The sequence below is a fragment of the Acinetobacter sp. MD2(2019) genome (genome assembly GCF_035615615.1).
GTDB lineage: Bacteria > Pseudomonadota > Gammaproteobacteria > Pseudomonadales > Moraxellaceae > Acinetobacter.
Map to the genome: position 1 here is coordinate 1 of NZ_VTDU01000017.1, position 55,836 is coordinate 55,836.

The window sequence follows — 55,836 nt, forward strand, 5'->3', positions numbered from 1 at the left end:
ACCCAACATTAAGCACTATCGTAACGTAATAGATCTCTTTAAAGGGTTGTTTTTGTATTTTATGTCGTAGTTTTTGTTGTGCCACCCATGCCGCCGGCCAACCACCCAACAACGCAAACAAATGCAAACTTTGTTCTTTGACCCGCCACTGATGCTGTTGCGCTGCCTGTTTATCTTTCATATACAGCAAATAGGTACAGCCATTAATAGCGCAGAAAATTGCTAAATACAGTAGCGGTATTTTTTGAACGGCCGTTAAAGCCAGCCAAAAGATAAGATAGACCGTAATAAAGATGGGCATAAAACTCAAATGCGCGGTTTGATTGTGCGGTTGAGTGTGCGTTTTTGGCTTAAATTTCTCTTGCCTCTGACGCTTAACATACGCCACTTGCGTTGCGCGAAAGCGCCCTTGTGAATCGACAATCACCAAATAATCTAAGGCACAGCCCACAATTGGTCGTGGGCCACGCTGGGCAAAATCTTTAATATGGATAAAGACTTTGCCTTTTTTCGTGTCTTGCGGTTGAACAAAGCCGTAGCCTTGTTCATCAAACCATTCGACTAAATGTCCCTGATCGCGCATTAATTATACAAGCGGTGCCACATTAGCCAAGCGGTTCAGCAACATTTCACGCATTTGTGTTGGATCTTTTAAGAAAACGTTATCGCCACCGCGACCACCCAAACGGTTTAAACGCGCCACATTTAAACGTAAGAACCAGAAACGACAGGCAGCCATCGCCAAATAAATATTTAAACAGGCTTGCTCATCTTCAGTTAAGGCACGCACTTTTTGGTACGCTGCCAAATACGCGTTCACGCGCTCTGCATCTAAGGTTACCGCAGGATATTGGGTACAAAAATCATTAATGGTAATAGCGATATCAAACAATAATTCATCGAAATTCAGTTCAAAGAAATCTAAAATTCCAGTTAAGGTATCTTGTTGATATAACGTGTTGTCTCTAAATAAATCGGAATGAATCCAACCTTGTGGACGGTTTGGATGCTGCGCACGATAGGCTTCAAAAATTGTATACACCTGTTGTTTGAGTGCCGCATCTTTGGTGTCCATTTCATCTTGCAACAATTCACCAATGTCTGTCCAATACACATGACCACGGCTATTTTCGCGTTGAATCGGACAATCTGCCAAGCTAACATGTAATTGCGCTTGTGCAGCAGCAATGGCTTCAACCTGTGCAACCGTAGTCACTTCTGGATGCTCACCCCACACTCGCGGTGCAATTTGCGCCGGTTTGCCCACCAAATAATGAATGGCTTTGCCACTATGCATTAATGGTGCAGCAACAGGAACACCGACTTCGGCCAAACGTTGTAATGCCGGAATAATTTCGCCTGCACTTTGTTCGGTTTCATTTTCAAACACAGTCAGCACATACTGCTGCCCGTCTGCACAAATGATAAAATAGTTGGTATTCTGAATACCGCCTTGAATAGGCACCAATGCTTCGACCTCCAAATTATAGGCTGCGGCAAAGGGCTGGACTTGATCTAAATTCAATGGCGTATAAACAGACATAGAAAACCTGCGTGAAACAAAATAAGTTTGATAGAATACAGTAAGTTGATCAAATTTAAAGCCCTTCACGGGAACTTTCTTTATATAAAACCATCGATCGGAAGCCATTATGCTTGCAAAACGAATCATTCCTTGCCTAGATGTTGATAATGGACGCGTTGTAAAAGGCGTACAGTTCCTTGATATTCGTGATGCTGGCGATCCTGTAGAAGTTGCACGTCGTTATAACGAGCAAGGTGCAGATGAAATTACCTTCTTAGATATCACCGCAACCCATCATGGCCGAGATACGACCTATCGTACAGTCGAACGCATGGCAGAAAGCGTGTTTGTTCCTTTAACTGTCGGTGGCGGTGTGCGTAAAGTAGAAGATATTCGCCTGCTTTTAAATGCTGGTGCAGACAAAGTCAGTATTAATTCTGCGGCAGTGTTTAATCCCGAATTTGTACAAGAAGCATCTCAACGTTTTGGGGCGCAGTGTATTGTGGTTGCCATTGATGCTAAAAAAACTGGCGATAATACATGGGAAATTTTCACCCATGGTGGACGCAAACCCACCGGTATTGATGCCATTGAATGGGCTGTTCAAATGGCAGACTATGGTGCTGGCGAACTTTTAATTACCAGTATGGATGCCGATGGCACCAAAGCCGGTTATGACCTTGCTTTAATGCGTGCCATTAATGACCGTGTCAATATTCCAACCATTGCCTCTGGTGGTGTTGGCAACTTACAACATTTAGCCGATGGCATTTTAGAAGGCAAAGCCGATGCCGTTTTAGCCGCCAGCATTTTCCACTTTGGACAACATACTATTCCGGAAGCCAAACAGTTCTTGGCGGCGCAAGGCATTGAAATGCGTTTGTAAGATAAAACCACAGCAGCACCAATCTTCAAGCCTTAATTAAATTTAAGTGGTTATTTTTTGGCTTGAACTTTCTTAATATTGCTGTAGAATTCACCGCACGTTGCCGGCATAGCTCAGTTGGTAGAGCAACTGACTTGTAATCAGTAGGTCCACAGTTCGAATCCGTGTGCCGGCACCATCAAATTCAAAAACTCCTAGATATTTTATCTAGGAGTTTTTTTATGGCTGATCTTCTCTAAGCCATGGCTTTCGGTAATAGACTTCGTTTAATATCTTTGCAATGCATCTAAAACGATAACACAGATAAGGAAGCGCAATGACACCCAAGGATATTTGCCTCGCACTGTTAATTATTCTGGCATGGGGCTTTAACTTTGTCGTCATTAAATTTGGCGTAGAAGACATTCCTCCGTTACTGTTGGCTTGCTTACGTTTTATTGCCGTGGCATTCCCTGCTATTTTCTTTATTAAGCGCCCTAAAGTCCCTTTTAAACTCATTTTTTTATATGCAAGCAGTCTTTTTTTCGCCCAGTTTGCACTGCTTTTTATTTCTATTCACTTGGGAATGCCTGCAGGATTGGCATCCTTACTTTTACAAGCCCAAGCTTTTTTTACCTTAATTTTAGGTGCATTGCTGCTATCTGATAAAATTCAACCACATCATTGGCTTGGTATTTTAATTGCCGCAGCTGGAATTTTCATTTTAGCCGATGCAAAAACGGCCAATACACAAATTAGCGTGGCATTGCTGCCATTATTATTGGTATTGGCAGCAGCCTTTGCATGGGCGATTGGTAATATTAGCAATAAAATTATTCTAAAAAACCATCGTGTAGACACCTTATCTTTAGTCGTTTGGGGTTCACTCATTCCCATTTTGCCTTTTTTTATCTGTTCTTGGCTCTTTGAAGGCAAAGTCGCAATTCTGCAAAGCCTGCAACATTTTCAATTACGTGACTTTTTCGTGATTGGGTATCTGGCATATATTGCCACCATTATTGGCACAAGTTTGTGGGGCTATTTGCTAAATAAATATGAAACGTGGCGCATTGCACCACTTACGCTACTGGTACCCGTGGTGGGTATTGTGACTGCGACCATCGTTCTGAATGAACATTTGTCGCTGCAACAAGGCTTAGGTGCAGCAGTGATTATCTTAGGTTTATGTGTGAATGTTTTTGGACGCAAATTCTTCAATTTCATTAAACAACAATTGGCCTAAATTAACGCTGCGCAGTAATTTGCACATAATCAATTAAGCCATCTTGGGCAAATTTTTTGCATAATTTGGCGGTCATTTTAATTTTCAAACCATCTAAACCCCTAAGTTGCTTAGGATTAAGTTGGCTGTGCACATAATTTGCAAAGCCTGAAAATACCGGTTGGGTCAAAACATCGATTTGTACATGGTTAAAACCGGCAGAAAAAAATTTTTCAATTAATCCCTGCTGATTGCTTAAATGCGCTAACTGAATGTCTGCCATTTTCAGCAAATAACGATATTGCCATTTTTTCCAAAACGGCGCATTTTTCCACGCATCGTTCAACTGTAAATAATGTACACCCAATCGCCCATTTGACGCCAAAAGGACTTGAATACTGGCTAAAAATTCAGGCATGGCATGATGATATAATGCATCAATGCATAAAATGACATTAAATGGCTGTGCAAATTGCTGCGGAGCTAAATTTAAAAAACTGCCCTGATGCAGCTGTTTTAGCGCAGTCAAACTGCTGTTTTGAATACGCGCAATACAGCTGGCTTGTAACTCTACTGCACTAATGTCGGCAAGTGAATAAGCATCTTGCCAAAGCTGTAAACTTGCCCCTTGGCCACAGCCAAGGTCAAGCAAGGTATCTTGTGCATTTAAATCAACCGCATTGGCCAAATGCCGAGCTAAGTTTTGACACGCTTGAGGATAACTCATTGATGAATGCCAAAAGCCTAGGTTACTCCATGCCAAGGCAGAAAAATCCCCCAACATTGCAGCCTGAATGGCATACTTATGTTTAGGGATTTTTCTTGATTGCAACCATTTAAACATGATGGCAAAACAGGCTTAGTAGCCAAGCTCTGGCGCAATTTCACTTTTAGGTTTAAGCCCAACAAATGGCAAAGGCGCACCTAAGTTTTTCGCAATTTGCATGGCTGAAGTTACGGCAGATTCTAAAATTGGCAAACCATCGCACGACCAAGAACCACAGAAATACACTTTGCGTCCCGGGACTTTTTGACGGCGCAACAATTCTTGGTTTAATTCTACCGTTTGCGAATTCACCACGGCACGGCTCAGCTTAACCGTTGAAATGACTTTTTTAGGATCGATTGGGGTTACCGGTCGCCACGTTTGGAACACTGGATTTTTGCCCACTAAACTGGGTTCAATGGCGTTCATCCACACGGTAAATTGCTGACGGGTAAATTTGCGATCCATCATATAACTTAATACACACCAATCTTTACGCTGCGGTGGCATAACGGTTGGGTCGGTATGAATCACCAAATCGCCTTCTTCGAAGCGGAATTGTTTCAACAATGCCAAGTCTTCAGCAAATTGAGATTTATTCATAAAATCTTCAATTTTATTGGTTGGTGTTGCCACAATCACGTGGTCAAACATTTGCTGTGTTCCCGCTGAATTCTCAACCAACACGCGTTCATCTTTCAGTTCGACATTGGTCACGGCTGAACCACTATGAATAGTAATTCCTTCAATTAACTTGTTCACAAATGCCGGTGTTCCGCCTTGCAAACGCAGCAGTTCATTGCCTTTGGTCAATTGGCTTAAAAACACCAACAAAGGTTTTGCTGGCCATTCACCAATGGTTTCTGGGTTACAGGTACAAATGGTGTAAAGCACAGGCATAACTGCGCCATTCCAAAATACTTCTTCAATTTCGTTTTTATTAATAAATTCGCTTAAAGTGATATTTTGGTTTTTCGACTTAAAGAAACGATGTAGCGCGGTTTTCAGTTGCAGCATACCTTTTACTAAACGCACGCCGTATTGCTGCAAACCTTTGCGGTTATTAATAATCGGGAAGTTACCAATTGGCGAACGCGAGGTGGTCAGCCAAGTTTCGGTTTTCTCTTCAAATAACCAACTACATGCCATAAAGGTACGTACAGGAAAGGTTTTAATCCCTAAATGGGTGGCTAAACTTAAGGTGTTTTTCCATAAATAGGGATTCATCACCCGCAATGGTGCATCAATCATCCCACCATCGAACTCAATGCTATGACTGTCCATACCGCGACCAGACAATGCTTCAAAAACCGTAACTTGGTGCCCTGCTTCTTTTAAAATTCTTGCGGCAGCAAGTCCAGCCATACCACTACCAATGACTGCTATTTCCAATGTCTTATCCACTTTTTAAAACATAATTTTTTTATTATGCGCGATTTATGCGGCAAACACCTTATTAAAAACTACCATAATGTGCCTGTTTTACATTCTTTTACACAGATGAATCGATTGATACCATTCTGAGCAAAATTATGCTGTGTCATCGTAGTGGATGCCATTTGTTTACTTATTCTGCTTGCAATAAACTATTGATGTACGCCACAGCCGCGGTTCGGTTTTCCACACATAGTTTTTCAAAAATGTGCTCTAAATGTTTATTGACTGTGCGTGGACTCAATTCCAATATTTCAGCAATATCTTTATTGGTTTTGCCTAAAATTAACCAATGCGAGACCTCGGCTTCTCGTTGAGTCAACTGTGGACAATACTTTAAAATATCCTCACAACTTAAGGCTTGGCTCAGCACTTTAATTTGCACCAAATAATTTTTTGCAGGATGTCGGGTCGGCTCAAATGGTGTCAGTAACGTCAGTTGCAACGGTTGTTGTGGCATAGAATAAACACAGCTCATCAGCTTTTTACTGTCTTTTTCGTGATGTAAATCTAAAAACCACTGTTTCAGCCCCGCTTCAAACCCTGCTCGATCGGGCAAATATTGCGTCAAAATGGCTTCGGCTTTGGCCGTTTTCCATGCAATTTTAGCCTCTAAATTTAAAGCTAAAATTGCAACTTCAGTCGCATCAATCACCTGTTTTTGTTGCTGCAATAATTTGGCATGTGCCAAATGGGTTTTAACTCTGGCCAACACTTCTTCAATGTTGAGTGGCTTGGTAACATAGTCAACACCACCGACTTGAAAACCTTTGACAATATGTTCAGTTTCAGACAAACCGGTCATAAAAACCACCGGAATAAACTGTGTGATTGGACTGGCTTTGAGTTGAGCACAGCTTTCAAAACCATCCATATGTGGCATATTGCCATCGAGCAGAATCATATCGGGTAAACAACGATGGGCAATTTCTATGGCGCTTAAACCATCGGTGGTCACCAAAACCCGATATCCTGCCCGATCTAAACTTTCATGCAATAAACCCAAATTTTCAGGCACATCATCGACAATTAACACCACCGATGCTTCAGACGGCACAGTCAAATCACTCATGTTTTAGATGTTCCTGAACTAAAATTTTGGCACGGTTTAAATCAAATCGTTGCACAGCCTCCGCAATCATTTGCCACAAGGTCTGCTGTTCGGGAAACAATTGCTGATTCTGCATTAAAGCGTGTTTTATACCACGAATATAGCCTTGCCCAATTAAATCGTTTAAATCGAGCAACGCGTCATGCACATTATTCGGTGATGCATATTCTATTAAGGCCGATGCAGGCGTGACTTTTTCTGCGGCAATATGAGGAATAGCTGTTTGCACAATTGGTGCAGGGATGTTCTGCTCGCGCGGCTGATCGACCCAAATCAGCCCAAGTTTATCGCCAATTTTATTCAACAATAAATTCAAGTCGATGGGTTTAAGCATAAAATCTTCACTCAGTACCGCATCTTGCGGGTTGATTTCACGCTCGTTGGCATTGGCAGAAATAATTAAAATCGGCACATTGGTAATATTGTTTTGTCTTAATAAGCGTGCCGTTTCCCATCCGCCCATCAGTGGCATATTCAAATCCATTAAAATTAAATCGGGCTGAAAAATTGGCACTTGGCGTAAACAATCGATACCAGATTCGGCTTCTTGAATCTGAAATCCTAAGGGCCGTAAAAAGTGCGCAATTAAACCGCGATCGACCGCTTCGTTATCGACCACCAAAATACGTTTGCTTTGCCCTACATAACCTGTAATGTGGTTGTTATATACATTTTGAATAGGATGAACCAATTCTTTGGACGGCAAATACAGCTTTAATTTAAACTGTGAACCGACATTTAATTGACTGTTTAAGGTTAATTGTCCGCCCAATAAATCGACCAGCAATTTTACAATGGGTAAGCCTAAACCTGTTCCGCCAAAGCCACTTTGGACAACATTACGCCCTCGTTCAAAAGGATTAAAGATGCGTTCTAAATCGTCTTCGGCAATGCCACAACCTGTATCGATAATCTCAAAATAAGCCGTTTGAAAACGATAATCGACCTTTAAAGTAATTGTGCCTGTGGTAGTAAATTTGAGTGCATTGCCCAATAAGTTAATCAACACCTGTTCTAGGCGTTTTTTATCGGTACGCACATAACTTGGCAAATGTTCACTAATTTGGCAGACAAAGTTCAAATGCTTTTGGGCAAATTGGGGACGGAACATCTGTACAATCTGCTCGATAAAATGCGGAAAATGAATATCCACCATATTTAATGAAATTTTTCCGGTTTCAATCCGCGCTAAATCTAATAAACCGTCAATCAGGGAGGTTAAATATTGACCACTTTGACTAATTACACCCAACGCTTTTTCTCCTTGTTCGGAAAAATGCTCTTGTTTATGCAGCAATTGGCTATAGCCTAAAATACTATTTAATGGCGTGCGCAATTCGTGGCTAATACCAATCACATAACGGCTTTTAGCTTCATTGGCTTTTTCAGCCTGAATTCGGGCATCTTGTAAATGTTGAGAGGTAATTTCATGCGCTGCAATTTCATCAATTAATAATTGGGTTTGTTGTTGGGTTTCTTGTTCGGCTTTACGGCGACTTTCATCGTTCAGCACCAACCACCATGCCGCCACACTCACCAATAAAAATAAAATGCAGTAAATTTTAAAAAACAGCATAAATAATTGTGGCGAAACCTGCGCATGGATCGACTCTAAATAGGTTTTTTCTTGTATATAAACCACACTTAAACAAACCGCAAGCACCACCGAAAGGCTAAGTGTAATCAGTAGATATAAGCTGATTCGTGTATTTAAACGCTGCGACCAAGACAGCGGTAAATAACGTAAACTAAAGTTTTTTAATTGTGCTGACCAACGTCCTTCTGGTTTGCATAAGTCGTGACAACGTGCTTCTAGTGAACAACACAACGAACAAATGTGCCCACTATAAGCCGGACAACTTGCCATATCTGCAATTTCGTAATCGCGCTCGCACACCACACACGTTTCAATTGGCAAGCTGCTGAGCATTTCAGGCCGCCGCGCAAGGTAATATTTGCCTTGGGTTAAAAATGCAAAAAGTGGCACACAAACAATGGCTGTACCTAAGGCAATAAAACTTGCTAAACCTTTGGCCAAAATGCCAAAAAAACCGAAATAGCTCAGCATGGAAATAAAAGATGCAATCGCCAACGCCCCAACGCCAACAGGGTTAATGTCGTATAAATACGTCCGTCTAAATTCGATGCCTTTCGGGCTTAAACCCAGCGGTTTACAAATCATTAAATCGGCAACAACTGCACCAATCCATGCCAAAGCAATATTGCTATACAACCCTAAAATTCGCTCGACGGCGTGGCTAATGCCCATTTCCATCAGCAAAATGGCAATTAAAATATTAAAAATGAGCCAGACAATTCGACCGGGATGGCTATGAGTTAAGCGTGCAAAAAAGTTGGACCACGCCAAAGAACCAGCATAAGCATTGGTGACATTAATTTTAATTTGCGCCAAACAAATCAATAACACCGTGAGCAATAAAGCAACTTGTGGCGAGGGAATAAATTGTTGATATGCCAGCCAATATAAATAGGTTGGATTATCTAACTGATGGGTCGGTACTATATATTGAATGGCCAACACAACCAAACCCATGCCCATAAAAACCTTAAGGAAACCAAATAGCCCCCACGCGGGCCCCCCTAAAAATACAGCCCATCGCCACTGCATCTTTTTATTTTTCGGTTGAGGCAAGAAACGTAAATAATCGGCTTGTTCACCAATTTGGGTGATAAATGCAAAAAGTAAGGTGCAAGATGCGCCAAAATACAGAAGATTAAACTGATTACTTGCCGATTCAACACCATGTAATTGCTGAATTTTAGAAAAGATTTCAGGGTGATGCCACAATACATAGATCCACGGCATAAACAATAAAGTTAAAAAAATCGGCTGTGTCCAAGCTTGAACTTTGTTAATAAATCCAATGCCTTTGATCACTAAAGGCAGAATAATTAATGCCGAAATTAAATAGGTGAGCGCAAGTGCTACGTCAAAGGCCAAAGTTAATGCCTTGGCCATAATTGAAGCTTCAAAAGCAAATAAAATGAAGGTAAAACTGGCGTAAATCAGCGAGGTAATGGTGGAACCTAAATAACCAAAACCTGCGCCACGGGTTAATAAATCGATATCGACATTGTATTTCGCAGCATAGTAACTGATTGGCCAACCGGTCAGAAAAATCAGCAGCGTAACCACCACTAAGGCCCAAATGGCATTATAAAAGCCATATTGCCACAACATCATGGCGCCAATAACTTCCATGGCCATAAATCCGACCGTGGAAAACGCAGTAATGGTAATGGTTTTTAACTGCCAACGGCGCACCGATTCTGGCGCATATCGCAGTGCATAATCTTCAATACTTTCATCTGCGACCCATGTGTTGTAGTCACGTCTCGAACGGATCACTCGCTGCGGTGCTGTTTTTTGCTTGGCGGATTCAGTCATAGAGTGCGATCATTTATCGAATAGAGCCCAATTCACTTTTTTATCATACAACATCCTTTTTAAAATGAATCGGCAGTATCTACTATCAACCGTCATTCAACCATTTTACCCTACAACAAAAACTCAAAAACCAACCTAAGCAACTGATTAAAAGTATTTTTTATAAAAATACGCACATATACGCAAAATAACGTATTCCTCCGTTTTAGATTAAGTCACACACTAAGGCTATTCAGGCAATCTGCCACCTATTTAAATGATGAGCGAGGGAACACGATGAGCATATCAGAACATCCCAATGTCGGAGTGAGCGATGAAGCAAATTCTCGTCAAGCCGTTAATGAAACTTTAGAAGATTATACGCTGCGCTATGCACCGCACAGCTTTCGTCGTTGGAGCCCTAAAGTCGTTGCAATTACCGCTTTAGGCGGTATTGCTTATCTGGCCGATTTTTCAATTGGTGCGAGTATTGGTATGTCGTATGGCACAACCAATGCCATTTTCTCGATTTTATTTGCCGCAATTATCATTTTTTTAACCGGTATTCCTTTAGCTTATTATGCCGCACGTTATAACATCGACCTCGATTTAATTACTCGCGGTGCAGGTTTTGGTTATTTTGGCTCGGTGCTCACCAGTATTATTTTTGCCAGTTTCACCTTCATTTTCTTTGCCCTTGAAGGCTCTATTATGGCGCAAGGTTTATTGCTAGGTTTAGGTATTCCCCTTTGGGCAGGCTATTTAGTTTCAACCATCATGGTGATTCCTCTGGTTATTTATGGCATGAAAGCCTTAAGTAAATTACAAGTTTGGACCACACCGGTTTGGCTCATTTTAATGATTGGACCTGTGGCTTATCTAATTCACAAAGAACCTAACCTTGTTGCACAATTTGCCTCTTTTTCAGGTAAAGAAGGCTATGCACCTGTAGATATGGCCGCGATTATGCTTGGTGCTGGGGTGTGTTTATCTCTGATCATGCAAATTGGCGAACAAATTGACTACCTTCGCTTTATGCCCGCTAAAACCAAAGCCAATAGTAAATCTTGGTGGGCTGCTGTCATTTCAGCAGGTCCGGGCTGGGTGATTTTGGGTGCATTCAAACAAATTATTGGCGCATTCTTGGGATTTTATTTACTGACCAAAGTTCCGGGCGTCGACAGCACACAACCTGTTCAACAATTTAATGCCGCTTTTCATGACATGATTCCGGGTTGGGCTGCCCTGCTCTTAGCGGTCATTTTAGTGGTCATTTCACAAATTAAAATTAACGTGACCAATGCCTATTCTGGCTCATTGGCATGGACCAGCGCTTACACACGGATCAGCAAACATTACCCTGGACGGATTATTTTTGTCATCGTTAATCTTGCCATTGCATTGGCATTGATGGAAGGCAACATGTTTGCGGTATTGGGTAAAATTTTAGGCTTCTATTCAAACTTTGCAATTGCTTGGGTGGTTGTGGTTGCAACCGATATCGCCATCAACAAGTATGTGTTAAAACTTTCACCGAAAGAGCCAGAATATCGCCGCGATATGCTTTACAACATTAACCCTGTCGGCATGGTGTCATTTTTAGTGGCCGCAGGTTTATCTATCGCAGCATTCTTTGGTTTATTCGGCAGTTTCTTGGCAGCATATTCACCATTAATTGCCTTAGTGGTGGCCTTTGTGTTAACGCCAATTATGGGACTAATCACCCAAGGTCAATACTATATTAAATCTGCTAATGATGGTGTCACTGAACCACGTTACGATGCCGAAGGCACACCTGTTGCAACGGTTTATCGCTGCGTAGTTTGTGAACAAGACTATGAACGCCCAGATATTATGCTCTCGCATAAACACAACGGCACTATTTGTTCTTTATGTAAAACCATGGACAAATAAACTAAAAAATAACAAAAAAAAAAGAGTGTTCCTTGTTTTAGCGATGTTGCCCCCAACGACATCGCTTTTTTTATTTATGCCCACACACATGTGAAGAATGAATAATATCTCGTGCTGAGGTTGTGTTTTGTTCTGACTTATCCAGCTCAAGTAAAATGCCACATTCATCAGTATTGTGGATGCCTTGACATTGCGCCCGTAAGGTATTTAATTCAGATTCAAGCGCTTGCAATTCTTCAATACGCTTTTGTACATGCTGCAAATGCCCTTCAACCAAATCGTTTACCACTTGGCAATTACGGGTAGATTCACGCGCAGACAGCAGTACCCGAATTTCCTCATGCGTCATGCCCAACGAGCGACAACGACAAATAAAATGCAGCCGCTCTAGGTGCGTTGCATCATATTCCCGATAATTGTTTTGGCTGTTTCTTAATGGCTTATGCAACAAATGTTCGTGTTCATAATAACGAATCGTTTCGACACTACAGCCAACGTGTTTCGCCAGTTCACCTATTTTCATTTAGTACTTGAGCCTATAGTTACTTCAGGGTGTTAAATAGCAGTATAACAGGATATGAGTACAAACAATGACCACCCAGTTCAAAGAGGTACATAAAAATAGCTGCGGCTGTTCGCATTCACCTACCCCTGAAATGCCGAAGGTTGATCTTGCTCAATCGACACATGAAGATGGTTCAGTACGCACAAATATTCGTATTATGCAGATGGACTGCCCCACCGAAGAAGGTTTAATTCGTAAAAAATTCAATCACTTTGATGGCATACATCAACTTGAATTTAATTTGATTCAGCGAGTTTTAACCGTGGTGCATCAACCTGAAGTGTTACCACAGATTATTGCTGCCATTAAAGAACTGGGCTTTGAGCCAGAATTACCCAATCTCGAAGGCAATTTAGCCCCTGCGCAAGCCGAAAAAAAACAACCTTTAACCGGATTAATTATTGCAGCAGGGTTTGCCGTACTTGCCGAAACTGCACATTGGTTAGACTGGTCAATGTTGATTGTATTGGGTTGTAGCTTGGTTGCAGTGCTTCTTTCTGGTTTAACCACCTATAAAAAAGGTTGGATTGCGATTCGGCATGGCAATTTAAACATTAATGCCTTAATGAGCATTGCTGTCACGGGAGCGATTTTAATTGGTTCTTGGCCAGAAGCTGCGATGGTAATGGTCTTATTTACCTTGGCCGAACTGATTGAAGCGAAATCGCTTGCACGCGCGCGAAATGCCATTGGTGAATTGGTCAATTTAATGCCCACCCAAGTCATGATGCAGCAAGCCAATGGCGAATGGCAATGGGTTGAAGCCAAACTTGCACCGATTGGCGCACGCATTCGGGTACAACCCGGCGAACAAATTGGCTTAGATGGCGTGGTGGTTCATGGTCATTCAACTGTGAATCAAGCACCGATTACTGGTGAAAGCTTAGCGGTTGAAAAAAATATCGGTGATGATGTCTTTGCAGGCACCATCAACCAAGCAGGTTCGTTTGAATATACCGTCAGCGCCCTTGCTGAAAACACAACATTGGCTCGTATTATTCATGCAGTAGAACAAGCGCAAGGCGACAAAGCACCCACCCAACGTTTTGTCGATCGCTTTGCGCAAGTGTATACCCCAATTGTATTTTTATGCGCCATTGCCATTGCCGTGGTTCCACCCATTTTTTTAGCGGGTGATTGGTTAGATTGGATCTATAAAGCCTTGGTCCTTTTAGTCATTGCCTGCCCGTGTGCTTTGGTTATTTCAACCCCCGTTACCGTGGTGAGTGGTCTGGCGGCAGCGGCAAAAAAAGGCATCTTAATTAAAGGTGGTGCATATCTTGAAACGGGATATCAGCTTAAAACCATTGCACTTGATAAAACAGGTACCATCACCTCTGGACAGCCTCAACTGACTGACTTTATTTTGCTTTCGGGCGATCAAACACAAGTGCGCTCTTTACTGGCAAGTCTTGCACATCGTTCAGATCACCCTGTTTCTCAGGCCATTGCTCAAGCCCATGTGACTGAAAATTTAGCAGAAGTTGAGCAGTTTGAAGCCTTACTCGGTAAAGGCACGCAAGCCAACATTCAGGGTGAACGCTACTGGCTAGGTAACCATCGTTTGATTCATGAACTTGGATGCTGCTCTTTAGCGTTAGAACAACGCATTAATGATTTAGAACAACAAGGCAAAACCGTGGTCTTGCTTTGCAATCAACAGCAAGTATTGGCTATTGCCGCAGTCGCAGATACCATTAAAGCCACCAGCTACGAGGCCATTCAGCAACTGCATGATTTAGGCATTCAAACCGTGATGCTCAGTGGCGATAACGCACACGCAGCACAAGTGATTGCCCAACAAGTCGGCATTCATTCTGCTCAGGGCGGTTTATTGCCTGAGGATAAACTCGAAGTTATCCACAATTTATCCAAGCAAGGCAAAATTGCGATGGTCGGCGATGGCATTAATGATGCGCCTGCACTTGCCCGTGCAGACATTGGATTTTCAATGGGTGCTATGGGTAGCGATACCGCCATTGAAACCGCAGATATCGCGTTAATGGATGATGATTTAAGAAAACTACCTAGCTTTATTCGCTTGTCGAATAAAACGCACCACATTTTAATTCAAAATATTGGCTTGGCCTTAGGCATTAAACTGGTCTTTTTACTCTTAACGCTTGCCAATATTGGAACCATGTGGATGGCCGTTTTTGCCGATGTTGGGGTAAGTTTATTGGTGGTTGCCAATGGCTTACGTTTGCTTAAAACGAAGTTCTAAACTCCATGATCAGGCACTTGATTTATCCAAGTGCCTGTATATTTTAAATTTTATGAATAATAGATGCTTAATGAGCATCAGTTATTGGAACGGAATAGCCAACAATGAGTCATAATTTGTCGCGAACAACAATTGAACATGTGGTGATCTTGGCTTTTGCCTGCTAGGATAGTTTTATTCGTCCAAATATTTTACTCAATGATCATGAAAGAGAATTTACAGAATCAAATTAAATATAGTTCAGAACAAAAATATCAAGTAGAACTTGAACGTTTAAAAGAACAGGATCAGCATAGAAAACCAGCAGGTTGGCAACTTTCAGCGTATGCGGTGCGTTCATTTATTTTAGGTGATCACAAACTTAATATTCAGAAAAAGTTTTATGGTGATGATGCACTGGTTGACCGTGCCTTAGTCACATTAATGGGAAATCAAGGGTTAATGCTGGTAGGTGAACCAGGTACAGCTAAATCCATGCTTTCAGAACTATTCAGTGCAGCCATTTCTGGAAATTCTCATCTCACCATACAAGGAACTGCAGGTACCACCGAAGACCACATTAAATACTCTTGGAACTATGCCCTATTGTTGTCAGAAGGTCCTACCGAAAAGTCACTGATTCCATCACCATTATTTCACGCCATGAAAAATGGTCAAATTGCACGGTTTGAAGAAATCACCCGCTGCCCACCCGAAATTCAAGATGTTTTGGTGTCATTACTTTCAGAAAAACAAATGATGATTCCTGAAATGGGACAAGATTTTAACTTAGCGGCAACACAGGGGTTTAATATCATTGCCACCGCTAACTTACGTGATCGTGGTGTGCATGAGATGTCTGCCGCATTAAAACGCCGCTTTAATTTTGAAACGGTCAAAGCGATTCGTGATCGAAATTTTGAAATTGAGTTAGTTGGATTGCAACTAAAACAGCAGCTTGCAGAGCTTTATCATGAAATTCAAATTCGCCCACAAATCATTGATTTATTAGTTACTATTTTCAATGAATTACGGACAGGACAAAGTCTACAAGGTGCAAGTTTAAAAACACCCGATGCGGTCATGTCTACAGCCGAAGCGGTAAATATCGCCCATGCAGCAGGACTTCAAGCCATCTATTTAAGTGATGGCATTTTAAAAGCAGAGCATATTGCACAACAGCTGATTGGCGTCGTCTTTAAGGATAATCCGGATGATGCCAAACGCTTGCGTTATTATCTGGATACCGTCGTAAAAGAACGGGCACGTAAAGATGCCGATTGGAAAAGCTTTTATGAAGCCAGTCGAGAGTTTTAATGATGCAACAACTGGACCCAATCGTGGTCATTGATGAAATGCCCGCACGATTAAAACAAGCATTTCACCTTAAACAACAATTGGCACAGCAAAATGTGTTCTTTGCTCCTATTCGCCATCATAGTCCAGCCTGTGCGTTTGCTTTAAAACAATACATCAATGAAATCAAACCCACACATATATTAATTGAAGCACCGATCAGTTTTGAATTCTTGATCCCAAGCTTACAAGAGCATGCCACCGAACCGCCAATTGCGATCTTCGCGCAAGCACAATCTCAACACAACGCATCCCCGCCCCACTCACAACAGGATGAACAACAGCAACCCGATCAATCTCAACCTGAATTTTTTTCTGCCTATTTCCCTTTTTGTGAATATTCACCAGAATGGGTGGCAATTCAAGAAGCAAAACAACAACATGCAGAAGTTCAGTTTATTGACTTAAATTGGGCTCAGCAAAGCAGTTTGAAAAGTCAGCAAAAGGATGCTGACTGGCAACAAAAAAGTTTGATGTCTGAGCGATATTTTGCACATAGCCAATATATTCAGAAGCTTGCTGAACGCATGCATTGTCGCAATCATGACGAACTGTGGGATCATTTATTTGAATTACAAAGTGCCAGTCAACTCAAACAAGCGCAAGAGTTTTTTGATGATGTCTTTGTGTGGTGCTCATTGGCGCGTTTGGATTATGAACGAGAGGTTCTCTTACAAGAAGCTTCTTTACACCGTGAAGATGTAATGTGGAATTGTATCCAGAAGGTAATTGCCCCCAAACACAAAGTTTTAGTGGTGACAGGTGGCTTCCATAGTATTGCCTTAATTGAAAATTTGAGTAATCCCGCTCAGGCTGAACGCTTTATTGTGCAAGACTCAACTCAAAATTGGCAAGAACAAGCATGGCTGATTCGTTATAGTTTTGATCGTCTTGATGCCCTAAATGGTTATGCTTCTGGAATGCCATCACCAGCCTACTATCAACACCAATGGCAAAAATTAAATACTCAGAGCACTTCAACAGCGGTAGACCAACAACAAGATTTTTTTCAGTATTTAAATGAATTGTGCCATTTTTTAAATCAAGAAAATGCGCTTGATGTTACCCCTTATATTGCACTTAAAAATACCGCGGAAATTGCATGGCAATTGGCGGTACTGCGTGGACACAATCAACCTAGCCGTTACGATCTACTCGATGCATTACAATCTGCACTGATCAAAGGTGAAATGGATGATGGTCAGCAACACTTATTTACCCATATCTTTCAATTTTTAAGTGGTCAACGACTTGGCAAAGTTGGGGAAAATCAACATAGTCCAGCCTTACTGCAAAATACCTATCAACAAATTAAGACTTATCGCTTTAATCTCAATGACACTATTTTACGTCAACGAAAACTCGATATTTATCGCAAACCATTACATCAAGAAATCAGCCAATACTTACATTTATTGGAGTTTGTCGGCTGCCATTTTGCACAACGTATTTCAGGACCTGATTTTGTGCAAGGGGCAAGCTTGGATCTTTTATTTGAGGAATGGCGTTATGCATGGACACCTAGTGTTGAGGCACGCTTGATTGAACTGGCTGAAATGGGTAATCAGCTTGAACATATTGCTTTGATTAAAATGCTCAAGTTGCAGCAAGAAAATGAACAACAAGGTATGGGGCAATCTGCCTTTGAAACGGCGAAACTCTTGGCTCTTGCCTGCCGTTTGGGATTGAAACAGCATTTAAAACTGTTGAATCAGCAACTCGATGGATATCTTGAAAGCGATCAAAACTTGGCTTCAGTCATTGGTGCAGCACAACAACTTTACTATTTATGGCATGGTCGCAAATTACTTAAGCTTCCGGAACAAATGCTATTAAAAAGTTTAAGCTTTGCGGTCTATCAAGCCTGTTTTTTACTTGATCAACTTTATGATACCCATGAAGAAAAAGTTGAACACAACCTGAAAAACTTAAAAAGTTTACATAAGCTAATTTTAAACATCCGACAACAGAAGATGCCGCTGGAACATCATGTATTTAAAACGCAAGACTTAGATCTATTGAATTTGATGTATGAACAGATTGATCTAGCAAAACTAGATGTATTCCATCTGCATACATTGAAAGGTGCGCTCCATACTTTACAGTTTTTAGATCATCGCATTGAGCAGCAACAACTTCAACAGCAATTACAATTGGCTTTTGCCATAGGAAGTTCCCCTGAAGACTCAGTCCAGTATTTACATGGCATGTTTTTTATTGCACCTGAAATATTTGTACAATCAAAAGTCGCCATTGATGCATTACATCAATTGGTCAGCCATTGGACTGAAGATACCTTTATTCAGATTTTGCCTGATTTGCGTTATATCTTTAGCCAACTGACACCTAAACAAAGTACACAAGTGTCTAAACTTATCGCCCAAACCACAGGGCTTGGAAATGACACCATTCTGGATCAGGTATTGAGCCATATCAGTGAGCAAGATGTTTTACAAGGCGTTCAACTGAATCAGCAACTTTATAAAATATTTGCATACGACCATTTAGAACATTGGGCAGCAAACTCATGAACCAATTGCCTCCTGAACAAAATCAACATGATGACTCAGACACCCATATTTCGCTTGATGCAATGGATCAAGCACGCCGCTGGCGTCTAATGTTGGGGCGTTATGCAGATCAAAATTTATCTGCGGCGAAGCTCTCTGGCGAGCAATTAAAACTTGAACGTAATCTCGATTATCTCTATCAAAATGAATATAAACGGCGTGGCATTCAACAAGGTAAAAACCGTCATGGGGGTTTAGAAGCTTCCCAATTAAATGCAATTAATTGGCTGAATCAAAGTCGCAAACTTTTCCCAAAATCGACTTTTGAACGCATGCAAAAACAAGCAATTGAACGTTATGAATTAACCGAGTTATTTAAACATCCTGAACATGTGCGACAACTTGAACCCAATCCAGCTATCGCCAAAGCCTTACTGAGTATGCGTGGTCGTTTAAACAATGAGATGAAAGACGCGATCCGAGAGCTGATTCAAAAGGTGGTTGAGGAATTACTTCAAAAAATTCGAGCTCAATTTCTACAAGCATTACAAGGGCGTCGTAATCGTTTCAAACGCTCGCACCTAAAACAAGCACAGAATTTTGACTGGAAACGCACCATTCAATCCAATTTAAAAAACTATCAGCCTGACTTACAAAAACTGATCATTCAAACACCTTATTTTAATGCCCGTGTCCAAAAGCATTTACCATGGGAAATTGTGCTCTGTGTGGATCAAAGTGGTTCGATGATGGACTCAATCATGTATGCTGCGATTTGTGCCAGTATTTTAGCTGCACTGCCTGCGGTAAACATCAGTCTGGTACTGTTTGATACTCAAATTGTCGATCTCAGCCATTTGGCACATGACCCTGTGGAAATTCTACTCACCATGCAACTTGGGGGCGGAACCAATATTGGGCAGGCTCTACAATACTGTCAAAAGAAAATTAAACAACCTCATCGCAGTATTCTAGTTTTGATCAGCGATTTTGAAGAAGGGGCTTCTGTTCAACAGATGTTAAATACCACCAGCCAACTCAATCAACAAGGCTGTAAATTACTTGGGCTGGCAGCACTCGATCAGGCTGCCAATCCCGTTTACGACAGCAATATGGCACAACAACTGCAAGAGCGTGGTATGCAAATTGCCGCAATGACACCTGAACATTTAGCAACTTGGTTTGCAGAGGTCATGCAATGAGTTGGCAGATATACATCCAATATGATGAAGACAGCCTAATTATGCACAGTAATGCAGGCTTATTAAGACGAGCACGAAAAGCCCTCAATGGCGTTGAATTACTTCAACAAAATTCCGATCAACTGTTATTTCACGTTGAAGAGTGCGAAGTTCAGTTGCCGATAAAAGGCATTACTCAGGCACAATGCAATTGCCCTGCCCAAGGTTGTTGCAAACATATTTTAACCAGTATTTTATGGCTTCAAGAAAATGTCTCGCACGTTTCAACCATGGACAGTTCGCAAGAGCGTTCATCCGATCATGCGCCTAAAAATTCGGCTGAAAGCACAACACAGCAACATAGCTCTTCAGATGCTATAAAAATCGAGCAAAATACTAAATCTACAAAAGAAAAACTTTTAAACTTTGACCCAAACAAAATTCAAAAGCAGGCAGGTAAAGCCAATATTCGTCTAGCTTATGAATTTATTCAACATTGGTTAGCACAACCCAAACAGTGTCAGATCGACATTCAAGCCAATAAAATTTCTTTTCAAACCGATTTAAGCCCTAATCCTGTTCTACTCTACCCTGCCACTGGATTTGAAGGCATCTTATCTGAAATCCATGATAAGCAAAAAATTGCGGGGCATTTAGCCTGTGTTGCTTATTTTTTTTTACAATATGCACCAGAAAAATGGCAATGGTCGATCGAGTTAGACCAACAACAAAACAATCCGAGCCAACAACTTGCTTTGGATGATCGAGAGTTCATCGAAGAACTTAAAACAATGTGTCAGAACTTTATTCAACAAGGTTTATCTCATCTTGCCAAAGAAAACGTGATGTCACTGCATATTTTAAATATGCAAGCACGCGCACAAAACTTTCCTCGACTAGGCAGTTTATTGCGTACCCTACATGGCACAATGCGGCAATTTTTAGAGGAGGATATACAGGTTGATGAACAACAACTTTTTAATCAATTGGCGCATCTATATGCATATTTGACGGCCCTTTCAGAAATTGAGTCTTTAAATCCAGAGTTGCAAGCAGATGCTTTAGCGAAGCTTCGGGGAGTGATAAAACGTGATTATCAAAATGAAACCATTGCACATTTGATTCCACTGGGTTGTGAATGGTGGACTACCGACAGCGGTGCGCATGGTTTAACGGTGTGTTTTTGGGATGTGTCTGAACAACAACTCAAAGAAGTCACCCAAGCCCGAGCCAATCATTTAGACCGCACATTTGATATGCATAGTGCAGCCCTTACAGGCATTTGGGGTAGTTCTTTAAGCTTTTTGCTGCAACACCAACTGGAAATGACCCACGCAAAATCGAGTTCAGAGTGCCAGCTTAGTGCAAGCACAGAGACGCGCTTTTTACAAAAAGGCGCATTCAACCAGCTCAGCATTTCTGACTTGGATCAGATGAATATTGGTGTGTCACAATGGCAAACCTTACAAGCGATGCTTGTCCCATATTCAAGTTTAGAACAACTCAAATCACGTTATGTTCTGTTGCGCCATCGCAGTATCAATGCACCCGAGCTGAACGAGCTTGAACAATATTTTGAGTATCGCGTAACAGACCAAGAAAACATTGCGTTGAAATTAGTGATTCCAATCGAACCAGAATATCGTGTTCGAATTAAACATCTGACCCATCTTATTCAAAATGAAAAAATCCTTGCAACCTTGGTGCGTATTGAAACAACACAACAACAGCTGCAATTCATTCCATGTAGCGTGATTTTGCAATCTGCCAAAGGATTAAAGATTTTTAGTCTCGACTATGACCATCCAATACAAAAGAAAAGTAGTTTGGCTGAACTCATCACAGGGCGAATTGAGAAGCTCCTAGAACAAAAAAAACAATGGCAAAAGCAAAAACAACTGTCTGCTTTAGATCTGCTCATTGTAGAAACGCAAGCATTACTTGAATTTTATGCCAATACAGGTCGTTCTCAATTTGATCGTGATGATCAAGTTAAACTTAACGAACTTGCCCAACAATTTGCTGACTTAGGTTTAAGTTTTATTCGCAACACATTACAAATGGGTTCTGCTCCAGACGATCTTGCAACGCAACTTTTAAAATGGCGACATGTTTTATTACAACTACAACGTTTAAATCAAAGAATCGCTTTAGAAGGACAAGTTACGTCGTGATAAATTAGTTTTAGTCTTTAAATGGATGGTATTTTTCTATAATTTTACTGAACAGCCAAACGAAGTATTAAAGACCTTATAAAAGCAACATGCAGTTGATCAAAAGGATTGTATATGTTAAATCAACTTTTTTCCAAAATAGAATCTCTATTTTCCACGCCAAAAGATAGAAGTATTCAAGAACAACAAACAAAAGCTGAAAAGCTTTATCATATATTTAGTCCTTTAGCTGTGATTGAAGAGCAACTCGACCAAGAGGTTGTTTTATTCATTTTGGATGGTAAAAATCCCGAAATTCTGATCAAACTACAACAATACCCTGATGAAAAAGCCCTGCTTTTATTGGGTAAACCAGGTACATATGGCTGGTATTGGCCTCAAAACAATCAAACCTTAGATAAAAAGCAAAATAAGCTAGCTGAATTAGCATTAAAACGTCGTCGTGACTATTATGGTGAAATTTTTGATCAATTAACATTTGAGCAAATTGTCCGCTTTGCCAAAGTGCTTGAAGCTGCCAGCCAGCAAAAAAACTTCACCAATATTTATGAAAAAATGCCGTCTTGGTTTATCTATTTCACTGTGGATGCCTTGATCACTACTTTTGAAAGCCAGCATTTTAGTGAGCGTGATCCAAATAAATTATTGAAGAAAAATTGGACACAACAAAAACTGGTTGATTTACTTGAAAGTGAACAGCAAGGTTTAGGACTAGAACTGCTACCGTATTTGTTTGAGCGTCAAAATATAGACAGTTATCATGCCAATAAATTAGAAACACTATGGGTCTTAAAAGATACTCAAGATTTTATTCTTGAACGCCTCGAGCAATTAAAAAATACCATTCCCAATCTCAGCATTGTCGGACAGGAAAATTTTTTAGAGTATATTGCTCAACAACCTTCGCTAATCAAACAGATACCGGACTTAATTGTAAAACTTGCAATCGGCAAGTCTAAAACAATTCGTACCAAGGCAACCCGTTTACTGAGCAATCTGAATGCCGAAGATAGTCAAAAATATTTACAGCACAGTTTACTCGAAGGCTCTAGCCAAGAACGTGGTTTTTCCGCCGACTTATTGGCACGTTTAGGTGCAGACAATCTTGCTGTTTTAGAACACGCTTTTGAACAAGAAAAGCAAAAGTCCGTACAACAAATTCTACAAATGGCAATACAACGCTTAAGGTCTGTTGATAGTGCACAACATCAAGAAAATATTGAAATTCCTGAATTTAAACCCTTTATCGAACAAAAAATTCCACAGCATTTTTCTGAGGTTATTTTAGAAAATTATCAACAACTTTTGGCAAAAGCTGAGCAGAATGCGCTTAATGAAATCGAAGAAAATAAAACCGCCAACTACAAACGCAATTGGGCACAAGACCAGCTGAAAAACATAAAAAAAATAACTCATGATGAATTATTAGCCCTTGTCGATCAATTGAATGGGGATGCCCCCCTAAAAAACGTCCAGTATCTAGAAAATATTATTACGTACCAGAATAGATATAAGAAATATCCTGAATTTTCAATTACGCATGCCGCTCGACTTCTTTCTAAACGAAATCGTAACTGGATTGATTGGTCCTCTTTATTTGACATGCTACGTCCAGAAGAATACGCCCAATATGAACTTCGTCACATGGTTCAAACTTTAGAATCCGCACAGTTTATCAATGCAAAGCGCAAAGTGGCTAAAGGCATGTTGTTGTCTTCATACTACTCTGGCAGTTTGCAGGATTATATTTACGATGCAGATAAAATTTGGCCCTTCTTTGCGGAAAATCAAGACTACTTAACAGAAGCATTAGGGCTATCTCCATCACTCGAAGAAAATGAATATCAACGTTTTACCCCTTCTGATGCAATTTTTGTCTTGAAATGCTTCCCTTCATTGCCAACTCAATTTATTCCACGCTTATTGGAATTTGCCTTAGGTGAAAACAAACGACTGCGTTATGAAGCGCAAGAAACCTTGCAGCACCTGCCTGATATTCATCTACGTGCCATTGAAGCCTTAGATTCAGGTAAACAAGAGATTCGAATTACCGCCATTGAATGGCTGGCACGTTTACAACATCAAGATGCTGTTCAACCACTGAATACACTCTTAAAGAAAGAGAAAAAAGAAATTGTCCGTGCCGCACTACTCACTGCACTGGAAAAATTAGGCCAAGATATTAGCGCCTACCTTAAACCTGACGTCTTACTCAAGGAAGCGCAAACAGGTCTTAAAGGCAAACTATCAACCAGCTTTACATGGTTTGATTTTGAAACTTTACCAAAAGTAAAATGGAAAAATGGCAAAACGGTTGATGCTGAAATCATCAACTGGTGGGTAATTTTGGCAGAAAAGCTGAAAGAACCCAAAGCCAATGCATTATTGCAGCGTTACATGGGCTTAGTCGATGAAAAAGACCAAGTACAACTGGCAAACCATTTATTACATAGTTTTATTCATCAAGATACGTTGCAAACCCCTCTGGATGAGGCAACACAATACGCAACCCAGGAAGCACCGAAGCGCCTGAGTTCTTATCGCGATAGCTATAAACGTTATGGTGAAAAATATCCTGAATATTATGCCAAATACGGCTCCATCACGTTAGAAGAGGTGACCGAAGAAATTAAGCGTGAACGTTTAGGCATCTACTTAGGTTCTGCAATCAAAAGTAAAGGGATGCTTTCACTCACCGCCCATGCACAAGGAAGTTTTGCAGTCAAACAACTGCAAAACTATATGAAACAGCACTACGCTCGTCGCTCACAAATTGAAGCAATGATCCATGCGTTGTCGGTCAGTAATGATCCGTTGATTATCCAGCTGTTGCTTTCCCTTTCTCGCCGTTATCGTACTGCTTCCGTCCAAACCCTTGCCAATACGTTAGTGGCTGAAATCGCAGAACGGAATCAATGGACCAGCGATGAATTGGCGGATCGTACCATTCCAACGGCGGGCCTAGATGAAAATGGTGTATTACAACTGCACTATGGCTCGCGTCACTTTACTGCAATTGTGGACGATAAAGACAAATTCATTTTAAAGAATGAAGAAGGAAAAGAAGTTAAAACCTTACCTGCTGCGCGCCAAAATGACGATGAAAGTCTGATCAAAGAGGCCAAAACCCTGTTTAGCACCAGTAAAAAAGAGTTCAAACAAGTCGTGGATATGCAAACGGGACGTTTGTATGAAGCCATGTGCAGTGAACGTCAGTGGAATGTGGCGGAGTGGCAAGAGTACATCTTTGCACATCCAATTATGCGTCGTTTGATTCAACGTCTAACTTGGCTTGAAATCAAACCCGATGGTGAAAAAGTCAGTTTTAGACCCAGTGATGATGGTGCACTATTGAATTTAGAGGATGATGAAATTGAGCTGAGCCCAGACAGTAAAATCCAAATTTCACATGCCGTTTTGGTCGGTGAAGATGAAGCACAGGCGTGGCTTGCACACTTCAAAGATTACAAAGTGAAATTTTTATTTGAGCAAATGACACATCATTTACCTCAATTTGAAGATAAAAACGCCACTGAAATTAATGATCACAAAGGGTGGCTCACCGATACCTTTACCTTGCGTGGAGTGGTCACCAAGTTAGGTTATCAGCGGGCCAGCATTGAAGATGGCGGTTCATTTGACCGATATACCAAACCATATAAGCAATTGGGCATCGATGTTGAAATTACCTTCAGTGGCAGTTATGTGCCTGAAGAAAATCTTCCCGCGGTACTTTATGAATTGGCGTTTAGTAAAAAAGGCAGTCGTTCTTGGAACAGTAATGAACTTCCAATCAACGAGATTCCACCCATTTTATTGGCAGAAAGCTATGCTGATTATTTAAAAGTCGCGGCTTCAACATCAGGATTTGATCCTGAATGGGAAAAGAAAACACCGTGGTAAGCCATATTTCTTTGTCGTTCATTTAACAAATCATTGCAAGAAACCGTCTATAACCAGTTATTGTTATAGATGGTTTTTTATTAAGCCAATCCATTTAACTCAATGTTGCAAGCTCACCATCAGATAGCCCGGCCCAATCAAATTTCAAATATTCAATCACCTCCATTTTGTATAGCGCATTTACTATTTTAGCCAAAGTCTGTCCTTTCATCTTGATATAAAAAAAGCCCAATCAGAATTGGGCTTTTTCTTTTATTTGACACTTTACAGAACTATTTCTAGAATCTGTAAATCTTTTATTTAATTTATTGTTAAATAATAAGAATATTAAAATTTAACAAAAGATACTCTCAGGTGTGTCTCAGAACGGTAAATCATCATCTAAATCTGCAGGAGGCGTTGCAGGCTGTGCAGGTTTCGGTGCAGCAGCTTGGTTAAAACCACCGCCCTGTGGTGCATTGTTGCCATAGCCACCTTGATTCGCATTATTATTAAAGCCACCGCCTTGATAACCTGTGTTTTGTGCATAACCATTGTTGTTATTGCCTGAAAAACCACCTTGGTTATTGTTGTTAAAACGAGGTTGATTAAAACCACCGTTTTCAGCTTGGTCACCCTGATTATTACGGTTCGAGTCAAGCATTTGCATTTGCTCGGCACGTACTTCGGTGAGGTAACGCTCTTGTCCATTTTGGTCAGTCCATTGGCGCGTGCGCAGTGAACCTTCAATATACACTTTTGAACCTTTACGCAAATATTGCTGTGCAATTTCACCTAAGCGGTTATGCAACACAATACGGTGCCATTCTGTTTGTTCTTTTCGCTCACCGCTGTTTTTATCTTGCCAAGATTCGCTGGTTGCAATTGAAAACTGCGTTAACGACCCGCCATTGGGAAAAGTTTTGGTTTCTGGATCTCGACCTAAGGTACCGACTAAAATAACTTTATTTACACCGCGCATTGTCTACTATCTTCCTATATGTCTCTATGTTTTACTTTATAAGAGTTCTACTTAAATGACTAGCTCTTTACCGAACAAGTGCGTTAAATGTTGTCGCCCTTCTTCATTTAATTGCTTTTTATCGACTTTCACATAAGCAATCTGCTGATCAGGCATGACGACGACTTCTTCAATACCATGAATTGCCAGCAGTTGAACAGTCCATTCGTCAGTTTGTTTTGACTCAGGTAATCTTAAAATCACTGAAGATAAATAACGCGGTTGTTTTAAGCCCAAACCAATCAATAACCATACCACGGCAATCAGGCTTAAAATCCCCCATCCCATTTCAGTGTTATGTAGCATTAATAACTGACCGCCCAATGTGCCACCAAAAAAAGCCCCTAAAAACTGCGCGCTGGCATTAACGCCCATGGCCGTCGCTTTAGATTGAATGGGTGCAGCTTTAGATAACCAAGACGGCAATAAAGCTTCCATGACATTAAATGCCACGAAGAATAAACCGAGCCCAAGTAAAATAATATATTTAGAATGATCGCCAAAAATAAGGGTAAGTAACCCTAAAACGACACCCGTAATGGCAAACAGAAAAATGCCGCGCATTTTGCGATATTTTTCCGCAATAATAATACTTGGAAAAGACAGCATCACACCAATTAACAATAACGGTAAATACACCATGCCATGTTTAGACAATGGAATGCCTGCATAGGCAATTAACTGTGATGGCACATAAATAAACATAGCGGTAAGCAACAAATGTAATGCAAATACCGAAACATGTAAGCGATTTAAATCAGGCATGTTCAATACAGCTTTTAACTGCGGTAAATAGCCTTGCTGAAAATTACGATGATGACGTGTGGTTTTTGGCACTAAAAACAGCATAAAAATGGCACATAAACCCATAATGGTGGTGACCCAAAACAGTCCTGAGATCCCCACTAAACCCGTAAGCCACGGCCCTAAACTAAACGCCACCACAAAAGATAAACCAATGCTCATGCCCATAGCGGCCATGGCTTTAGAGCGTTGTTCTTCACGGGTCACATCGGCAAGTAATGCCATCACCACCGCAGAAACTGCGCCAGCACCTGCAATGGCACGACCTAAAATCACCCCATAAATGGTATGGGACATGGCCGCAACCGCGCCACCTAAAGCAAACAGTAACAAGCCAATCACCACCAATGGTTTACGGCTAAACCGGTCAGCCCAAAGGCTAAATGGTATTTGCAAAATAGATTGGCTTAAACCATACACACCCACAGCCAAACCTAACAACGCAGGCGTTGCATATTGATATGATTGTCCTGCAACTGAAAAAACAGGAATAATCATGAACAGCCCTAACATCCGTAATGCAAAAATGCTACTTAAGGCAAAGGTAGAGCGGCGTTCTAAAGCATTCATCATATCAATCTAGGTTCTCTAATATTTTAAATCATCAAATCAGGCACACTTTTTACGCTATTTTTGCGCATAAAAAATGGGGTACGTATATTGTACCCCACCATTTTATACATTTTCCTGAAAATAGGCTTAATCTTATGACGCTTGCGCTCGATTATATTGTATCGATGCAATGACCGCCCAAACAATAAAGGTTACACCGACCAATCCAGTAACCACTTCTGGAATATGTACACCCGTGCCACTTGCCAACATAATCATTGCCAAAGCACCAATGGCATAATGCGCACCATGCTCTAAATAAACATACGCATCTAAGGTGCCTTTTTCGACCAAATAAATGGTCATCGAACGGACAAAAAACGCACCAATGGCAAGGCCGAGCATAATAATCACCACATCAGAAGTTATGGCAAATGCACCAATCACACCATCAAAACTAAATGAGGCATCTAAAACTTCTAAATATAAGAATCCACCCAAGCCGGCTTTAACTACGCCAGTTGCTGCGCCATGCGCATCGTGAGCAATGGCTTGCCCGTGTTCGTCAATTTCAGGTTCACCGCCCAATAAATGCCCAATGACTTGCACACCAATGTAAATCACAATGCCCCAAATGCCCGCAGATAGTACGGCAAGACGTAACATTTCGGGGATAAAATGCGTCATCAGCAATAAAGCCACCAAGGTTAAAAAGACCGACATGGCAGGCACATTGGCCAAATTTGCCACGCGCTTTTCTAACCATTTAAACCAATGGGTTTCTTTTTCGGCATCTAAGAAAAAATTTAAAAAAACCAAACTTAAGAACGCACCACCAAACGCAGAAATTTGAGCATGATGCTCAATTAAGTGCATGGAATAGGTTTTAGGATCGTTCAAAGCAAGATGCACCACATCGAACATGCTCATGTCTGCGGTCACCGCCACAATGACAATGGGAAAAACCAAACGCATACCAAAAACGGCAATTAAAATACCCACGGTTAAAAAAATCATTTTCCAAAAATGATTCCATCCACGCAAAATTGAGGCGTTCACCACGGCATTATCAAAAGATAGCGAAACTTCCATAATCGCCAAAATTGCGGTTAAAGAAAGTGCTTTAAGCATGGTCGCAATGCCTGCATCTGGGCCATGGGTATATCCCCAATACGCCGAAATCGCTAAACAGACCAGCGAAAAAAAGATGGAAAATCGAAAGTGCTTCATCTTTACATGCGCCTATTTTTATCAAATCAAAAAATCAGCGCTATTATGCGGCTTTTATGCATAAATAAGGATAGTTTTCTGTATTTTTATAGTCTCTTTCAACACGCTGTATTTGCAGTCCTTAATGCTGAAATAATTGCCAGCCATACAGCAATACCGCCGCCGCCATCACCCATGCCAACGTTGCCGAACTTAAACACGCCAATACCGACATTCGCGTTGCCAAAAGATACACTGCAATTAAATACACTGCATACGGCAATAACGACCACAGCCCAAACAATGCCGTTTTTCGTAACGCTTCAGCGCCTTGTTGCTGAAATACAATCGCATGGGCAATTAAGGCAAAGGTCGGAAACAAAGGCACCAAGCCTGCAATATAAAAGGCTTTGCTTTTAGATAAAATTGAAATCAATAATACGACCAATGCACCCAATACGCATTTCAGAAATAGCCCCAGCACACCTGTTCACCCCAATCATTCAAGCTTGAATAACATGCCATAAATTTTTAATTTGGCGTAAATTATTTTCACATTCCTGTAATTAAGACCGCACTTGAGCAATCTGATAAAAAAAGCCACGCAAAAAAACTTGATTTTTAGCCTAAAATCGAACATGCTAAAAAGATAATGATAATCTTTACCATTTAGATCATTCCATATTGGTTTAACTTTTGTCAGAGAAATGCGATGCAATATGATACTCACGGTACTGAAGCCATCCGCGCCATGATGACGCTGCGAAAATGTTGGTTTGTCAATGAAGAAATCTATATCAATCAAGGCTGTTTACACTGCGGCTCAGCAGCAACCTATTTAATTTATTTTAGTAATCGGCACATTCAAGACTTAATGCTCGGTTTTATCGCTCAATATAATTGCAACCATCCCTCACGTGTGGATTTATTAGACATTGAACACTTTGCACAAGATTATGAACAATTTTTGTCGCAACTTGAACAAGCCGTCATTCATTATGCGTTCCACTCGGGAAAACAACCTTGTCAGCTTAAATTTGAACAGGTCGACTCTATTTTTGAACATCAATTTTCAATGGCCTGTTAAAACTTAAAGCCTCAGGCAATTAAGTTGGCCTTTACTCCTCAGCACAGCATTTATGCTGTGCTTTTTTTTATCCTAGCATTTTTGTATCTGCCTAGCCTTTTGGCTGCAACTGCATATACACTAGATTCTCTGATTTTCAACTCATTCAATTATAGGATTGTTTCGCTATGAGCCTAAGTCATATCCGTATTCGAGGTGCACGTACTCACAATCTAAAAAATGTGTCCCTCGATATCCCACGCGATAAGTTTGTGGTGATCACGGGGCTTTCAGGTTCAGGCAAGTCATCACTGGCATTTGACACCTTATATGCCGAAGGGCAACGCCGCTATGTCGAATCGTTATCGGCGTATGCACGGCAATTTTTATCACAAATGGAAAAGCCCGATGTCGATGCCATTGAAGGACTTTCGCCAGCCATTGCCATCGAGCAAAAATCAACCAGCCACAATCCACGTTCTACCGTTGGCACCATTACCGAAATTTACGATTATTTGCGCCTGCTCTATGCACGAGTCGGCACACCGTATTGCCCTGAACATGACTTGCCGATGGTGGCGCAAACCATTTCAGAAATGGTCGATGCGGTAAAAGCCTTACCTGAAGGCAGTGCATTAATGCTACTTGCCCCTGTGGTGCGTGAACGTAAAGGCGAATACAGCCAATTATTCCAACAATTACAAGGACAAGGCTTTGTTCGTGCCCGTGTCGATGGAGAAATTATCGATATTGATACACCACCTGAACTGGATAAAAAGAAAAAACATACCATTGAAGTAGTGGTTGACCGCTTTAAAGTCCGTGACGATTTAGGCAATCGCATTGCCGAATCCTTTGAAACCGCCTTAAAACTGGGCGGTGACTTAGCTATTTTAGCGTGGATGAAACAAGAACAGCCCGAACGGATTTTCTCAGCCAAGCACTCATGCCCTGAATGTGACCGTGCCGTTGCCGAACTTGAACCACGTTTATTTTCCTTTAATAATCCTTTTGGCGCCTGCCCTGTTTGTGATGGTTTGGGCACACGCAGCCATTTTAGTGCGGAAAAATTAATTCCGAATCCGAGTTTATCACTACAACAAGGTGCCATTCGCGGTTGGGATAAACAGCGTCCGTACTATTTCAGCATGCTGCAAAAAATCGCCGAGCATTATCAATTCGATTTAACAGCGCCATGGAATACGCTTGACCAAGACACGCAAAAGAAATTTTTATACGGCACAGGCAAAGAAAAAATTGATTTAAGTTATGTCGATGAACGTGGCCGAAATCATAAACGTATTCAAGCCTTTGAAGGTGTACTTGCCCATTTAGAACGGCGTTATCGCGAAACCGAAAGTAATTATATTCGAGATGATTTAGCACAGTATTTATCCAATGCCGCCTGCGATGCCTGTGATGGCTCACGTTTAAATGCGATTTCTCGCCACGTTCGGGTCAAAGACAAAACCATCAGCCAAATTACCCAAATGTCGATTGGCGATGCAGAACAGTATTATCAAGATTTAAACCTCGATGGTGCAAAAGGTGAAATCGCCGACAAAATCTTTAAAGAAATTCGCGAACGCTTACACTTTTTAGTTAGTGTTGGCTTAAATTATTTAAGTCTGTCGCGCTCTGCCGAAACCTTGTCGGGCGGTGAAGCACAGCGGATTCGTTTGGCTTCGCAAATTGGTGCGGGTTTAATGGGCGTCATGTACGTCTTAGATGAGCCATCCATTGGTTTACATCAACGCGACAACGACCGCCTATTACAAACCTTAATTCGACTACGCGATTTAGGGAACACGGTTTTAGTGGTTGAACACGATGAAGATGCCATTCGTGCTGCCGACCATATTATTGATATTGGCCCCGGTGCAGGGGTTCACGGTGGGCAAGTGATTGCAGAAGGCACTGCCAAACAATTGGCAAAAAATAAAGCCTCTTTAACAGGACAGTATTTATCGGGCAAACTTCAAATTACAGTGCCGGAACGCTGCACCCCACCCGACCCAAGTAAAAATATTCGACTGTTGGGTGCATCAGGCCATAATTTAAAAAATGTGAACCTCACCTTGCCACTTGGGGTCATGACTTGCGTTACAGGCGTATCTGGCTCTGGAAAATCAACATTAATTAATAAAACGCTGTTGCCACTTGCCGCAACGGAACTCAATGGTGCAACCACGCTAAACGTAGAAAAATACCAATCTATTTCAGGTTTAGAACATTTAGACAAAGTGGTAGATATCGACCAAAGCCCGATTGGGCGCACGCCACGTTCCAATCCTGCAACCTACACCGGATTATTTACCCCAATTCGGGAATTGTTTTCACAAACCCCTGAAGCCAAAGCGCGCGGCTATAGCGCAGGACGTTTTTCGTTTAATGTCAAAGGTGGGCGCTGTGAAGCCTGTGAAGGTGATGGCATGATTAAAGTTGCTATGCACTTTCTGCCCGACATGTACGTGCCTTGCGATGCTTGCCACGGCAAACGTTATAACCGTGAAACACTAGAGGTCGGCTACAAAGGCAAAACCATTTCAGATGTGCTGAATATGACCGTTGAAGATGCCGCAGAATTCTTTAATGCTATTCCGGTCATTTATCGCCGTTTAGATACCTTAATACAAGTGGGGCTCGGCTACATTCGCCTTGGACAAGCCGCAACAACACTTTCGGGCGGTGAAGCACAGCGGGTGAAATTGGCGCGGGAACTGGCTAAGCGTGACACAGGAAAAACGTTATATATTTTGGATGAGCCTACAACAGGACTGCATTTTCACGATATTGCAAAATTACTCGATATCTTGCACGAGTTACGCAACAAGGGAAATACCATTGTGGTGATTGAACATAATTTGGATGTGATTAAAACCGCCGATTGGATTATTGATTTAGGCCCAGAAGGTGGCTCAGGCGGTGGGCAAATTATTGCCGAAGGTACCCCTGAACACGTCGCTGAAAATCCCCTTTCGCATACAGGGCATTTTCTTAAACCGCTATTAACCCGCTAAAAATTAGCCTTTGGCAGTACTGCTTGGTACTGCCCATATGCACCATAAAAATGCAATTTAACACAGCATAATATGTGAATACGTCTCATTTAACCAGTCACAGTCACAATTTTTTTTAATTTGAGGACCTTAGATGAGAAATAAAGTCTATTTTTTATTCAAAAAACCGCCACTAATAGACCATTTTTCAACCATAAAAAACAGAAATAAAATTCAATTTAATGCAATTATGGATAAAAATCCATTTTTCAAAAGGCCTTAAAAAAATAACAAAAACAATTAAATAAAGCCTGGATTTTATTTTATGTTAAATTTTTGTGAAAAATAAATACAATTTTGAAACATTGTAATGGTGTCAATTTTGTTGACTTAATATTTTGTAACAATAGAATAGTCCGCATATTAAAAAGGCAACTTTGGAAACAAAAGATGAAAAAAATCGGTTTAGCTACTGCTGTATTATTCGCCATGACCGGTGCTCACGCATACCAAGTAGAAGTGAAAGGTCAATCAGAGTTTGTAAACACAACTCAAAGCCCGAAAAACTTTACTGGTGACCTTCAAGGTACTTACTACTTTAAAGATGTAGACGCGTCTAAAGGTCCTTTAGCAGAAGCAGCTTTTTTAAACAAAGCATCTAATGTGTCTTTGGCTTATCATTACGATAAATATACAACACCTAATTTTAACTACCAAAACAACACTGGTGGCGTAAAAGGTGAAGCTTACTTCACAACACCATATACAGGTTCAGTACCACTTTATACTAGCGCATCTTACAGCCATACTAACTTAGATGGTAAAGATGGTGCTGAAGATCTCCGTGGTGACCGTTATGCAGTTGAATTGGGTGCAGAACCAACTCAAAACTTCTTAATGGCTGTGGGTTATACAAATAACCATAACGCGTTAGATGCATTTGATATTGCAGATAACGGTATTGCATCTGCTGTTGTTAAAAACAATGCAAGTGCTGAAAAACATAAAGATTTCGCAACTGCACGTGCAAAATATGTTGGCGCAATTGACAATACAAACATGGCGATTGGTTTTGAATTAAAAGGGATCTTTAACAACGATGCAGGCGCATACGGTTTAAAAACTGACCTTTATTTAAACCCAGCACTTAGCGTAGGTATGGCTTATACAGATACATCTGATATGAATTCATACTACGACCACGTTTGGGGCGGTAATGTAAACTACTTCATTACACCAGCAGTTTCTGTTGGCGCAACATATACCAAAGCAAATGCAAAAACTGATGAGCTTCCTGGTATTGAAACTGTTGGCTTAAACGCAAAAGTACGTTTCTAATCTATTAGAAATACACTTTAAGGTTTAATCCTAAAAAGAAACCCTACTTCATTTAAAGTGGGGTTTCTTTTATCTAAATTTGAAGAAAGCCACATAAAAATACATAGGCTAAGCGTCACTCAGTGCTTTGAACTTTCATCAAAATAAAAAAAAGGCCAGCAGTTGCTGACCTTTTTTTATGTGCAGATTAACCACCAATTTTACGATATTTTTGACGCTTAGTTACAAGGTCATCACCATCACGTTTACGACGATATTCTTCAAATTCAGTATAGTTACCGTCAAAGAACTCTGGTGTTGGACCTTCAAATGATAAGATGTGCGTTGCAATACGGTCTAGGAACCAACGGTCATGCGAGATCACCATTACAGTACCTGGGAAGACTAAAATTGCATCCTCAAGTGCACGTAACGTTTCGATGTCCAAGTCATTCGATGGTTCATCAAGTAAGATCACGTTTGCGCCCATTTGCAGGATTTTCGCAAGTTGTAAACGGTTACGCTCACCACCCGACAATTGACCTACGCGTTTTTGCTGATCTTGACCTTTAAAGTTAAAGCGACCGATATATGCACGTGATGCAATTTCGTATTCACCGATACGTAGGATATCTAAACCGCCAGAAACTTCTTCCCAAACCGTTTTGTTATTATCCAATGTGTCACGAATCTGACCCACGTAAGCCACTTTCACTGACTCACCAAGCACCACAGAACCTGTATCTGGTTGTAGCTCGCCGGTCATCATACGGAATAATGTCGTTTTACCTGCACCATTCTCACCTACAATACCCACAATTGCCGTTGGTGGTACGGTAAAAGTTAAATCTTTATACAGTAAACGACCATCAAATGATTTGCTGATACCTTCCACTTCAACCACTTTATTGCCCAAACGTGGACCAGGTGGAATGTAAATTTCAGAAGTTTCGTTACGTTGTTGGAATTCACGCGAGTTCAGCTCTTCAAAACGCTCCATACGCGCTTTGTTTTTCTTTTGCTGACCTTTGGCATTTGAACGAACCCATTCAAGTTCTTTTTTCAATGCTTTGGCAAAAGATTCTTCTTGCTTGTTCTCTTGCTCTAAACGAGCATTTTTCTGCTCTAACCAAGACGAATAGTTACCTTGATACGGAATACCCATGCCACGGTCAAGCTCTAGAATCCACTCAGCCACGTTATCCAAGAAATAACGGTCATGCGTAATCGCAACAATAGTACCAGTAAAGTCTTTTAAGAAGCGCTCTAACCAAGATACAGACTCTGCATCCAAATGGTTAGTTGGTTCGTCAAGTAACAACATGTCAGGTTTAGATAACAGCAAACGACACAATGCCACACGGCGGCGTTCACCACCCGAAAGCAAAGTCACATCCGCATCCCAAGCCGGTAAGTTTAGTGCGGCAGCCGCTTGATCCATTTGGTTGACAATATTATGTGCATCCCATGAATGGATAATGGCTTCTAACTTTTCTTGTTCTTTGGCAAGTGCATCAAAGTCAGCATCTTCTGCTGCATATTCAGCAAATACTTCGTCTAAACGCGCCAAAGCATCTAAAGGCTCACGTAAACCATCTTCAACGTTACCACGCACGTCTTTATTTGGATCAAGTGGTGGTTCTTGCTCAAGATAACCAATTTTGATCCCCGGCTGTGCACGAGCTTCACCTGAGAAATCTTTGTCCACGCCCGCCATAATCCGGAGTAAGGTCGATTTACCCGCACCGTTCAAACCAAGCACACCAATTTTTGCACCTGGGAAAAATGATAAAGAGATGTCTTTTAAGATTTCGCGCTTTGGCGGAACCATTTTCGACACTCGGTTCATCGTATAAATATATTGGGCCACTCAGGACTCCTCGAAATAAGAAAAGCAAACCATCGCAAAATTGCGACAAAATTTTGCCTATTATACGCTGAAAAGTTCCTATTCTTGAAGGTATGTTTTTGGAAGATCGTTATCCTCTCGATAAATGGCCAAAATACGCCAGCACTGACGTTTTAGGGTAAATATAAGATTGCCAAGAAACAAAATCGTACAAATTCAAATCACTTTTTTGACTATTCACTGTGCAAAAAAAGCATGCTATATATAAAATATGCGTTAAAACTGTACGCAGGGATTACTAAAGCAGAAACAGCATTCACGCAGTCATGTTGACCACAGCACAACCACGCGAAACTGTGACAATGTAATGGATGAGAATACCCTTTTAGATGTTTGATTTTGCATCAATTTAAACACTATCACGCTGTATGTTTGCTCAGAGAGCGCATAACTTGCAGTACAATTAAAGTTAAGTTTCGGACATTGTCCATCAAGATCAGGAAAAAGAAGTGAACAAAAAACTTGAACAACGCTTTCAAGAAACGGTTGCAGGAAAAACCATTTTAGTCACGGGTGCATCGAGTGGTATTGGCCTCACTGTTTCAAAAAAACTTGCCCTTGCTGGTGCCCATGTTTTATTGGTTGCCCGAACACTTGAGAATTTAGAAGACGTGCAAAAAGACATTCAGCAGCACGGGGGCCAAGCATCTATCTTTACTTGCGACTTAAGTGATATGGATGCCATTGATGCCACATCAAAGCAAATTTTGGCAGAAGTTGAACATATTGATATTTTAATTAATAACGCAGGACGCTCTATTCGCCGTGCGGTACATGAATCGCTCGATCGTTTTCACGATTTTGAACGCACCATGCAGCTCAATTATTTTGGCGCAGTTCGACTGGTTCTGAATTTACTGCCGCATATGATTCAGCGTAAAAATGGGCAAATTATTAATATTAGTTCCATTGGTGTTTTGGCCAATGCAACCCGTTTTTCGGCATATGTTGCGTCAAAAGCCGCCTTAGATGCCTTTAGTCGCTGTTTATCTGCCGAAGTACATTCACATAAAATTGCGATTACTTCGGTGTATATGCCTTTGGTACGCACCCCAATGATTGCACCCACTAAAATTTATAATTACGTTCCGACGCTTTCACCAGAGCAAGCAGCCGATTTAGTCGCTTATGCCATTGTGAAGCGTCCGAAAAAAATTGCCACACATTTGGGTTATTTGGCGTCATTAACCTATGCCATTGCCCCTGACATTAATAACAAACTCATGTCGATTGGGTTTAATTTATTTCCAAGCTCAAGCGCTTCGGTTGGTGGCAAAGAAGAACAACTTAATTGGATTCAAAAAGCATATGCTCGCTTGTTCCCAGGCGAACATTGGTAAAACTAAAAACGCCTCTATTTAAGAGGCGTTTTGCTTCATACTCTAATGATTTGTTAAGACAAGAAATTGACCTGTCCCGTTTTTACATCATAGATTGCACCCACAATTTCAATTTCACCGCGCTCAAACAAATCATTTAATACAGTGCTATGCTTTAAAATATATTGAATATTGTAATGTACGTTCATTGCGGTGACTTGATCTAAAAAACCTTTGCTTAATTCACGCGGCTGCATAATTTCGTATACATTATTCACTGAATGCATAAGTGGACCAAGTACATATTGAATATGAGGCATTTCTTTCACATCAGCAATATGTTGGCGCTGTAAATGCAACTGACACGCACTGCTTACTGCACCACAGTCGGTATGTCCTAGCACCACAATGACTTTAGAACCTTTCGCCTGACAAGCAAACTCCAGTGAACCTAATACCTTTTGTCCTGCAATATTACCTGCAATTCTTAAGCTAAATAAATCACCAATTCCCACATCAAAAATCATTTCCGTTGGCGCACGCGAATCCATACAGCCTAAAACTGCTGCGATTGGATGCTGCCCTTCATCTGCGGTCACTCGAATTTGTCGATAAATATCACGCTGTAAACGGTCATTCTTCACAAACCGCTGATTCCCCTCTTTTAAAACATTCAATACTTCTTTTGGGCTAAGCTTCGATTGTAAATCATGCGTGCTAATATCAATATCTAGTACAGCATCATCCAATTCTGCATAATGCTGTTTAAAGCCAATGAGTTTAACGTTTACCCCGCGTTGTACTGCGGTTTCATTTTGATAATCTAAAATCACCTGATAAATATCAGGATCAATACTATCTGACTGTGTTGCATCAATCACCAACTGTTCATGTCGATGTACATGCGCTAAGGCAGAAATGAGTGCTGAACGGTTTAAGAAAGTAACTTGCGATGGCAACTCAATTCGAGTGATGATGCCATGTAAATGCTTTTCTTTATAAACACGCACACCTTTATGTAAGTTGCCATATAAAATAAAAGCAATACTACTCGCTAAACCAATCACAATTCCCATTAATAAATCGGTGAGCAAAATCGCCACAAGTGTGATGATAAATGGAATAAACTGCGTCCAACCTTGTTGATATAACTTCTTAAATAATTTGGGATGCGTCAGCTTAAAACCTGTAAGCATTAAAATAGCAGCCAAGGCAGACAATGGAATCATATTCATTAATGGTACAAACAAGACCACTGCAAGCAGCAATAAAACACCATGAATAATGGTCGAGCATTTACTCTGTGCACCACTATTGGCATTGACGGAGCTACGTACAATCACCGAAGTCACAGGCATCCCTCCTAAAAAGCCAGACACAATATTACCTGTGCCTTGCGCCCATAATTCGCGGTTGGGTGGGGATGAACGCTTTTTCGGGTCTAATTTATCAGCAGCTTCTAAGTTCAGCAAAGTTTCAAGCGAGGCCACAACCGCCAACGTCACTGCACCTGTATATATTAAGGGTTCTTTTAAATAGGCAAAATCTGGAAAAATAAAGACATCATCCGCATCGACTAGAATATTCGGTAAGCGAATCAAATTATCGGCTTGAATTGCCCACGGTGAATGTGCTTTAACTAAAATAAGATTTAAAATTGCAGCTAAAATAATGGCGACCAACGCCGAAGGAATGACGCGTTTTTTAAGTGGGCTGTTTTCCCATGCCAAAATCAGCAATAAACTCAGCACCCCAATCATGGCAGCACCTGCATCAAACTGCTCAGAAATTAAGCTAAATTCAGCATGAAATAATTCTTTCCATGACAATTCAGATAAACCAAGTAAATGCGGCAATTGGGTGAGCATTAAAATTGCACCAATGGCTGCCAACAACCCTAAAATGACATTATTGGGGATGAAGTTGGCAAAAAATCCCAGTTTGAGTAAACCAAAACCTATTTGTAAAATGCCTGCAAACACAATACATAATAAAAAGGCAGCATAATTGCCACCCAATTGATCGAGCTGAGTCAAAATAACTGCCGTTAATCCTGCTGCGGGCCCTGCTACACTAATATGCGAGCCACTTAAAGCACCCACCACAATTCCACCAACAATACCTGCAATAATACCCGATAAAATAGGTGCACCTGACGCTAAAGCAATACCCAAACAAAGCGGTAATGCCACTAAAAACACCACAAGACCTGAAAGACCATCTTGCAGTTGAAACTTTTTTCTGACCTGTAAAAATGTCATACCTAAACCATGTATAAAAATGAAAATCCCTAGGTATTTCATCGTTTGAAATACCAATCTTTTTAATATGAAGCGGCATGATATTGTCTGAATACATAATCATTAAAAAGTTTAATTATTATATCTTTATGTAATGTTTTTTGTTTTTTAATTTTTTTTAATTTAAATACATGCACTTATATTTACAAATAAAATATAAGCATACACTTCTAACAAAAAACCTTCCCGAAGGAAGGTTTTCATGTGCTTGGCTAAAAATTATTTAGAACCTTTAATCCCTGCTTGCAATAACAAGGCACCTAAACCACCAATTTTTTGCTCTTGTGGTTTATCTTGTTTTGGACGCGGTGGTTTTTTCGCAGCATCGTTTGGACGCGCAGCATTTGGCGCACGTTTGGCTTGAGGCTTACGTGCGTCAGTTGATTCACGGCGCGGCGCGCGTGGCGCTTTTGCTGGTGCAGCACCTTCAGCACGCATACTTAAATTAACACGTTGACGCTCGACATCCACCGTTAAAACACGCACTTGCACAATTTGCCCCGGTTTCACCACTTTATGCGGATCCGACACAAACTCATTCGCTAACTCAGAAATATGAATTAAACCGTCCTGATGTACGCCAACATCCACAAATGCACCAAAATTCGTCACATTGGTAATCACGCCTTCAAGCTGCATGCCTTCAGTCAATTGTGCAACTTCAGTGACATCTTCACGGAATTTTGCCGTACGGAATTCTGGACGTGGATCACGACCAGGCTTTTCAAGTTCCGCTAAAACGTCCTGAATGGTTGGTAAACCGACTGTTTCATCAACAAATTCATTGGCATTCACTTGGCTGATAATTTCGGTATTGCCAATAATGTCTTTAACTGTGGTCGCTTTGGCTGCCACAATTTTGCCAACCAAGGCATAACTTTCAGGATGCACGGCAGATGCATCTAAAGGTTCAGCACCATTTAAAATACGTAAGAAACCAGCGGCTTGTTCAAAGGTACGTTCGCCTAAACGAGGTACATTTTTAAGCGCTTGGCGGTTATCGAAACGGCCATTTTCTTTACGATATTCCACAATTTGCTGTGCAATAGATTTATTTAAACCGGCAATATAACCCAAGATTGCAGCAGAGGCAGTGTTCACATCAACGCCTACGGCATTCACACAATCTTCAACCACCGCATCAAGGGTTTTGGCTAAACCAGTTTGGTTTACATCGTGCTGATACTGCCCCACCCCAATCGATTTTGGATCAATCTTCACAAGTTCTGCTAATGGGTCTTGTAAACGGCGCGCAATCGACACTGCACCGCGAATCGAAACATCGAGCTCTGGTAATTCTTGCGAAGCCAATTCACTGGCAGAATAAACAGAAGCACCCGCTTCACTCACCGTTACACGCGTCAACGTTAATTCAGGATGCGCAGCCATCATCTCTGCAACTAAGCTTTCGGTTTCGCGGCTGGCTGTACCATTGCCAATCGCAACCAAATCAACCTTAAATTCACTACATAAACGTGCCAATTCAGCAATTGAACCCGCTTTATCTTCTTTAGGTGCAAATGGATAAATGGTGCTGTGTGCCAATACATCGCCCGAGTCGCTAACGACAGCAAGCTTCACTCCAGTGCGAATACCCGGATCGACACCTAAAGTTGTACGACTACCGGCCGGTGCAGACAATAACAAATGACGCAGATTTTCAGCAAATACTTGCATGGCTTCATTTTCAGCATTTAATCGTTTGTCTGTCAGCAATGAATGTTCAATTTGCGGACGAATCTTACCTAACCAAAATAATTTTGCGGTTTGCTTTAAAAATTCTTGGCGCGCTGCTGGCTGAATCGTTTCTAGTGCATATTCCGTTTCAATGCGCGTTAATGGCAAGTCATCTTCACCATCCACTTTTAAGGTCAATACGTTTTCTTGACGACCACGCAACAATGCCAATAAACGATGAGATGGCAATTTATTTAAGTTTTCAGAGAACTCGAAATAGTCACGGAATTTCTTGCCCACTTCTTTCTTTTCTTCAGACGCGACTGCGCTTTTCAACACAGCGGTTTTGGCAAAAATAGCTTTTAATTCGACACTGAGTGCAATATTTTGCGCCCATTCATCAATAATGATGTGGGTCACCGCATCTAACTGACTGTCTAAATCAGGATAATCTGGATGATTAAAACCAACTAAAGCTTCTTTAGGTTCAATATCTTGCGAGATAATTTGCGTTGCAATTGGGCCTAAACCAGCTTCTTTTGCTTTAAACGACTTACTGGTACGTTTTGGACGATACGGCGCATAAATTTCTTCTAAGGCATTTTTAGTTTCTGCCGCATTCACCCGTGCAAGTAAATCATCACTTAACTTTTCTTGTTCTTGCAAAGATTGAATGACTTTTTCACGACGTTCATATAGATCACGCAAATAGCTTAAACGTGTATCTAGTTGACGCAGTTGCGTATCGTCAAGACCTTGTGTCACTTCTTTACGGTAACGTGCAATAAAAGGAACGCTTGCGCCTTCGTCAATTAAACGAATTGCAGCTTCTACTTGGTTCGGACGTACGGCAAGCTCGGTTGCCAACTGCTGAACGAGGTCAGTCATCGTGTTTGATCCCATAAGGAATAGAACTAAAAGCAGTGATTATAAAGACCATGCCTGTAAAATCTACCCAAAATATGCTCAAAATTTAAATTTCTTCTCATCTTTTGCAAATTAATTGCATTTTTTGCGGCCGATATTTTTATTTGAGTCATTTTATTTGGTTTTAGGTGCCTGATTTTAAACAGCAGATCATTTTGACTATGCTACTGTATATATTTGTTAATTTGAACAAATTAATACATAGCCAGAGCCAACCTTTAAGCATTATACTCAAACAATCAACAATGATATTTTAAAAATTAAGGGAGCACTTCATGAGTTTAGTGGTACCTGCAGATACTCAAGATGTAGCACTTCACGATAGCGACCGTGTAGAGCGGATTTTAGTTGTAGATGATGACGTTCGTCTGCGGACCTTATTGCAACGCTTTTTAGAAGATAAAGGCTTTGTTGTAAAAACTGCTCACGATGCTACACAAATGGATCGCTTACTACAACGTGAGCTTTTTTCGCTGATCGTTTTAGATTTTATGTTACCTGTAGAAGATGGCTTAAGTATTTGCCGTCGTTTACGTCAGTCGAATATCGATACACCCATTATCATGCTTACTGCGCGCGGCAGCGACTCTGACCGCATTGCAGGATTAGATGCTGGTGCAGATGATTATTTACCAAAACCATTTAATCCAAACGAATTGCTTGCGCGCATTCGTGCCATTTTACGCCGTCAAGTGCGTGAGGTACCGGGCGCACCTAGCCAACATATGGAAGTGGTGAGTTTCGGTCCGTGGTCACTCGATTTATCTACCCGCACATTAACCCGCGAAGGGCAAGTCGTGACGTTAACCACAGGCGAATTTGCCGTGCTTAAAGCCTTAGTACAGCATCCTCGTGAACCGCTCACACGCGACAAGCTCATGAATTTAGCCCGTGGCCGTGAATGGGGTGCAATGGAACGTTCAATTGACGTTCAGGTTTCACGTTTACGCCGCTTGGTTGAAGATAATCCAGCACGCGCACGCTACATTCAAACGGTTTGGGGCGTAGGTTATGTGTTTGTTCCAGATGGTTCAGAATAAACATCTTAAAATATCGACAGGATAGACTGTGAAACTTGACGCCATAAACCCGAAAGAACTGCTAGATTCATCTGGTTCATATGCACAGCCCCGCACAGCAACTCAGCGTTTTTTAGATAAACTAAAACCGCGTTCTGCGGCAATGCGAACCACCGTTCTTGTTGGCTTTGTGGTCTGTTTCAGTCTATTTATGTCGTTATGGTTTTTCTGGCGAACCTTGTATTTACCAGAAATTCAGCAACACGCCCGCTATTTAGCCATTGAACTCGACTTTATTCAAAACAGAGACCTTAAAATTGTTTCTAACAACAAAAGTGTCAATATTGATCAATGGCTAAAAGACCGGCTTGGGGTTGAATACGTCACTGATCCAACACGTTACCCCGTTGTTAAAGACAAACTGATTGCAGATTTTTTTACCGATAAAATTGAAAAGCGCTTAGCACTCGAAATTCAAGCCGATCGTGAAAATGTCACGGTTTTCTTTAAATTTAAACCCACCCCAAGCATTTGGATTCAAACCCCACAAATGCATGGACACTGGTTGCGTGAGCCTTTAAATACTTACGCCAACTATAGTACAGAGCTGATTTTTGGCTGGTTATTTGGTGTTCCACTACTCTGCTCAATTATTATTTTAACTTTGGTGCGTCAGCTGAATCGACCACTTAAACGCTTACAAAATGCCGCCAATGCGTATAGTCAAACCAATAAAGCCCCTTATTTAAGCACCAACCACGGTCCGCAAGAAATTCGAGAAGTGAACCAAGCCTTTAACCATATGGTTTACACCCTCGACCAAGCCGAAAAAGACCGTCAAATCATGCTAGCAGGCATTTCACACGACTTACGCACGCCGCTGACCCGCATTCGTTTAACCGCAGAATTGCTTCCCGATGAGTTTTTACGCGAAGGCTTAATTTACGATGTGGATGATATGGATGCGATTTTAAATCAATTCATTTCCTATATGCGCGATGGCTCCGATGAAGCACCCTCTGAAACTAACCTGAATAATTTATTACAAGAATTAGTGGTGCAGTTTAAACCGCTTGATATTCGTTTAGATGCCCAACCCTTACCCACGATTTGGGCCAGAAGCTTATCTTTAAAGCGCTTGGTTGGGAACTTAATTAATAATGCTAAACGCTATGGCGCAGAACCAGTCGAAATTTCTGCATTTGTAGAAAATGAAAAAATTCATATTTGTGTTGCCGACCACGGCGAAGGGGTGCCTGATGAGCAAATTGAAGCACTCATTCAACCTTTTGTTCGCGGCAATTCGGCACGTACCATTCAAGGTAGTGGTTTAGGATTAGCCATTGTGAAACGAATTGTTGATCTACATCAAGGTGAATTAACTTTGCGTAACCGCAAGCAAGGCGGTTTTGAAGCCACTATCTCTTTACCGCTCAACGCTGAAAACACATAATTTATCCATCTGCGGTTATTTTATCACCCCTAAAACATCCATTTTCCTATTCAGTGGATGTTTTTTGCTATAAAAACAATTCTTAATAATATTTTTCATATTATATTTCAAAAGCTTATAAATCTTAAAAACAGCAACAAACCTATCTATTTTTAAAAATTAGACCTTAGCCTAACAGCGCTGCTTTTTTTATAACACAAAGGGTAAAATTACTTTTACATAACTTAGAAAATCAATTTTTTGAGAGTAGAACAATGTCATTAGATCGTATTCGCTTAGCTTCATTACATGATAAAGTGGTTTCAGCTGAGCAAGCTGCAGAACTAATCCAGGACGGAATGACAATAGGGATGAGCGGTTTTACTCGTGCTGGTGAAGCAAAAGCAGTACCTTTGGCTTTAATTGAGCGCGCAAAAACAAATCCTGTAAAAATTTCATTAATCACAGGCGCAAGTCTAGGCAATGACCTAGATAAACAATTAACTGAAGCTGGTGTATTAGCACGCCGTATGCCCTTCCAAGTCGATAACACCTTGCGTAAAGCCATTAACAATGGTCAAGTCATGTTTATCGATCAGCATTTGTCAGAAACCGTTGAACAAATGCGTAATCTCACGCTTAAACGCCCAGATATTGCGGTGATTGAAGCTGTTGCAATTACTGAAGACAACCTTATTATTCCAACCACTTCGGTGGGTAACTCAGCAAGTTTTGTTGAATTTGCAGATCAAATTATTATTGAAATTAACACATCAGTAAGCACAGAATTTGAAGGTTTGCACGACATCTACACACCAGAAGCACGTCCAAATCGTGGTCCTGTACCACTAATTCATGTCGATGACCGCATTGGTGCCAAAGGAATTCCATTCGATCCAGCCAAAGTTGCAGGTATTGTCATTAACGACATGCCAGATTCTCCATCAAACGTGACCGATCCTGATGAAGAAACCCAAGCGATTGCTAACCACTTAATCGATTTCTTTGAAAAAGAAGTAGAAGCTGGGCGTTTACCTAAGAATTTAGGTCCATTACAAGCAGGTATTGGCTCAATTGCAAATGCGGTTTTAACTGGCTTTAAACACTCTAATTTTGAAGATTTAGTCATGTATTCTGAAGTACTGCAAGACTGTACTTTTGAATTAATTGATGCAGGTAAAATGAAATTTGCCTCAGGCTGTTCAATGACGCTTTCAACCAAATGTGGCGATCGTGTATTTGGCAACCTACAAAACTATAAAGACAAATTTGTACTACGCCCACAAGAAATTTCAAACCACCCAGAATTGGTTCGCCGTTTAGGCATTATTGGCATCAATACCGCACTTGAGTTTGATATTTACGGTAACGTTAACTCAACCCACGTTGGCGGAACAAAAATGATGAACGGTATTGGCGGTTCAGGTGACTTTGCACGTAATGCGCATCTTGCAATTTTTGTGACCAAGTCGATTGCTAAAGGTGGCGATATTTCATCGGTTGTACCAATGGTTGGCCATGTTGATCACACCGAACACGATACGGACATTTTAGTGACTGAACAAGGCTTAGCAGATCTTCGTGGTCTTGCACCGCGTGAACGCGCTCGTGTCATTATCGACAACTGTGTGCACCCAAGCTACCAAGCCGCTTTAAATGACTATTTTGATCGTGCCTGTGCCAAAGGCGGTCACACGCCGCACTTGTTAAAAGAAGCGGTTGCATGGCATACCAACTTTGAAGAAACAGGAAAAATGCTACCTTAATTCATCCTAGCATTTTTTTTAGGGCATCTCTTATAGAGATGCCCTTTTATTTGATAAAAGACTTATCAGAAGTCTTTTTTTGTTTTATTGTATAAATAACATTCAAAAAAATTAAAAAGATTATGTTCGTGATTCGCCCTTTTCAAGAAACCGATATTGAAGACTTAATTGGCTTATGGGAAGCCTGTGGACTGTCTCGCCCTTGGAATAATCCTGAAGTAGATATTTTTCGCAAAGCGCAGCAAAACGACCACCTATTCTTAATTGCAGTCAAAGACGAGAAGCTGATTGCATCGGTGATGGGCGGATATGATGGTCACCGTGGTTGGATGCATTATTTGGCCGTTCACCCTCAACAGCAGCGTTTAGGCGTTGCCACAGCGCTCATCCAGCAAATTGAAAAACGTTTGATTGCCATGGGTTGCCCCAAAGTACAATTATTGGTACGACAAGAAAATTTATCCATTTTAAATTTTTACGATCAACTTGGTTATGAAGAAGTTGATGCCGTCTGTGTAGGCAAACGCTTAATTCAAGATTAAATAAAATGACAATTTAAACCCATAAAAAAATCCCTAAAGTAAACTTTAGGGATTTTAGAATATGGTGGCGGGACCCAGGATCGAACTGGGGACACACGGATTTTCAATCCGTTGCTCTACCGACTGAGCTATCGCGCCGATGAGGTGTATTAAGCCTGAACTTAAAAGGATAGTCAATCACAAAATACTGTTTTTAAATCATTTGCTTATTGTTTAGACAAAAAAAATCCCCGATGAAATCAGGGATTATAAAATATGGTGGCGGGACCCAGGATCGAACTGGGGACACACGGATTTTCAATCCGTTGCTCTACCGACTGAGCTATCGCGCCAATGGGGCGTATTAAACACCTTTACATTTAAAAGGTCAAGTCCCTATTTATTATACAACGCATCAATCGTCTATTTTTTAGCTTAAATTGCTAGAAACTATATTTAACTTGCCCAGTTTTGCTAAATTACGCGCAATTGCCCCACAACCTGGAATAAAGTGCTGCACATTTTTTGCTTGTTCCTGTGCACATACTTCATCAATTAAACGTTCGGCAACACCACGCCCACGATTTGCAGGATGTACCACAATATATTTTAAGGTCCGTTCAGCACCGCTTCCGCTACTCCAAATTGCAGCAATAATCCGCTGATTAAATTCTGCCGTATAAAGTAAGGTATACTGTGACAACGCCTGTTGTAATTGTGCGATCGCCGCTGCGCCTGTTGGAAATTCAGGACTGCTATTGTACAACCGCTCAAGTTGGTCACGTTGTTCTTCGTCATCTATAGAAGTATAGACATGTACGCTAATAGGCATTGATTAACCCTCCTGAGCAAATTAATATGCTGTTTGCATATGCAACAGCTGTTTTAGATCAAAATTTGACGTTTTTGAGGAATGTGTCCATGACGCAACGTATCAGTGAAGTGGTTAGAAATACAAATGAAACCAAAATTCGAGTTCGTGTGAATCTCGATGGTACGGGGCAAGGCACATTAAACACTGGCATTCCATTTTTAGACCATATGGTCGATCAAATCAAGCGGCATGGTCTGTTTGATATCGATATTCATTGCGATGGCGATTTAGAAATTGACGATCATCATACCGTTGAAGATTGTGGCATTACCTTAGGTCAAGCCTTTGCCCAAGCACTTGGTGATAAAAAAGGTATTCGCCGCTATGGGCATTTTTATGCGCCTTTAGATGAATCTTTATCTCGTGTGGTGGTGGATATTTCCGGTCGTCCGGGCTTATTTATGGATATTCCATTTACCCGTGCCCGTATTGGCACCTTTGATGTCGATTTATTCGCTGAATTTTTCCAAGGTTTTGTCAATCACGCATTAATGACACTACACATCGACAATTTAAAGGGTAAAAATAGCCACCATCAAATTGAAAGTGTTTTTAAAGCCTTTGCTCGCGCATTACGCATGGCTTGTGAACAAGATCCGCGCGCTGCGGGTACAATTGCCTCAACCAAAGGAAGCTTGTAATGACTCGTATTGCATTATTAGACTACGGCATGGGCAATTTACACTCGGCTGCCAAAGCGCTTGAGCATGTGGGAGCAACGGTGGATGTCACCAACGATCCAAAATTGATTGCACAAGCCGATAAAATTGTATTCCCAGGTGTCGGTGCAATGCGCGATTGCATTCAAGGCATGCAAGATGCGGGCATTGATGAGGTGGTGCGTAACGCTGCGTTCAATAAACCCGTGTTAGCCATTTGTGTTGGCATGCAAGCATTATTAGAGCGGTCTGAAGAAAATGGCGGCAGTGGTGCGCTGGGTATTTTTAAAGGTACAGTAAAACGTTTTCCCGATTTTGACGGATTAAAAGTGCCACATATGGGTTGGAATCAAGTCCATCAACAGGATTCAAGCCATCCAATGTGGAATAATATCCCACAAGATGCTCGTTTCTACTTTGTGCATAGTTTTTATGTTGAACCTGAAGATCAAAACTTGGTTGCAGCAAGCTGTAACTACGGCTTAGAGTTTTGTACTGCCATTCATCAAGAAAACCTTTTTGCAACGCAGTTCCATCCTGAAAAAAGCCATACCGCAGGTTTGCAACTACTGAAAAATTTTGTGGAATGGAAAATTTAATTTCTCTTTTACGATTGGGCTCACTTGGTGGGCCTTTTTATGGCCTGAAAATCACGGATAAAACAGCACCAAGCACTTAGCGATTAACAAATACTTTGCTAAGATGTGATCAATTTGAATTCTCCTGACCAAGCAAGGAACGAAAGCATGCTAATCATCCCCGCGATTGATCTAAAAGATGGAAAATGCGTCCGCTTAAAACAAGGCCGTATGGAAGATGATACCGTTTTTTCTGATGACCCTGTGGCAACCGCAGCGCATTGGGTTAATGAAGGCGCACGCCGCTTGCATTTGGTGGATTTAAACGGTGCATTTGCAGGAACACCCATTCATAAAAATGTGGTTGAAGCGATTGCCAAAGAATTTCCAGAACTACCGATCCAAATTGGTGGCGGCATTCGTTCATTTGAAACCATTGAACATTATTTAGAAGCTGGCGTATCTTTTGTCATTATTGGCACCAAAGCCGCTAAAGAACCTGAATTTGTTGAAGAAGCGTGTAAAAAATTCGGTGGTCATATCATTGTTGGGATTGATGCGAAAGATGGCTATGTTGCAACTGACGGCTGGGCAAATGTCATGGATTTAAAAGCCACAGACCTTGCCAAACGCTTTGCCGATGCAGGTGTATCTAGCATTGTTTACACCGATATTGCCCGCGATGGCATGATGCAAGGCGTGAATATCGAACAGACAGTTTCATTGGCAGAATATTGTGGTCTTCCAATTATTGCATCGGGTGGTGTGACCAATTTAGATGACGTTCGCAACTTAAAAGGTCAACCTGGTATTTTAGGTGCGATTACCGGTCGTGCCATTTACGAAGGCAGCTTAAGCCTGCGTGAAGCCCAAATTTTACTTGACGATAACTTGCTATAAACAACGTTTATAGCAAGATGGATACAATGCCTGATGTAAAAATCAGGCATTTTTATAGAGATGCACCACTAAAACTTAAAAAATAAATTAAAGCCTGCGCATTGTTACTGACTTTAACCCAACAGGCTGCTAGGATTTGTACACTCTTTTGCCGATGCGATTGTCATGGAACTCATCAACTTTATTCTACATATTGACGTACATTTACTCGAATTTATCCAGCAATATGGCGTATGGATCTATGCGATTTTGTTCCTGATCATTTTTGTAGAAACCGGTTTGGTGGTCATGCCATTTTTACCTGGCGACAGTTTACTGTTTGCCGCAGGAGCACTGGCAGCATCGACTGGTGCAATGAACCCATGGCTACTGATTGTATTGCTGTTTATTGCCGCGGTTTTAGGCGATAGCTTAAATTATCAAATTGGTCGTCATCTCGGGCCTCGTGTCTTTAATTTAAATCTGCGTTTTATTAATCAGGATGGTTTAAGAAAGACCCAAGTTTTTTTTGATAAACATGGTGGTAAAACCATTATTATTGCGCGTTTTATGCCGTTTATTCGTACCTTTGCCCCTTTTGTGGCAGGCATGGGCAAAATGAATTACGCCACTTTTTTAGTGTTTAATGTCATTGGCGGATTTATTTGGGTCAGCTCATTTATTATGGTGGGCTATTTCTTTGGTTCACACCCCTTTGTAAAAGAAAACTTTAGTCATTTAATGTTGGGGATTATTGCCTTTAGCTTATTGCCTGCGGTGTTTGAGTTTATTCGCAACAAACGCAAAAAAATATAATCATCTTAAACATATTTAAGGGAAATCAAATGATTTCCCTTTTTTATAACTCAGCTGTGGCAGCTTTACGCACAATAATTGGACAGTTCTTAAATTTTGCTGCTTGAACAATGGCATCTTGTTGCCCCATTAAACGCGCAATTTCAGTTCGTTTGCTATTTGAAGATTGTCCCAAATTGACTGAAACGCTAGGCCCAAAACCCCAGCCACCGCGACCAAAGCCACCACCTAAACCTAGACCAACGCCCATTCCAGTTCGTTTTGCAGGTTGAACACCTTGGTCTAAATATTGTTGTAAGCGGTTATATTCAGCTTGTAACTGGCCACAATTTAATGCCTGGTATTGCGTTGGCGAGACATAAGTTGGCTTGATGGGCATGCTGGCACAGGCACTTAACAAACATACCGCACTTAAAGGAAGAATTAATTTAGATGCGAACATAGCATTCACCTCAATGAAACATTTAGCTCATATTATGAGCATAGTACAACTTTCCATGTGGCTTTCAGCTACTAATTTGTAATATCCCTCATGTTATCTAAAACAGAGCAGGTTTTATCTTCACCAAATAAAGAATGGCAAAAAAGGCAATCCACGCCAACACCATTCCACCTCTACGCTGTACCCACAATATTTCTGTGCCCGAGGATGGTTTAAATGCTTTAATCACCGAAGATACAATAACGACAAATAAAATCATTTTGGCATAGAACCAGCTTTGCACTTGAAAATGTTTCAAATACAAAAGCGTCAAGCCAGTAAGCAAAATCAGCGCAAAGGAACCATGTTGAATGAGTATAAAGATACGACGATACGGCCAATTACAGATATCTTGCGGTTCTGCTTTCATTAGAAACAAACTTTGCCCAATAAAGCTAATGAATAAGAAAAAAATGGCACATCCATGCGCAATTTTTAAGGCCAGTAAAACGTCCATTTGATTAACCTACTTTAGGTGCATGCGCACATTCTGGACTTGTGGGTGTATCACCCTGCCATTCATTCGGTGCATAGGCATGAATGGCAAGCGCATGAACTGCACCACCGCCTGCAGCCAATAACGAATGAACTGCTGCATATACTTGTTGATGGCGTTGCACCAAACGTAAATTGTTAAATTGTTCACTCACGATGACCACTTTAAAATGCGACTCTTTGCCAGGATAATAGCCGGCATGGCCAGAGGATTCATTGATGACCTCCAAATGAATGGGTGTCAATTGCTGTAATTGATCAATCAGCTGCTGCTCTAAACTCATTTTTATAACATCTCGACCTGTGAAGGCTTAAAAGTATATCAAGAATTGCGTCGCTCCGTTTTTTAACGATAAATTTCTCCTCTGTTTTGTACATAAAATGGATTAACTTAAAGTAAAAAACCGAAATTCGGTGCTATTTTACGCAATTGAATCAAGTTTTTATTGAATCCTCTTGCTTCTAAAACGATTTAAGGTAATATATGCAGCACGCGGGAATAGCTCAGTTGGTAGAGCACAACCTTGCCAAGGTTGGGGTCGCGAGTTCGAGTCTCGTTTCCCGCTCCAAATTCTTTTTTGTTTAGTTTTTTACAGTAAAAAATTATTCGACCCTGCGGGAATAGCTCAGTTGGTAGAGCACAACCTTGCCAAGGTTGGGGTCGCGAGTTCGAGTCTCGTTTCCCGCTCCAAATTCTAAAAGCCCTAATCGAAAGATTAGGGCTTTTTTATTTTTGATTTATAACATAATTTTTAAAATTCTTAATCTTCAAAGCTGAAAACTTTAAGGTATGACTACAAGTTGAAAAATGATTGAGTGACCAAAAGTGACCAAATGGTGACTCTCCCTTAAAGTCCTTTAAGATTCTTTAAGCTCTTTATTGATAAATTTCGATGAAATAATAGCACTGATTAATGTCACAACATTTTTTCGTCAATTCATCTTGTAGCTATCTAAAGTAAATCTCATTATTTTTTATGGTGACCAAATTTGGTCACCATATTTTCATATATAAAGCAAATAGTTAGATATCTTCTGCCTTGTATTTCAATAGCTCTCCGACATCAACACCCAATAAAATACACAGCTTTTCAAGTGTATCAAAGTCAACTCTTGTTGATTGTCCATTATACAACTTGTGCAATGTGGTTTTACTCATCCCAGTTGCCCTTACAACATCTGCGACTTTCATGCGCCGTTCAGCTAAAAGGACTGGTAAATTGCAAACTATCATTTAATTACCACCATTGTGTTAAAAAGTACTTGCATGATGTGTTAAATGACTTTAATATCTCATTTATGGTACTTAATACCATCATCATGATACTTTATTAAAGGAAACAAATATGAATTTAACTTATCTTACAACAAAAGAGCTTTCAGCACGAATTCACTATACTGAACGTACTATTCGTAATCAGTTGAAGGACAGCGTGCTAATTGAAGGTGTTCATTACATTCGACCTTTTGGTGGTCGAAAAATTCTATATGTTTGGGAGCGAATCGAAAAAGACATGACCGACACTGTTTTAAGTTGCCTACATACTCTGCAATTGGGATAAGGAGAACAGACTATGGCGAGTACTCAATTGTGAATATGCACCACTTGTGCAAGAGCTCACGGACTATAGTGCAGAGGAATATCAGAAGATTCGAGATGAGCTACTTCAAAATCCATATGGGCAAAATCATTGGTTTGTTATTGCACACGTGCTAGGTCATATTGAACCTGTCGAAACATTTAAAAGTTATATTCATTTGAGTTATCTCATTGCAGGTCAAAAGCTTCTTAAATATTGCCCAGACATGACCAATGAGCTAGCCAAAAAAATCATGGGCTTTAATGTAACCTTTAAAGATCTCAAAGGAACAAAAGATGATAAGAACTTTGATTTTGAAAAGAACCAAGTATTTCTTGCAACAAAATTATTAAATGATCAAACGAACTGGCTACAGAGTAATGCCTCTGACATTTTGAATGAGCTATCCGCACAAGCTCAGCAACCACATAACTTTTTTGAGTTCTTTGCAGGCACAGAAGACTCTAAAATTCCCTTTCAACGTTTTTACGAAACACTTAAATTATTAGAGGTTACGAATGATCCTAAAATTACCTCTCAACAGATGTGCTTACCAGAAGAGCTTGTAAGTTACTGGTATGGTAATGCTCAAAAATTAGCTGGGCTTAATTCAAGGAAAGGCAACCCTCGCTTATTTAGCAAAAATAGCTCTACACATTTAAGACCCTCAATGGTTGATACTGCTGAAGATTTACATGTGGTGACTTATTTTTTTGAACAGCTACAAAAAATGGCACGCAAGAATCCAATACAAATTGAATATGTGTTGAACGTATTTTTAAGTCGTGTGACAGCATCACACACAGGTATTCATTTCCGCTGGACAAATATCAATCAACTAGAATATTTTTATATCCAAGCTAAGGATTTATTTCCTACCAAATTTTGGCATCTACTTGGACAAAATTTACTGACTCAATTAGATGCTAGACAGCAACCGCAACTTTATAACTTGGCAAAATCAGTCACGCCCAAACACCCTTCTACACAAGAAGATTTTCCACGTCTGCAACTCTACTCATTGAAAGATGGTAATGCACTTGCTGCATTCAAGTTTTGTTTGCATCTTTCTTGTATAGGCTATCCACAATCTATTCAGCTTAAAGAGTTAGAATAAGGTAAGCACTCGTTGGACCCTATTTGCATGCAAGCGGGTTGGGTAATTCTGCCAAAGCAGTCATCTTTGATGATTGCTATTTTAGCTCAATATTTATGTTTTAGTCAGGTACAGTAATCTGACGTAGTACAGTATTAAACAGCATAGAATCTCCCAAATAAAAGTCCCCTGCTAACTCGGAACACATCAATTATGAAAGTACAGTTTTCTTGGCTTATATTTACATTTGGCTAGGGTGTGTTGACACTTACTGCTCAAATATTAATTTACAAGGGTAGCCATAAAAATATACAAGCGAGAGCAACTGAACTTTCATAGTTTCGTTTCAGCTTGTCATATCGAGTGGCTATCCCCCTAAATTGCTTCAGTCTACAAAACATATTTTCAACTAAGTGTCTGATTTTATATAAATACCAATCCATA

The 55,836-nt window shown here is 40.7% G+C and carries 40 protein-coding genes, 5 tRNA genes and 4 pseudogenes; 26 read left to right on the plus strand and 23 right to left on the minus strand.

All coding sequences use genetic code 11. The features are described from left to right. From I2F62_RS13205 to I2F62_RS09555, 3 genes and pseudogenes are all read right to left on the minus strand, one after another. Positions 1-196: pseudogene (locus tag I2F62_RS13205) on the minus strand (DUF1294 domain-containing protein); the annotation flags it as partial. 312 nt (positions 197-508) lie between these two features. Beyond that, a pseudogene (locus I2F62_RS13210) lies at positions 509-583 on the minus strand (DUF1294 domain-containing protein); the annotation flags it as partial. A gap of 3 nt (positions 584-586) precedes the next feature. Continuing rightward, entirely contained in the window at positions 587-1,543 is a 957-nt protein-coding gene (locus tag I2F62_RS09555) for a homoserine kinase (protein ID WP_324626791.1), read from the minus strand. 106 nt (positions 1,544-1,649) lie between these two features. On the opposite strand from I2F62_RS09555, the gene hisF reads away from it, so the two are divergent. The 3 genes from hisF to I2F62_RS09570 all read left to right on the plus strand — a co-directional run bounded on the left by hisF (position 1,650) and on the right by I2F62_RS09570 (position 3,633). Further along, entirely contained in the window at positions 1,650-2,411 is a 762-nt protein-coding gene (gene hisF / locus I2F62_RS09560; protein ID WP_324626830.1) for an imidazole glycerol phosphate synthase subunit HisF, read from the plus strand. 102 nt (positions 2,412-2,513) lie between these two features. Beyond that, a tRNA-Thr gene (locus I2F62_RS09565) sits at positions 2,514-2,589 on the plus strand. A 138-nt stretch (positions 2,590-2,727) separates the two neighbouring features. Beyond that, entirely contained in the window at positions 2,728-3,633 is a 906-nt protein-coding gene (locus tag I2F62_RS09570; protein WP_324626792.1) for an EamA family transporter, read from the plus strand. Position 3,634: 1 nt separating this feature from the next. Here the strand turns inward: I2F62_RS09570 and I2F62_RS09575 are convergent, their stop codons facing one another. The 4 genes from I2F62_RS09575 to I2F62_RS09590 form a co-directional block, all read right to left on the minus strand. Next, positions 3,635-4,456 carry an SAM-dependent methyltransferase gene (locus I2F62_RS09575; protein WP_324626793.1) on the minus strand — a complete coding sequence of 274 codons (822 nt, stop codon included), beginning with the start codon at positions 4,454-4,456 and terminating at the stop codon, positions 3,635-3,637. 15 nt (positions 4,457-4,471) lie between these two features. Next, positions 4,472-5,770: an FAD-dependent oxidoreductase gene (locus I2F62_RS09580; RefSeq protein ID WP_324626794.1), complete on the minus strand. Its 1,299-nt coding sequence runs from the start codon at positions 5,768-5,770 to the stop codon at positions 4,472-4,474. A 175-nt stretch (positions 5,771-5,945) separates the two neighbouring features. Next, complete coding sequence (locus tag I2F62_RS09585) at positions 5,946-6,884, minus strand: response regulator transcription factor (protein WP_324626795.1); 939 nt, start codon at positions 6,882-6,884, stop codon at positions 5,946-5,948. Then, complete coding sequence (locus I2F62_RS09590; RefSeq protein WP_324626796.1) at positions 6,877-10,332, minus strand: ATP-binding protein; 3,456 nt, start codon at positions 10,330-10,332, stop codon at positions 6,877-6,879. The genes I2F62_RS09585 and I2F62_RS09590 overlap by 8 nt, the downstream gene beginning before the upstream one ends. Before the next feature lie 276 nt (positions 10,333-10,608). Between I2F62_RS09590 and I2F62_RS09595 the strand changes: the two genes are divergently transcribed. Continuing rightward, complete coding sequence (locus I2F62_RS09595; RefSeq protein WP_324626797.1) at positions 10,609-12,225, plus strand: allantoin permease; 1,617 nt, start codon at positions 10,609-10,611, stop codon at positions 12,223-12,225. Positions 12,226-12,295: 70 nt separating this feature from the next. Here I2F62_RS09595 and I2F62_RS09600 read toward each other — a convergent pair whose 3' ends face one another. Then, positions 12,296-12,748: a Cd(II)/Pb(II)-responsive transcriptional regulator gene (locus I2F62_RS09600; protein ID WP_324626798.1), complete on the minus strand. Its 453-nt coding sequence runs from the start codon at positions 12,746-12,748 to the stop codon at positions 12,296-12,298. Between the two features lie 67 nt (positions 12,749-12,815). On the opposite strand from I2F62_RS09600, the gene I2F62_RS09605 reads away from it, so the two are divergent. The 6 genes from I2F62_RS09605 to I2F62_RS09630 all read left to right on the plus strand — a co-directional run bounded on the left by I2F62_RS09605 (position 12,816) and on the right by I2F62_RS09630 (position 26,117). Continuing rightward, the gene (locus I2F62_RS09605; protein ID WP_324626799.1) at positions 12,816-15,014 is read left to right on the plus strand and encodes a heavy metal translocating P-type ATPase; all 2,199 of its coding nucleotides are present in this window, start codon (positions 12,816-12,818) and stop codon (positions 15,012-15,014) included. Between the two features lie 204 nt (positions 15,015-15,218). Next, on the plus strand, positions 15,219-16,310 hold the full coding sequence (locus tag I2F62_RS09610) for an AAA family ATPase (RefSeq protein ID WP_324626800.1): 1,092 nt from the start codon (positions 15,219-15,221) through the stop codon (positions 16,308-16,310). Next, positions 16,310-18,880, plus strand: coding sequence for a DUF5682 family protein (locus I2F62_RS09615; protein WP_324626801.1), 2,571 nt, complete (start codon positions 16,310-16,312; stop codon positions 18,878-18,880). Before I2F62_RS09610 ends, I2F62_RS09615 begins: the two co-directional genes overlap by 1 nt. Then, positions 18,877-20,061 (plus strand): VWA domain-containing protein, encoded by a 1,185-nt coding sequence (locus tag I2F62_RS09620; protein WP_324626802.1) that lies wholly within the window; start codon positions 18,877-18,879, stop codon positions 20,059-20,061. Before I2F62_RS09615 ends, I2F62_RS09620 begins: the two co-directional genes overlap by 4 nt. Continuing rightward, complete coding sequence (locus I2F62_RS09625; protein ID WP_324626803.1) at positions 20,058-22,214, plus strand: hypothetical protein; 2,157 nt, start codon at positions 20,058-20,060, stop codon at positions 22,212-22,214. Before I2F62_RS09620 ends, I2F62_RS09625 begins: the two co-directional genes overlap by 4 nt. Before the next feature lie 114 nt (positions 22,215-22,328). Continuing rightward, positions 22,329-26,117 (plus strand): DUF4132 domain-containing protein, encoded by a 3,789-nt coding sequence (locus I2F62_RS09630; protein WP_324626804.1) that lies wholly within the window; start codon positions 22,329-22,331, stop codon positions 26,115-26,117. A 361-nt stretch (positions 26,118-26,478) separates the two neighbouring features. Here the strand turns inward: I2F62_RS09630 and ssb are convergent, their stop codons facing one another. From ssb to I2F62_RS09650, 4 genes are all read right to left on the minus strand, one after another. Then, the gene (gene ssb / locus I2F62_RS09635) at positions 26,479-27,078 is read right to left on the minus strand and encodes a single-stranded DNA-binding protein (RefSeq protein WP_324626805.1); all 600 of its coding nucleotides are present in this window, start codon (positions 27,076-27,078) and stop codon (positions 26,479-26,481) included. Positions 27,079-27,129: 51 nt separating this feature from the next. After that, entirely contained in the window at positions 27,130-28,494 is a 1,365-nt protein-coding gene (locus I2F62_RS09640; RefSeq protein ID WP_324626806.1) for an MFS transporter, read from the minus strand. A gap of 132 nt (positions 28,495-28,626) precedes the next feature. Further along, the gene (locus I2F62_RS09645) at positions 28,627-29,703 is read right to left on the minus strand and encodes a DUF475 domain-containing protein (protein ID WP_324626807.1); all 1,077 of its coding nucleotides are present in this window, start codon (positions 29,701-29,703) and stop codon (positions 28,627-28,629) included. 121 nt (positions 29,704-29,824) lie between these two features. Then, positions 29,825-30,166, minus strand: a complete 342-nt coding sequence (locus I2F62_RS09650; protein WP_324626808.1) for a GlpM family protein — start codon at positions 30,164-30,166, stop codon at positions 29,825-29,827. 228 nt (positions 30,167-30,394) lie between these two features. On the opposite strand from I2F62_RS09650, the gene I2F62_RS09655 reads away from it, so the two are divergent. The 3 genes from I2F62_RS09655 to omp33-36 all read left to right on the plus strand — a co-directional run bounded on the left by I2F62_RS09655 (position 30,395) and on the right by omp33-36 (position 35,085). After that, positions 30,395-30,769: a hypothetical protein gene (locus I2F62_RS09655; RefSeq protein ID WP_324626809.1), complete on the plus strand. Its 375-nt coding sequence runs from the start codon at positions 30,395-30,397 to the stop codon at positions 30,767-30,769. A gap of 167 nt (positions 30,770-30,936) precedes the next feature. Continuing rightward, positions 30,937-33,768, plus strand: a complete 2,832-nt coding sequence (gene uvrA / locus I2F62_RS09660) for an excinuclease ABC subunit UvrA (RefSeq protein ID WP_324626810.1) — start codon at positions 30,937-30,939, stop codon at positions 33,766-33,768. Between the two features lie 429 nt (positions 33,769-34,197). Beyond that, positions 34,198-35,085: a porin Omp33-36 gene (omp33-36, locus tag I2F62_RS09665; RefSeq protein WP_324626811.1), complete on the plus strand. Its 888-nt coding sequence runs from the start codon at positions 34,198-34,200 to the stop codon at positions 35,083-35,085. Between the two features lie 187 nt (positions 35,086-35,272). On the opposite strand, the gene ettA is transcribed toward omp33-36, so the two are convergent. Continuing rightward, positions 35,273-36,934, minus strand: coding sequence for an energy-dependent translational throttle protein EttA (gene ettA / locus I2F62_RS09670; RefSeq protein ID WP_324626812.1), 1,662 nt, complete (start codon positions 36,932-36,934; stop codon positions 35,273-35,275). A 488-nt stretch (positions 36,935-37,422) separates the two neighbouring features. Between ettA and I2F62_RS09675 the strand changes: the two genes are divergently transcribed. Next, a complete protein-coding gene (locus tag I2F62_RS09675; protein WP_324626813.1) occupies positions 37,423-38,313 on the plus strand; it encodes an SDR family NAD(P)-dependent oxidoreductase in 891 nt (296 codons plus the stop codon). Positions 38,314-38,366: 53 nt separating this feature from the next. Here the strand turns inward: I2F62_RS09675 and I2F62_RS09680 are convergent, their stop codons facing one another. Together I2F62_RS09680 and I2F62_RS09685 are read right to left on the minus strand one after the other, a co-directional pair. Beyond that, positions 38,367-40,553 carry a bifunctional SulP family inorganic anion transporter/carbonic anhydrase gene (locus tag I2F62_RS09680; protein ID WP_324626814.1) on the minus strand — a complete coding sequence of 729 codons (2,187 nt, stop codon included), beginning with the start codon at positions 40,551-40,553 and terminating at the stop codon, positions 38,367-38,369. Positions 40,554-40,811: 258 nt separating this feature from the next. After that, positions 40,812-43,157, minus strand: a complete 2,346-nt coding sequence (locus I2F62_RS09685) for a Tex family protein (RefSeq protein WP_324626815.1) — start codon at positions 43,155-43,157, stop codon at positions 40,812-40,814. Between the two features lie 314 nt (positions 43,158-43,471). Here I2F62_RS09685 and ompR point away from each other — a divergent pair, with 314 nt between their 5' ends. The 4 genes from ompR to I2F62_RS09705 all read left to right on the plus strand — a co-directional run bounded on the left by ompR (position 43,472) and on the right by I2F62_RS09705 (position 47,955). Continuing rightward, positions 43,472-44,236, plus strand: coding sequence for a two-component system response regulator OmpR (ompR, locus tag I2F62_RS09690; protein ID WP_324626816.1), 765 nt, complete (start codon positions 43,472-43,474; stop codon positions 44,234-44,236). A 28-nt stretch (positions 44,237-44,264) separates the two neighbouring features. Beyond that, entirely contained in the window at positions 44,265-45,668 is a 1,404-nt protein-coding gene (locus I2F62_RS09695; RefSeq protein ID WP_324626817.1) for an ATP-binding protein, read from the plus strand. Positions 45,669-45,922: 254 nt separating this feature from the next. Next, entirely contained in the window at positions 45,923-47,413 is a 1,491-nt protein-coding gene (locus I2F62_RS09700; protein WP_324626818.1) for an acetyl-CoA hydrolase/transferase family protein, read from the plus strand. 122 nt (positions 47,414-47,535) lie between these two features. Next, on the plus strand, positions 47,536-47,955 hold the full coding sequence (locus I2F62_RS09705; RefSeq protein WP_324626819.1) for a GNAT family acetyltransferase: 420 nt from the start codon (positions 47,536-47,538) through the stop codon (positions 47,953-47,955). 62 nt (positions 47,956-48,017) lie between these two features. Here I2F62_RS09705 and I2F62_RS09710 read toward each other — a convergent pair. The 3 genes from I2F62_RS09710 to I2F62_RS09720 all read right to left on the minus strand — a co-directional run bounded on the left by I2F62_RS09710 (position 48,018) and on the right by I2F62_RS09720 (position 48,766). Continuing rightward, positions 48,018-48,093, minus strand: a tRNA-Phe gene (locus I2F62_RS09710). Positions 48,094-48,211: 118 nt separating this feature from the next. After that, positions 48,212-48,287 (minus strand) — tRNA-Phe (locus I2F62_RS09715). Between the two features lie 77 nt (positions 48,288-48,364). Then, positions 48,365-48,766, minus strand: a complete 402-nt coding sequence (locus I2F62_RS09720) for a GNAT family N-acetyltransferase (RefSeq protein ID WP_324626820.1) — start codon at positions 48,764-48,766, stop codon at positions 48,365-48,367. 89 nt (positions 48,767-48,855) lie between these two features. Between I2F62_RS09720 and hisB the strand changes: the two genes are divergently transcribed. The 4 genes from hisB to I2F62_RS09740 all read left to right on the plus strand — a co-directional run bounded on the left by hisB (position 48,856) and on the right by I2F62_RS09740 (position 51,740). After that, complete coding sequence (gene hisB, locus I2F62_RS09725; protein WP_324626821.1) at positions 48,856-49,449, plus strand: imidazoleglycerol-phosphate dehydratase HisB; 594 nt, start codon at positions 48,856-48,858, stop codon at positions 49,447-49,449. Continuing rightward, positions 49,449-50,066, plus strand: coding sequence for an imidazole glycerol phosphate synthase subunit HisH (gene hisH, locus I2F62_RS09730; protein ID WP_324626822.1), 618 nt, complete (start codon positions 49,449-49,451; stop codon positions 50,064-50,066). The genes hisB and hisH overlap by 1 nt, the downstream gene beginning before the upstream one ends. A 147-nt stretch (positions 50,067-50,213) precedes the next feature. Next, positions 50,214-50,945, plus strand: coding sequence for a 1-(5-phosphoribosyl)-5-[(5-phosphoribosylamino)methylideneamino]imidazole-4-carboxamide isomerase (hisA, locus tag I2F62_RS09735; protein WP_324626823.1), 732 nt, complete (start codon positions 50,214-50,216; stop codon positions 50,943-50,945). 165 nt (positions 50,946-51,110) lie between these two features. After that, positions 51,111-51,740, plus strand: a complete 630-nt coding sequence (locus I2F62_RS09740) for a DedA family protein (RefSeq protein ID WP_324626824.1) — start codon at positions 51,111-51,113, stop codon at positions 51,738-51,740. Between the two features lie 43 nt (positions 51,741-51,783). On the opposite strand, the gene I2F62_RS09745 is transcribed toward I2F62_RS09740, so the two are convergent. From I2F62_RS09745 to I2F62_RS09755, 3 genes are all read right to left on the minus strand, one after another. After that, a complete protein-coding gene (locus I2F62_RS09745) occupies positions 51,784-52,182 on the minus strand; it encodes a hypothetical protein (protein ID WP_324626825.1) in 399 nt (132 codons plus the stop codon). Positions 52,183-52,279: 97 nt separating this feature from the next. Further along, on the minus strand, positions 52,280-52,678 hold the full coding sequence (locus I2F62_RS09750; protein ID WP_324626826.1) for a SirB2 family protein: 399 nt from the start codon (positions 52,676-52,678) through the stop codon (positions 52,280-52,282). Positions 52,679-52,682: 4 nt separating this feature from the next. Beyond that, positions 52,683-53,000, minus strand: a complete 318-nt coding sequence (locus I2F62_RS09755) for a BolA family protein (RefSeq protein WP_324626827.1) — start codon at positions 52,998-53,000, stop codon at positions 52,683-52,685. Positions 53,001-53,209: 209 nt separating this feature from the next. Here I2F62_RS09755 and I2F62_RS09760 point away from each other — a divergent pair. Both I2F62_RS09760 and I2F62_RS09765 read left to right on the plus strand, forming a co-directional pair. Beyond that, positions 53,210-53,285: transfer RNA gene (locus I2F62_RS09760), tRNA-Gly, on the plus strand. A gap of 46 nt (positions 53,286-53,331) precedes the next feature. Further along, positions 53,332-53,407 (plus strand) — tRNA-Gly (locus I2F62_RS09765). Between the two features lie 333 nt (positions 53,408-53,740). On the opposite strand, the gene I2F62_RS09770 is transcribed toward I2F62_RS09765, so the two are convergent. Next, on the minus strand, positions 53,741-53,950 hold the full coding sequence (locus tag I2F62_RS09770; RefSeq protein ID WP_324626828.1) for a helix-turn-helix transcriptional regulator: 210 nt from the start codon (positions 53,948-53,950) through the stop codon (positions 53,741-53,743). A 112-nt stretch (positions 53,951-54,062) separates the two neighbouring features. On the opposite strand from I2F62_RS09770, the gene I2F62_RS09775 reads away from it, so the two are divergent. Further along, positions 54,063-54,278, plus strand: coding sequence for a hypothetical protein (locus I2F62_RS09775; protein WP_324626829.1), 216 nt, complete (start codon positions 54,063-54,065; stop codon positions 54,276-54,278). Positions 54,279-54,282: 4 nt separating this feature from the next. After that, a pseudogene (locus I2F62_RS09780) lies at positions 54,283-55,413 on the plus strand (site-specific integrase); the annotation flags it as partial. 266 nt (positions 55,414-55,679) lie between these two features. Here the strand turns inward: I2F62_RS09780 and I2F62_RS09785 are convergent. Beyond that, positions 55,680-55,836, minus strand: a pseudogene (locus I2F62_RS09785) (IS5/IS1182 family transposase); the annotation flags it as partial.

Coding starts and splice junctions, on each gene's coding strand:
- I2F62_RS09555 (WP_324626791.1), bottom strand. CDS start 1,543: ATGTCTGTTTATACGCCATTGAATTTAGATCAAGTCCAGCCCTTTGCC.
- I2F62_RS09570 (WP_324626792.1), top strand. CDS start 2,728: ATGACACCCAAGGATATTTGCCTCGCACTGTTAATTATTCTGGCATGG.
- I2F62_RS09575 (WP_324626793.1), bottom strand. CDS start 4,456: ATGTTTAAATGGTTGCAATCAAGAAAAATCCCTAAACATAAGTATGCC.
- I2F62_RS09585 (WP_324626795.1), bottom strand. CDS start 6,884: ATGAGTGATTTGACTGTGCCGTCTGAAGCATCGGTGGTGTTAATTGTC.
- I2F62_RS09590 (WP_324626796.1), bottom strand. CDS start 10,332: ATGACTGAATCCGCCAAGCAAAAAACAGCACCGCAGCGAGTGATCCGT.
- I2F62_RS09595 (WP_324626797.1), top strand. CDS start 10,609: ATGAGCATATCAGAACATCCCAATGTCGGAGTGAGCGATGAAGCAAAT.
- I2F62_RS09600 (WP_324626798.1), bottom strand. CDS start 12,748: ATGAAAATAGGTGAACTGGCGAAACACGTTGGCTGTAGTGTCGAAACG.
- I2F62_RS09605 (WP_324626799.1), top strand. CDS start 12,816: ATGACCACCCAGTTCAAAGAGGTACATAAAAATAGCTGCGGCTGTTCG.
- I2F62_RS09610 (WP_324626800.1), top strand. CDS start 15,219: ATGAAAGAGAATTTACAGAATCAAATTAAATATAGTTCAGAACAAAAA.
- I2F62_RS09615 (WP_324626801.1), top strand. CDS start 16,310: ATGATGCAACAACTGGACCCAATCGTGGTCATTGATGAAATGCCCGCA.
- I2F62_RS09620 (WP_324626802.1), top strand. CDS start 18,877: ATGAACCAATTGCCTCCTGAACAAAATCAACATGATGACTCAGACACC.
- I2F62_RS09625 (WP_324626803.1), top strand. CDS start 20,058: ATGAGTTGGCAGATATACATCCAATATGATGAAGACAGCCTAATTATG.
- I2F62_RS09630 (WP_324626804.1), top strand. CDS start 22,329: ATGTTAAATCAACTTTTTTCCAAAATAGAATCTCTATTTTCCACGCCA.
- ssb (WP_324626805.1), bottom strand. CDS start 27,078: ATGCGCGGTGTAAATAAAGTTATTTTAGTCGGTACCTTAGGTCGAGAT.
- I2F62_RS09640 (WP_324626806.1), bottom strand. CDS start 28,494: ATGATGAATGCTTTAGAACGCCGCTCTACCTTTGCCTTAAGTAGCATT.
- I2F62_RS09645 (WP_324626807.1), bottom strand. CDS start 29,703: ATGAAGCACTTTCGATTTTCCATCTTTTTTTCGCTGGTCTGTTTAGCG.
- I2F62_RS09655 (WP_324626809.1), top strand. CDS start 30,395: ATGCAATATGATACTCACGGTACTGAAGCCATCCGCGCCATGATGACG.
- uvrA (WP_324626810.1), top strand. CDS start 30,937: ATGAGCCTAAGTCATATCCGTATTCGAGGTGCACGTACTCACAATCTA.
- omp33-36 (WP_324626811.1), top strand. CDS start 34,198: ATGAAAAAAATCGGTTTAGCTACTGCTGTATTATTCGCCATGACCGGT.
- I2F62_RS09680 (WP_324626814.1), bottom strand. CDS start 40,553: ATGACATTTTTACAGGTCAGAAAAAAGTTTCAACTGCAAGATGGTCTT.
- I2F62_RS09685 (WP_324626815.1), bottom strand. CDS start 43,157: ATGACTGACCTCGTTCAGCAGTTGGCAACCGAGCTTGCCGTACGTCCG.
- ompR (WP_324626816.1), top strand. CDS start 43,472: ATGAGTTTAGTGGTACCTGCAGATACTCAAGATGTAGCACTTCACGAT.
- I2F62_RS09700 (WP_324626818.1), top strand. CDS start 45,923: ATGTCATTAGATCGTATTCGCTTAGCTTCATTACATGATAAAGTGGTT.
- I2F62_RS09705 (WP_324626819.1), top strand. CDS start 47,536: ATGTTCGTGATTCGCCCTTTTCAAGAAACCGATATTGAAGACTTAATT.
- I2F62_RS09720 (WP_324626820.1), bottom strand. CDS start 48,766: ATGCCTATTAGCGTACATGTCTATACTTCTATAGATGACGAAGAACAA.
- hisB (WP_324626821.1), top strand. CDS start 48,856: ATGACGCAACGTATCAGTGAAGTGGTTAGAAATACAAATGAAACCAAA.
- hisH (WP_324626822.1), top strand. CDS start 49,449: ATGACTCGTATTGCATTATTAGACTACGGCATGGGCAATTTACACTCG.
- hisA (WP_324626823.1), top strand. CDS start 50,214: ATGCTAATCATCCCCGCGATTGATCTAAAAGATGGAAAATGCGTCCGC.
- I2F62_RS09740 (WP_324626824.1), top strand. CDS start 51,111: ATGGAACTCATCAACTTTATTCTACATATTGACGTACATTTACTCGAA.
- I2F62_RS09745 (WP_324626825.1), bottom strand. CDS start 52,182: ATGTTCGCATCTAAATTAATTCTTCCTTTAAGTGCGGTATGTTTGTTA.
- I2F62_RS09750 (WP_324626826.1), bottom strand. CDS start 52,678: ATGGACGTTTTACTGGCCTTAAAAATTGCGCATGGATGTGCCATTTTT.
- I2F62_RS09755 (WP_324626827.1), bottom strand. CDS start 53,000: ATGAGTTTAGAGCAGCAGCTGATTGATCAATTACAGCAATTGACACCC.
- I2F62_RS09770 (WP_324626828.1), bottom strand. CDS start 53,950: ATGATAGTTTGCAATTTACCAGTCCTTTTAGCTGAACGGCGCATGAAA.
- I2F62_RS09775 (WP_324626829.1), top strand. CDS start 54,063: ATGAATTTAACTTATCTTACAACAAAAGAGCTTTCAGCACGAATTCAC.